We start from the raw sequence: 57,671 nt of genomic DNA, 5'->3' as shown, positions 1-57,671 counted from the left end.
CACCTCTCTAATATTAGCCCCTGAGTAATGGATAAATACACACGGTTCTACGTCACCATTCGGATTGATGTGGCAATAATTTCTTCCACCGGCAATACATCCTCCAACAAATTCTCCATCGTTCTGGAAATCCATAGCATATATTGGTTTTCCACCCTCCATCGAACGGATTTCCCGAACTCTGTGGTACATGTATTCTCGCTGTTCTTTTGTAGGAAGTAACTCAACTGCTGCTTCATTTCCTACCGGCATATAATGAAAATACCAGGTAAAACGGCAACCCTTTTCAATAATCAAATCTAAAAATTCGTCGGAAGTTACGGTTTCTATATTTTTGCTTGTATAGCAGATAGATGTTCCGAAGATCTGTCCATGCTTTTTCAACAAATCCATCGCATGCATAACTTTATCATATACTCCTGCGCCACGTCTCAAATCATTCACTTCTTCAAATCCTTCCAGACTGATGGATAAAGACAGGTTTCCAACTCTCTTCATCTCTTCGCAAAACGCATCATCTACCAGTGTCGCATTGGTAAATGCATGAAATGCGCAATCGTTATGTTTCTCACACAGCTTTATAATGTCATTTTTTCTGATCAAAGGTTCCCCACCTGTATACATATAGAAATAGATTCCTAATTCTTTCCCCTGTGTAATAACACTATCAAGCTCGTCGTATGTAAGATTCAACTTATTGCCATATTCTGCCGCCCAGCAGCCAGTACAGTGAAGATTGCAGGCGCTGGTTGGATCCATTAAGATCAACCATGGGATATTGCAATCATATTTCTTTCTCATCTCACGAATCGTTTTCGTCCCATGAAAAGCTGCTTCATACCCCAGATTCAGTGCAGTCTGCCGAATTACATGAGAATCAAGTTCATCCAAGGCCCGATCAACATACTTCATCCACTTATTCTCTGGATTGCGAATCAACCGGCGAGCTGCCTCATAACTCTCCGTCGAAAAATTATCTCCCATATACCGTTCTGTCAGATCTACAATCTGCAACAATCCTTTTTCTCTGTCTTTGTTAACATGCTTTAAAGCCAGATCAATAGCAGCTCCATAAGCACTTCTTGCAGCTTTGTGTGTTAATGTACCCATAATAAATTCCTCCTTTATTTTTCCATCAAAATGATATAAAACATCCGATTAAACATAATAGTGCAACATCACATCTGCACTAGAGATTAATAACAATGCACCTCCGATCCAGTAAGCATGACGATTATGCTTTAATCCCAACCGATAACCAACAATAATTCCGAATATTACTTCTAATACAGTTACCGGAAATAATGTAAGTGCCTGACAAATCATCTCTGTATCCAAAAATCCTAATCCAACTCCTGCAAAAAAAGCATCTATACTGGTAAGTGCTGACAAAATCGTTGTTGTCTTCCAGTCAATAGTATCCTGACGCCTTTCCAGTACATTCTCCCGTTTTATGCCCTTACAGATCATGTATATGCCGAGTCCTGCGAAGATCAGAACCGTAAGTCCCTCCCAACTGTCAGCCATATCTTGCGCATGCGCCCACGAGAACATCGGAAGCAATGTAATCAGATTGCCAATCAATAACGTTCCAAGCTGCATCCCTCCAAATAAAAAACATAACCCCACCATATTTTTTATTTGAATCTTGGAAAATCCCGCACCGATATAGGCAACTGCCACAAATGCATCAATAGACAGTCCCACTGAGACCAGCAAAATCTCTACAACGGACATTCGCATCACCTTCCTTTAGATGATATTTTATCGGGAAATGTCGAAAAATTGAATCTACAAAGAATTGAGAACGTTTTAAGAATGCTACAATTTTGAAGATTTGTAGCGAAAACATATCAAAAAGGTACACCCCTCTTTTCATTTGGGTACACCGTAAAATGAAAATGGGGACGTAGTATTTTGCAAAAATACTACGTCCCCATTTTTATTTTTTTAATGATGGAACAGACGAAGTCCGGTAAATGACATCACCATTCCATATTTATTACATGTATCAATAACATTATCGTCCCTCACAGAGCCGCCTGGCTGTGCAATATATTTCACACCACTTTTATGCGCACGCTCAATGTTATCCCCGAACGGGAAGAACGCATCAGATCCAAGAGAAACGTCTGTCATCTTATCTAACCATTCTCTCTTGGCTTCTCTTGTAAATACTTCTGGTTTCTCTTTGAAGATATTCGGCCATGCATCATCTGCAAGTACATCCATATAATCTTCTCCGATATACAGATCAATAGCGTTATCTCTGTCAGCACGTCTGATAGAATCAACAAATGGAAGATTCATAACCTGTGGAGACTGTCTTAGCCACCAGTTATCTGCTTTCTGGCCTGCCAGACGAGTACAATGAATTCTGGATTGCTGTCCTGCTCCGATACCGATCGCCTGTCCGTCTTTTACATAACATACAGAATTAGACTGTGTATATTTCAATGTAATCATAGAAATCGCCAGATCAATCTTAGCCTGCTCAGTCAGCTCTTTATTCTCTGTTACGATATTTGCGAGAAATGCATCATCAATCTTCAGTTCATTTCTTCCCTGCTCAAATGTAATTCCAAATACATCTTTGTGTTCCAACGGTTCCGGTTCATAATCTGGATCGATCTGAATCACATTGTAATTTCCATTCTTTTTCTGCTTCAGGATCTCCAATGCTTCCGGTTCATAACCAGGCGCGATCACACCATCAGACACTTCTCTTTTAATCAGTCTTGCAGTATCTACATCACAGACATCTGACAGAGAAATAAAATCGCCAAATGAAGACATACGGTCTGCACCTCTTGCCCTTGCATATGCAGATGCCAGAGGAGATAATTCTCCGAGATCATCTACCCAGTAAATTTTTGCCAATGTATCTGAAAGAGGAAGTCCAACCGCCGCCCCTGCTGGTGATACGTGCTTAAAAGACGTTGCTGCCGGAAGTCCAGTCGCTTTTTTCAATTCACTGACCAATTGCCAGCCGTTGAATGCATCTAAAAAATTAATATAACCCGGGCGCCCGTTCAACACCTGAATTGGAAGGTCACTTCCATCTGCCATATAAATCTTTGACGGCTTCTGATTCGGATTACAGCCATACTTTAACTCTAATTCTTTCATGTTATCCTCCTTACTGGTTCTTATTTACAATCTTTGTCTCGTAAGTTCCTGTTGCGATATCAATATAACGCACAAAAAGGGAAACTTTATTATCTTCATTTAAGCTGTTCCACAACATCTCTGTAAATGCATTCATATCATCTGGAATTGCAATCAGCTTCGGTTCTCCTTCAAAACTTGGCAATGGGTTGCCATCGCACTTGTATGTATGGATGAAATGACCTTCTCCTGCTGCTGGATTCTCATATGCAAATGTATAACGATTACAGCTGTCTGGATTACCATTATTACTCTTTAAAATGGACATCGCATAATTATAGTTACCCTTTTCAATATGCATGATACCTGAAATTCTTGGTGTGTAATTCGGTCCGTCCGGTTCAAACTCACGGCTTCTCAATGACTGCTCAAATGTCATCTGCTTATCCATACCTTCATAGATCGTATCCGTCTGATCTCCATTCGTTACGATCGTCTTATTGCCAAGCACACGAACAGGTGCATAGATAATCAGACTTGGATCGGTAAGTTTTGACGGATCAAACGCTTGTGTGCGGATTCCCTCTCCTTCTTCAACAAAAATACGGTTACGGCTATTCTCACTTCTTCCCATAATAAAATAAGCAGTCACAGCCTTAGTTCCGTCTGCACTTCTTCCAATGATAATTCCACGTCCAGGATAAGAATTTCCCTGTAATTCTTTCTCGATTGATAACATTTCCATGAATACATCTCCTTTTTCGTTGGTTTTGAACTGTTATTCTATTATATATAATATACGACCTTTTTTCCAGTCATATTTCAAACTTCTTAGCCCTTCTATTGAAGCGCTTAAATTATAATGATACAATGTCTATAATCAGACAATTCTAAAAGGAAGGAATATTTTTATGAGAAATTCAAAATTATCTATTCTTTTTTGCATTCTATTGGCAATACTGCTTTCAGGATGTAAAAGTAAAGATACAGCTGATCAATATGTTGGCGAACAGATCACTACTATGAAAAATTCTGCCCCCGAAAGTTTTGCTTCCCTTCTGGATGATGGGATTGCAAAAAGTAACGAAACCTATGTATTGCAGTTCCCTGAAGAGTTAAAAGAACCTTATCTCGAATTCCTGCAATCCTCTTTTCAGACAATCCAGTTTGAAGTGGCCAAAGCCAAAGAAAATGATGACGGAAGCTATTCTGTCCAGATTACTTATACCCCTGTCAATATTGGAGAAACATTAAGTTCCAAAAATACTGAGCTGACCTCTTCTCTGGAAAGTTCCAGTCTTACAGAGGCAGTTTCTTCTGTATTAAAAGAGGACTGTAAGATACTTGCTGATTCTCCAGTTTATAATGATGAGATTATATCCACCGTAAAGCTGACCCAAAATGCTGACGGATATTCCATTGATGAAGACAGTATGTTTACATTTTTGTCTCAGGCGCTCTATGTATATATGGAACCATACAACATTGTCTGTGAATTATTTGATGCGCAGGATTTTCTTACTGCTTACCTTGACGCATCTTTTAAAGGTGATGTTGTACAATTTGCCAAACATACTGGCCGTACTGAAGAAGAAGCTCTCGCATGGTATGAATCAGATGTTTTTGATTCTCCTTCAGACTTAAGTTTTGCATATGTGTCCAGATATCAGGAAGCTTTAAAAGGAATTATGAAGCAATGTCAATACACCGTAGGCATTCCTCAAAAAGAATCCGGAATCTATAGCTACACAGTAGATGTTACCGTAATTCCCAACAATAGTCTGCTCAACGCTTTTCAGGAATTCGAACAAGGAACCTATTATTCCATTGACGAAGCTTCTTTGGGTCTTGTACAGGCAATGGAAAAATATAGTGCATCGCCTGATTATGGTACAGAAACCGTCTTAAATGTTCCAATTAATATGAATTCCTTACTAAATGCAGGAAATGATGATTCTGAATTATCCAATCTGGCAGCTACAATACTTCCTTTACCAGAGTAAAATTCTGATCTGCTTAATAAAATGTAACAAATTTGTAAATATTTTTTGAATTTTTTTATATACTTTACTTCTTGTTCCCTGCTTTTGCCTGAGTTAAAATGTATGAAGTTAAAAACGACATTTTAAAAATTCATGGACAGGGGACTAAATATGAAAACAACAAAACAACGAGATTATCTGTTCGATAATTATAAAGTTTTTTTAATTGTATTAGTCGTTATCGGACATTTTATTGAACAAAGCTATGAATATAACTCATTTTTATATACATTAAAATGGCTGATTGTATCCTTTCACATGCCAGCTTTTATCTTTATATCAGGATACTTTTCCAAAAGAGAACTCTCTTTTAAAACGCTATTTCGCAAACTGGTAATTCCTTACATTGTATATGAACTAATTTATTATCTTTTGTATATTATAATTATCCATAAATCAACCAGACTTTATCTAATGTACCCAAAATTCTCTTTGTGGTATATTCTGGCTCTCTTTATCTGGCGCCTGCTCACTCCTTATGTTAAGAAACTTCCACACTACATGATGCTTTCTGTTACAGCCGGGCTTCTTATCGGATGTTCCAGCATTCCAGATAATTTTTTAAGCATTCCAAGAGTTCTGGTTTTCTTTCCTTTTTTCCTGGCTGGGACTTTATTCGACCGCGATATTCTAACAAGACTTCGTAACCGTAAGAACCAGTTTCTGGCATTGACTGGTATTATTGCTTTTACCTCTTTTCTAATATTAGAACCATTGCACAAGAATCTGTCACCAAAGATTTTTTACGGAAGATACAATTACAATTATCTTGGACAGGGTTCCCTGGAAGGAATTCTCTGTCGAATGATTTGTTACGCAATTGGATTTGGAATGACTTTTGCAATTGCACTTTTAATATCTGAAAAGAAAAATCAATATTCTTATATTGGCACACGCACCATGGCAGTTTATTTGTTCCACGGATTAATTTATTCTTATTTGAAAGGATGCACTAACATCCTGCAAAATGTAAACACACTTTTTGAATCTATTTTACTGATTCTTTTTTGTATTTTACTAACGATAGCTTTATCTTCCTCACAGTTGACTACTTTTACCAATACAATTTCCAACTTGCATCTGAGGGATTTTATGGCACATCTAACCGATTACAATATTATATTACCGGAACATGTGTATAGATACAGCAATCGCAGATTAGCCCACTAATCTGCGATTGTTTCTCCTGGCCTGACAATCTTTTTTACCCATTCTTTTCGAATCTCCCAGAGATTGCCACACACGTTAAAAATAGTCCAATTATCAATCTCAAAACATCTCTTCCAACTTTCTCTTATCCGCTGTTCTTCTTCCGGATACATTCCTTTATATCTGCCTTCAATGAACTCAAACCCATTCGCAACTCCAAGATCTTTCAGATGCTGCTTATAAGCAGCCGCATCTTCCTCATCCTTCGGAAGATAGATACGATTCAGCACATAATCCCATTTCACATCGTCAAAATACATTACCTGCTCTTTAGGGACCTCCAGAACATAAACCACCGTTCCAGGAATCGGTCTCAGACAGTTCTCTTCACTGATAGAGCACCAGATTGGTGCCTGTACATCATCCGGCTTGGGCACTCTTTTTGCCGCTTCTTTCGTAAACCAGTCATAACTCTCCATAAAAAGTGGTGCGATATCCCCAAAATGCATCTCTACATACACTCTTTGATTAATGATTCTTCCATCCCTTTCCAATTGATATAACGTCTTATCATTCTGCCGGGTATAAAGTCTAATCATCTCCTGCCCCATACATGAACCTCTCTTCCTGTGAATTATAAGTTTATTCTTACTATTTCTTCCTTTTTTGTCAAGCCAAACCTTGCGATCGCTACTGTAACTTCTTGTTCATCACCCTTCAAACTCTTCTCTTTGTCCACTGATAGTTCTTCATATCCACATGCCCATCAATGAATTCTACCCCTTCAGCCTCCAGGAGCTCTTTTTGGAGGCTTCCATCGGTTCCTCCAAATGCCCTGGAAGTTCTCCCTTCCTTTGTCACAACGCGGTGACAGGGTATATCGCTCTCGAAAGGGACCGCGTATAAAGCATATCCCACTACTCGGGACCAGCGGCGATTTCCTGCCAATTCCGCGATCTGTCCGTAAGAAGCCACTGTTCCCCTGGGAATCTGACGGACAATATCATAGATTTTTTCAAATGTGTTCTGATTCTCCATCTCTACATACCATCTCTCACAACTTGATTATCTTTGTTGCAGTCTTCTCCTGAAATACCTCATCATGTTCTACAAATATCATGGTCGGGCAATAAAAATCTATGATTTAGAAACAGAATTTATAATCTTGTTTACAATCAGGCAAAGGATGATCGTAATGATCATATCCGGCAGTGTATTTCCCACTATCATATCAACATTCATGAGAACTCGATATGCAAGAAAACCAATGACCCACACTGCCATATTCGGTACATTTACCATGCTCACGCTATGATCTTTCCTCAAAATAAAGAAATCTGCAATCTGAATGGCAATCATCGGTGCAAATACAGAACCAATCAGATACAAGAAATCAGTAATATTATCCATCGGATATACGATTGCTGCAGCCGTTCCGATAACCGTCACTGCAACTGCCACATGCTTTCCATTCCATTTTGATACAATGGACTCACTGGAAATTCCGGCAGAATACGCATCCAGAAATGTTGTAGTAACTGTGGAAAAGATAATGATCAGAAGTCCTGCTGCGCCAAGTCCTGCCTTCAGCATAATCTGTGCAATGTCATATTCTCCGGTATAGATTGCCGCACCCATTCCAATGACATACATCCAACAACTCACAATTCCATACACAATGGCACTGGCTGCTGTTGCTTTGACTGGTTCTTTCGCTTCTCTGGTATAATCACTGATCAACGGAAGCCAGGATAACGGCATTGCTACCGACAATTCTACAGCAGCTCCGAATGTCATACTTTCATCTGCCGCCATGCCTACAGCACCGCTGTCAAAGAAGATAACTTTGCATAAGATCAGTGTCAGGATAAATAATGCTGTCATGGCAATCACATTTACCTTGCCAAGATTGGTAATTCCAATCATGATCCAGAGCACAATCAATGCTCCGATAATCAGACACCAGATCCATCTGCCGGTACTCATAATCCCGTCTGCCGCCAGGGCTCCATCATATATCATAATTGCGGTCCATCCCACAAGCTGAAGCACATTTAACACAGAGAACAAAAGACTTCCTTTCTGTCCAAAGCTCATTTTCACTGTTTCCATAGCACTCTTTCTGGCTTTTCCGCCGATTACTCCGGCCAGGAATAACATGAGACATCCGATGATATGTCCGACGATAATCGCCGCCAGACCTCGTCCAAATCCAAGCGGCGCCAGATAAGTACCTGTCAGAATCTCTGCAATGGAAACACCTGCACCAAACCAGATCATCCCATTTTCAAAGATAGAAGTACGTTTTTCTTCCATACTATCGTACCTCCTCCGCAGTTTTTGCATATTCTCCGGTCAGATTAAATGCGTGGTTCATTGGACCGCTGCCTTTGCCAAGGTCAAGCATTGCGCCAAGTGCCCCGGAAATATATGCTTTGGCACGTTCCACCGAAGTATCCAGATCGAATCCTTTTGCAAGGTTCGAAGCAATTGCACTGGAAAGTGTACATCCGGTACCATGGGTATTCGGATTGTCAATTCGTTTGCCATAGAACCATTTATAAGCGCCGTCGCGATATAACAGGTCATTAGCATCATTCAGCTGATGACCGCCTTTACACAACACTGCACAATGATAAGTCTCACTGATCACTTTGGCTGCCTCAATCATATCTTCTTCTGATTTCACGGACATACCGGACAGAACCTCTGCTTCCGGGATATTCGGAGTCAGAACGCACGCCATCGGCAGCAAACATTCTTTTAATGTAGCAATTGCATCATCACTAATTAGTTTTGCGCCACTGGTCGCGACCATGACCGGATCCACCACTATATTCTCAGCCTTATATTCTTTTAATTTGTCAGCAATCGTCGTAATCAATGGACTCGCTGATACCATGCCGATCTTCACTGCATTGGGATAGATATCGGTAAATATATTATCTAACTGCTCTGCTAAAAATTCAGGAGTCACCTCCATAATTCCGGTCACGCCAGTTGTATTCTGCGCTGTTAAAGCTGTAATTGCGCTCATAGCGTATACGCCGTTACTGATCATTGTCTTAATATCCGCCTGAATACCGGCGCCTCCGCTGGAATCACTGCCAGCGATTGTTAATGCTGTTCTCATCTCTCATTCTTCCTTTCTTCTTTTGATAGCATTAATTTTTTATAGCGACATAAGGTGGTGCCCCCAATTTGCCGCTGAAGTAAGCATCTGAAATTCATTTCCATCTTTTTATTCATATCCCAGATGCATATTTCCAGAATCTGTCAACTTCCGTCATATCTTCCAGATAAAGCTCTGCCGTCTCTTGGATCTTTTCATTATCATCCGCACTAAATCTGTCATACACGCCTACCGTGTGAAAGCCTGCTCTTTTTGCCGTCTCAAGTGCGTGAAGCACATCCTCAAATACACAGATCTCCTCGGGTCCTGCCTCCAGATATTCACTGGCCTTCTGATAGATAACGGGACGATTCTTTCCTGCTCCGACTTCCGAACAGGTAAATATTTTCTCAATGTAATTCGTTATATTCAGTCGCCTGAATGCTGCCTCCACCAGTTCTCTTTCACTGGATGTTGCCACGACCATCGATATGCCCTTCTGGTACAGGCTCGCCAGATAGTCTGTCACACCGGGCTTTAACTGAACTTCATTATAATAAAAATCTCGCACTGTATCCAGCACTCCTGCAATCATCTGATCTACGCTTTGCTCTAAATGATAATGCTCTTTTAAATATACTGCGCCTTCTTCAATTCCAAGGGGAAACAATATCTCGCTCAGTCCTGGTTCTGGTTTCACTCCTTGCTTCTCAAGATAACGCACGCCTACATCCTGCCAGATCTCCATTGAATCCAGGAGTGTTCCATCCACATCAAAAATGATTCCTTTTAACATGATTCCACCATTTCTTTGGTTAACTTTTTTAATTCTATTGTTGCGTTTTTTATATCCTTCTGTGCAAATATGGCGCTAATGACTGCGATTCCACTTGCTCCATTTCCAGCAAGCTGTAATACATTGTCCTTACTGATTCCTCCAATTGCCACCACCGGTATCTTTACGGCGTCACAGATTGCTTTTAATGTTTTATGGCTGATTCCCTTGGCATCTGCCTTCGAATCCGTGTGAAACACCGCACCCACTCCCAGGTAATCGGCTCCTCTCTTCTCAGCAAGCAACGCCTGTTCCACCGTCTTGGCTGTCACTCCGATGATCTTATCAGGGCCAAGTTTTTCACGGACATTTCCAGCCTCCATATCACTCTGCCCCACATGGACCCCATCTGCATCCACAGCAGCTGCAATATCCACATTGTCATTGATGACGAATGGAACATGATATCTCCTGCATAATTCTTTTATTTCTCTGGCTTCTTCCAGAAAATGCTCTTCATCCAACTCCTTTTCCCTTAATTGCAGAAAAGTAACGCCGCCTTCCAGCGCCTGTTCGACCTGGCTGTATAATGTCTTCCCATCAAGCCAGCTACGATCTGTAATAGCATATAACAACATATCTTCTTTTTTACAGTTCATCTGGATGTCTCCTCTCTAATTTAATCATTAGTATTTTCTTAAAGTATCGCAAGAATCATCCGTCGTCTTATCGATCTTCTTGATAATCACATAGTATCCATCCTCACCGTTGGTCTTAACCTTGACCCGATCGCCGACCTTATGTCCCTTTATTGCTTTCCCAAGCGGGGATTCAATACTGATCAATCCCTGAAGTGAATTACCACGCACGCTGGTCACAAGCCGGTAAGTCTCCGTCTCGTCATCCTCTTCAAAATAGACATCCACCGTATTGTTAATCCCTATCTCATCATCCCTCGAAACATCCGATATAATCCTTGCATTCTTCAACATCTTCTCCAGATAACGGATACGGCTCTCATTCCGATTCTTATCCTGTTTCGCTGCCTTATATTCAAAATTCTCACTCAAATCCCCCTGAGCCCTTGCTTCCTTCACCGCTTCCAGCTCCCTCTTGCGAACCACCAGCTTCCGATATTCAATCTCTTCCTTAATCTTCTGTACGTCACTTTGCGTCAGTTGCTCTCCCATAGCATTCTCCACTTCCTTGTCAATTCATTTATCCTCTATTCTATCCTTTGACCAGGTTTTTGTCTAGGTGGGGACGGGGGAAAATGAAAAAACCCCCGTTCCCACCTGTTGACTAATCAACTTTCTGATGCTATATTCATTATGTTACTTGTTGATTTGTCAACTTCTATATTAAGGAGATGATTCTCAATGCTTGAAAGATTTGAAATGCTTACGCTTGGTACCTCGCAGATATACAAGGATATCCAGAAGATTAAGAAGGCTCGTATGAATTCTCTTGGATTGAAAGGAACACATGCCATGTGTATCTATTATCTGCATCAGAATCCGGAGGGTCTTACTGCTACAGAACTGTGCAGTCTCTGCCGGGAAGACAAGGCGGGGATTTCCCGGATATTAGCGGATCTTGAGCGTCATCATTTTATTGAGTATGACCAATCTGGCACGGGGAAAAAATATCGAACCAAAGCGGTGTTAACGGAAGAAGGAAATGAATATGCATCGAAAGTAACTGATTTAATTCTTCACGCAACACTGATGGGAGGCAAAGGTCTTAGCGATGAAGACCGGGAGGTTTTTTACCGTGTCTTATTCCAGATTGCGAATAATCTAGACAAGCTATGTGAAGAATTAGAACAACAGCAGAAAGGATACGATTATGAATAAACTTAAAAAACTATATTGTAGAACGTTTCAGACTGCCTTTAAGATTGCACTGCCATTTCTTCCATATCGCAAACCAAAGATTGTGGGAAGTGTGAAAGCGTTGCCGGATTTTATTAAGAAGAAAAAATGTGACCATGTGCTTATTATTACGGATGCCGGCATTATGAAGCTCGGCCTGACGAAGCGTCTGGAAAACGCACTGTTCGAAAATGACATTGCCTACACCATATATGACAAGACGGTTGCCAATCCAACGACTGACAATGTTGCAGAAGCTCTGGAATTGTATCAGACCAACGGCTGTAATGCGCTGATCGGATTCGGGGGCGGTTCCAGTATGGACTGTGCCAAAGCAGTCGGAGCCAGAATTGCAAAACCGAAGCAGTCTCTGGCAAAAATGAAGGGAATCCTGAAAGTACATAAGAAACTTCCTCTTCTAATTGCCATTCCTACAACTGCCGGAACTGGAAGCGAGACCACCCTGGCTGCTGTTATCACAGATGCAGAGACCCGGCACAAGTATGCAATCAATGATTTTCCACTAATCCCGCGTTATGCAGTATTAGACCCAAAAGTTACGTTAAGTCTTCCACCATTCATTACTGCGACAACCGGTATGGATGCTCTGACCCATGCTGTGGAAGCATATATCGGCAATTCTACTACGCCTGGCACTCGAAAAGATGCTCTTTTAGCTGTAAAATTAATTTTCGAAAATATCGATATCGTGTATAATGATGGTAAAAATGTGGATGCACGAAGGAATATGCTCCACGCTTCATTCTATGCCGGATGTGCATTTACCAAATCTTATGTTGGATATGTCCATGCAGTCGCACATTCTCTTGGCGGAGAATATAATGTTCCGCACGGACTTGCAAATGCAATCCTGCTGCCATTTGTATTAGAAGCTTATGGCACCAGCATTCATAAAAAATTATACCGTCTGGCTCTGGAAGCCGGAATCGTAGAAGAAGGAACTCCATACGATGAAGCAGCAAAAGCATTTATTGATGCCATCAAAGATATGAAGAAGCGCTTTCACATCGGAGATACAGTAAAAGAAATCCAGGAGGAGGACATTCCAAAACTGGCACATTACGCTGACAAAGAAGCAAATCCTCTTTATCCGGTTCCAGTATTAATGAATGCAGAAGAATTAGAGGATTTTTATTATCTCTTGATGGAAGAAGATATAGAGGAGGAAGCTGATCATGACAGAAACTGAGATTAAAAAAATCGTCCAGGAGCAACGCACCTATTATTATACCGGCGCAACTCTCAGTATTGACGCCCGCATCCTGGCATTGAAAAAATTAAAGGCCTGTATTCTAAAACACGAAGCAGACATCAACGAAGCAATCAAAAAAGATCTTGGAAAAAGTGCATTTGAAAGCTATATGTGCGAAACCGGACTTGTGTTAAGCGAAATCAGCTATATGCTGAAGCATATTCATTCATTTGCCAGAGAAAAGGCGGTGCATACTCCTCTCGCTCAGTTCCACTCCAGGAGCTATAAAAAGCCATCTCCCTATGGCGTAGTTCTGATCATGAGCCCATGGAACTATCCATTCCTTTTGACTATCGATCCACTGGTCGATGCTATCGCTGCCGGTAACACTGCAGTACTGAAACCAAGTGCTTATTCTCCTCACACCAGTGAAATCATCCAGGCAATGATCCAGGAATGTTTTGATTCAAAATATGTTGCTGTCGTAACGGGCGGGCGGGCTGAGAATACCTGCCTGTTAAGCGAACATTTCGACTATATCTTCTTTACCGGAAGCCAGGCAGTCGGTAAAGAAGTCATGCGGCAGGCTTCTGCTCATCTAACGCCGGTCACTCTGGAGTTAGGCGGCAAAAGTCCTTGTATCGTAGATAAAGATGCCAACCTGAAGCTTGCAGCAAAGAGAATTGTCTTCGGTAAATATCTGAATTGCGGCCAGACTTGTGTTGCTCCTGATTATATTTACTGCGAACGCTCGGTCAAAGACCGTCTGGTCAAAGAAATCAAGAAACAGATTCAAAAGCAGTTCGGTAAACAGCCATTAAACAGAGAAAATTATGGAAAGATTATCAACGAAAAGCATTTCGACCGGATTCTTGGACTTATGGATTCTGCCAAGATTGTACACGGCGGGAACTTTGACCGTGCCACTTTACGTATTGAGCCTACAGTAATGGACAATGTCACCTTTGGCGATGTCGTAATGCAGGAAGAGATCTTCGGTCCGATCATGCCGATTCTGACCTATGATTCTCTAGATGAAGCCATCCGTAACATCAATGCAATGCCACATCCATTGGCATTATACATTTTCACAAATAATTCGTACGTAGCGAAAAAAATCACTTCCCGCTGTGGATTCGGTGGAGGCTGTATCAATGATACCATCATCCACCTGGCTACCAGCGAAATGGGATTCGGCGGATTTGGAGAAAGCGGCATGGGCTCTTATCATGGCAAAGACGGTTTTGATACCTTCTCCCATTACAAGAGTATCATAGACAAAAAAACATGGCTGGATCTTCCGATGCGATATCAGCCATATAAAAAACTCAACAACAAATTAATCCATATTTTCTTAAAATAATCTATAAACATATTCTAAAACAGCCTCCCAGATAATCACCGGGAGGCTGTGCTATTATTTAAAATTAATATAGTCTGAATCAAATACAAGTTGTTCTTTCTGAAAACTTGCTTTTGTTGCTGCTTCAAACTCTTCTGGTGAATATTCTTCCATAGATACCGAGATATCGCTTTCTTTCCAGACTCCGGACTCCTCAGCCAGAGCTTTTCTTACTGCCTTTGCAAGCTTTTCCTTCATCTCTTCACTTTTTCCGGCATATAATTTTACGTTGATATGTGGCATATCATTTCCCTCCTTTAATTTCCTTCTCAATTATGAGAATCTTAGATTTGAGCCGTAATATCAATTACCTGATACTATATTTCCGCTTAAATAGATTTTAACACAATTTTTCTTTTTAATATATAGAAATCTCCAACTAATTTATTATCCATACACTACAGAAAATCTTTCATCCCTTTTTTGAATTCATCTAATGCCTTTAACCGCTTAACTCTGCGAAGTTTAATTCCACATACATCACAAATCTGTTCAAGACCGGCCTCTACCAATATGTTGGATACCCGAATTTCATCAGGCGCACCGCATTGTAAAATAAATCCAACGATTTCTTCTGCTATAGACGCAACCGCATCTTCTTTCGGTTCCTGTAGTTCACATCTTAGCATCATTCCCGACGAGGCATCTGCAATCATGTACATCGCTGGATTCGCCGGTCGGCCATATTCTACATCATTGATTCGAAATCCTGGTATAGAAACATCTATCTCTAATATCATCTTACACTTTGGTGCCCGGGATAAATCAGCAAGCAGCTCTTCATCTGTTATGATCAGATTCCGAAATTGGAATGACACAAACGGAAGAGGTTTTGCACTAAGCTCCCAAGTCTTTTTATCCGCTTCAAACTCCAAAGAAAGCATATTACCTTTTTCAAAATCTACAGACATCTTCTGTTTTTCATATTGTTCTAAAGCAACTTCCAGATCTTGCAGATATTCTGTCATTCGAAGCACTTCATCCTGATTGAAATTATATGGGAAATATCCAGGTTCAAAAGACAGAAAATACAGCCACTGATTTTTCCCTCTATATTTATACCCCAGTTCTTTTATAATCTTTCTCTGCTCATTCGACAGCTCATCTCTGTTCCCCCAATAGCACGTCAGATTTCTCTGCGAAAACATCACATAATCAACCGGAAGGTTCAACTGTTCCTGCATCGTAAGCATCATAAAATCATTGAGTCCTTCATACCCTTCATACACCACAATTCCATAACAATCACCACCACGGCCAAGGATGCTGAAAAATGTAGTATCTTCTTCAGCACCATTTCTGATTCCAATGATATCCATATCCCAGAATTTTTTCCAGGGTTCTAGTTTTTGAATTCTCGTTGCCGTTTCATATAATTCTTTCCATTGTATGATTGTTGCTTCTTTCCTGCCCTCTTCATATGGCACAAAATCTCCAGAATCTTCAAAGTTTTTCTCTTCTTCATCCATGCTACCATCTGGCACAAATTGATCTGGATAACGGTTACTTCCTTCATACCCACAGACACCCATTCGCGGTGAATTACATACTGGTAAGAAGAAGGTATCTTCTCCTATATCAGCTTCGTCCAGACATTCATTACACCAAAACGGATTACCTTCATACACTCCTTCAGGGTCCACCCACTGTGCCACATTACTTCCACATTGACTACAAAGAATCTGAAGTGGATTATTCCGCGATAACAAGGTGATCTTTTCTGATTTTCTAGCTACCACATAATAATCATGCACATGGATCACCAATTCTGTTGTAGAGCCAAAATCATATTCATAATTTATTGAATCACCAACAATAAGTACGTCTTTCATTTTATAATTCATACTCTTTGCAGGCGATCCCCAAAAGCTATCTGTATCTGGGCAAGACTCATATCTTATTCCCTGAATCTCAAACGCACTAAGATGTCCACAACATTCTACCCAGATATCACGAATAAATGCATCTAAGTCTTTTAATGTTGCTGTTTCCCTTATCTCTACAATTAACCAGTATGCAGAATCATATTTATCTGAGATTACTAATTCAAACCATCCACATCTTGGTTTGCCATTCTCCTGTTCCATTCTTTTCTCTCGGGCCTTACACGTCGGCAAATGCCTGAGCATTCCACCTCTCGTATACTCTTTGCCACAAAATTTACAGACTCCTCTTGTTTGCTTCGCCATATGATTACCTCTCTCTATTTCAATTGTTTTTGTGCGATCTTTTCGAAAGCTTTCTCCTTCGTTCTGTTTAAACATATGTGTGCTGCATACTTGCTACTAACCCACAGCAGCTTATCACAACTTAGCACTTCTCTTCATGGCCAGATATCAGCGATGGTATCTGGCTTTTTGAAAAAGTATTCGGACAAATATTTAAGCAATTTTTTCCTTTACATTTTCTAATTCATATAGCATATCCGGATCCAAATCTAAGCATTTGCTTTCATCTCTGGTTCCAGTGACATCCCAAGCCAATGAATCATTTAATATTGTGCATGCATTCATAAAAAAATCAATATCCTTTAATCGTTCAAAAACCTTTTTTTCTAAGAGATGACTTGCATCATAACAAACTATTTTTCCATCCTCGAAATATACATCTACTTTATAGTCCCTATATGGGATTACCTGCACTACTTTTGGAAACATATTCATCCCCTCTCATATTAAACCAAAGAATTGATTCGATTTAATGGAAGTCCATCTTTGATTTCCATTATATTCTGCGTGAAAGTGTGGTGGATTATGATCTTCATAATACATTGTAACACGAATCTCATAAAACAAAGAAATTTCTGGCATATCTAACACCTCCGTAGCCAATCTTATATATATTACCACACCAGGGGATTTTGCAAAACAATTCTTTTATTTTTAAGCAATTTAAAAACCTGCCTTTCGAAGTTCATCCATCATTGCAGTTCTACGTTTGTATTCTCGTCTCCATGTAGCCGCAATATCTTCTGCTACAGTTTTTCCTCCATCACATTTAGATATCTTCTTAAGATATGGCATGAGATATTTATATTTTTTCCTTTCATTCGCCATTTCAGCCGCCTGTTTTAAATAAGCAGAATATATTTTTATTACTCGTTCCGGCATTATTTTGCGCAAAATTTTATCATATGAATCCAGAAGACTAACTTTATTGGAACTCTCTTCAATCTTACTCATCAACTCATCATATCGTTTTTCTTCATAGAGTAACTGACATACAAAATCTTCATAACGGCTTTTCATCACGATATCATCAACCATCTGACTCCATTGATCCGGGTTCACAATACATGCTTTCAACATCTTAACATAGGTTAAATCATATTGCCAAAAAGATGTAACATACCGTATAAGTTCCTCAATATATTCCTCTGTTTTCCCTAATTTATCGTATATTTCTATTAATTGCTCGCAATATTTTTCCAACTGCTCGGTATTACCAGCATCAAGTTCTTTGCTTTCTAACAACACCTTTATAGCTGTATCATAATCATTATTCTTGATTGCCTCTGAGATTTCCAATTCTCGAATCACAAAAAACCTGCGGTTTGCTTGTTTATACTCCTCGATTTGCTCAGCAGTATAGTTCAATTTTTTCATATATTCTATCCTTTTTAATATCGGATTTTCGTATCCGTAGTGAACCGAATATATTTTTCCGCAATCGGATCCCGAACGTTTATTTATGAAATTATCCAGGTTTTTAATCTCTTCTGTTATCTTTTCTTCTGTTGCAAAAAATTCAAACAAGATTTCTTCCATATATTCTTCATAAATATCAATTACGTACCCATCCTGATGCGTTTCGAACCATGATTTCATCTCATTTCTATAAATCTCATCACTTTTTTCAATAATTTGCTTCCAACATTCATAGCAGGAATTTGCAACAAAAGATGAACCTCCATCCGAATCATCCATATCAATATTTCCAATACAATGGAACACCAGATTTGTCAACTCAAATGCTTGTTTTAAACAATTCTTTTCAATTAACAGCATTACCTTCGTATTCAAAAAATAACTTAACTCGGATGTGAATTCAGAGGCATGATACCAATCCACATACCCGCCCCTGCTATGTCGATATATAATGTGATCTATTTCTGTCCGAAGTTCCAGCATTAACTTACTATTCATTTTAAATTCATATTGCATTTGCAATTTATGCTTTAATCCTTCATCTGCCAAAACAAAGCCGACCAACAATTCTCTTACTTTGTCTTCCGGTATTTTTGAAATAAGCTCTATTACTTCTTCTTTTTCCCTTTGATACCTTTGGAAAAAGTCCTCTCTTTGTAATGAAACCTCTTCTTCTGTATCGTTATCTTCTATTTCAGCATCCTTTCCAGCCAGCATTTCCTCAAACTGAAACAAAACCGCCGCCATGTGTTTGCAATTCCTTCCATCCGCTGCATATGGACAGGAACAGTACATATCTATTACGTCTTCCTCATCCAACGTAATTTGAACATCATATACATCCGCTCCATCTACCTGTGCTATAATTTCGTCATCAGAATAGCTAAAATCTACGCCATGACCATCTTCATAATATTCAATCCCTCTGTCTAAAATGTGTTGTCTAAATAATGTATACCATTTCATTTTTTGAACCCATATTCTTTCTTCAGTCTTTCATAGATTTCAAAAGCCACCGGACAAACAGACACAGTATCCAACACACTATATAAGCTCCACAGACGTTCTGGTTGATTCGTATACGGATATTTTTTGCAGCTTTCAGGCTTGCAATCTCCCAATTTACAACTCCCGTCTTCCATCAAAAAATCACATGGTTTATGCTTTGTCTTGTAATTCCCCTCAGAATCTTTTCCGCCTAAATATTGTTCAGCAAAATCTGTAGCGGTTACTCCTAAATACATCGCATCTTTCTCAACATCCTCCTCCGGAATACTTCCATGATACATCTTGCAGCAATTTCTACATCTATTACAATCATATTGTGCAAACAACTCGTCATGCAATTTAAAAAACTGCTCATCCAGTTCTTTTTCATCCGCATTACACTTCAAAAATGTACGAAATTCCAGATTTTCCCTTTCTCTTTTCTGAGCTTCAAATTTCACTTTCCTTGGCGCCAACATTGTTTTTATCCTCTTTCTTATGAAAATAATATTACATATGAACCTGATTACATTCTACCACAGTTCTCACTTCTGATAAACTAAAAACCTCCCAGAACAAATGTCCTGAGAGGTCGTGAAACGTCTTGTGACGTTCTGCGTCGTATATAATTTGTAGTCTCGAACGAATGATTAACGTTTGCTGAACTGCGGTGCTCTACGTGCAGCTTTGAGACCGTATTTCTTACGTTCTTTCATACGTGGATCACGTGTTAAGTATCCAGCTTTCTTCAGAACCGGTCTGTAATCTGGATCTGCCTGAAGAAGTGCTCTTGCGATACCATGGCGGATTGCTCCTGCCTGTCCTGTGTATCCGCCGCCTTTTACGTTAACGATTACATCGAATTTGTCAGATGTCTCTGTAGCAACCAATGGCTGACGTACAACAACTTTTAATGTTTCCAGTCCAAGATACTCATCGATATCTCTTTTATTTATAGTAATATTACCTGTTCCTGGTACTAAATATACTCTTGCGATTGATTTTTTTCTTCTTCCTGTTCCGTAGAATTTTGCTTTAGCCACTGTAATATCCTCCTTTCAACCTTTCCTTAAAATTTCAGTTCTACTGGTTTCTGAGCCTGCTGTTCATGCTCTGGTCCAGCGTATACATGAAGTTTCTTAATCATAGATCTTCCTAAAGGTCCTTTTGGAAGCATTCCCTTTACAGCAAGTTCGATCACTTTTTCAGGTTTCTTGTTCATCATCTCAGCTAATGTAGTCTCTTTCATTCCTCCTACATAATCAGAGTGATTGTAATAAATCTTCTGATTCAGCTTCTTACCTGTTACTTTTACTTTCTCAGCATTTACAACGATTACATAATCACCTGTATCAACATGTGGTGTAAATTCCGGTTTATTCTTTCCTCTTAAAACCTTAGCTACTTCTGATGCTAAACGTCCTAATGTATAATCCGCAGCGTCAACTACATACCATTTTCTTTCAATCTTATCTGGATTAGCCATATAAGTTTTCATTGGTTTACCTCCTATGAATCATTAACATTGTAATAATTATATCAGAATCAGCAAGACTCCGGGGCTTTGGTTTCGTGCTGTTTCTCGTTTTTTCACACTGAATTATTATATTATACGGTGCCACGTGTGTCAACCATTTTCTTTGATTTTTCTTCCGATTTTTGCTATAATAACTGCTGTAAGTGTCTCTGCCTTGAGGCATCTCTTACGATACTACAACTGAATGATTATTTCAAGGAAGAGAGGGTATAAAATGTGGACCTACAATAGTGTTTTTTATCAAATCTATCCCATAGGTTTCTGTGGCGCTCCTGTTCACAATGACGGAGAATGTGTTCCTAGAATCCGCAAATTAATGGAATGGACGGATTATCTGGACGACCTGGGAATTGATTCTATTCTTCTGAATCCAATCTTTGAATCCGACAACCATGGTTATGACACCCGTGATTTCAAAACGATCGACTGCCGGCTTGGAACGAATGAAGATTTTTCCGAAGTCTGTAACTGTCTTCACGAACATGGAATCAAGATTGTCCTGGATGGCGTATTCAACCACGTAGGACGTGGTTTCTGGGCATTTCAGGACGTACAGGAAAAGAAATGGGATTCTCCATACAAAGACTGGTTTCATATCAACTTTGACGGAAACAGCTGTTACGATGACGGATTCTGGTATGAAGGCTGGGAAGGCCATTATGAGCTGGTCAAACTGAATCTTCAGAATCCGTCTGTTGTAGAATATCTGCTGGAGTGTGTCAGATTCTGGGTAGATGAATTCGATATTGATGGTCTGAGACTGGATGTTGCTTACAGCTTGGATCATAATTTTATGCGCAGGCTCCGTTCTTATGTTCAGGAATTAAAACCTGATTTTGCTCTGATCGGAGAAGTATTATTCGGAGACTATAATCTGATTGTGAATGATGATATGCTTCACAGCTGTACAAACTATGAATGTTACAAGGGGATTTTCTCAAGCTTTAACTCCATGAACCTTTTTGAGATTGCACATTCTCTGCATCGTCAATTTGGAGCTGATCCCTGGTGTATCTATCGTGGCAAGCATCTGATGACTTTTGTGGATAATCATGATGTCACGAGACTTGCAAGTATATTAACGAACAAGGAACACATTCCTCTGGCCTATGGTCTTTTACTGGGGATGCCGGGGATTCCATGCCTGTATTATGGGAGTGAATGGGGAGAACCCGGAGAAAAAGCGCCGGATAACGACTATTCACTGCGCCCTTGTTTCGATGCGCCAAAGCCCAATGAACTGACAGACTTTATGAAACTATTAATTCGTACCCGCCAGAACAGCGACGCTCTGTGCAATGGCACTTATCGAAATGTCTTGATCCAGAATCATCAGCTAATCTTTGAGCGCTCTTCAGATACTGAACGAGTGATGGTTGCGATCAATGCAGCAGATACCCCTTATACTGCAAGGCATCAGGATCTTCAGGGAGATGCGGTCGAATTACTGACTCATGGAAAACTCTCCATGAATGGAGAGCTGGAATTACCTCCTTACAGCATTCAATATCTGAAACAATAATCCTTATATGGCTTTCTACAGAAAATACTTTCTAATGCCATGACAACTCGATCATCCAAACAGCCGGACACATAGTTTCCATGAGATTCTATGCAATCCGGCTGTTTATCTTTTTCCAACTATATTCATCTATTCTTTTATCAGTGAGATTGTCCGCTCTGCCAATTCTTGCAATGGTATCTCATGATATCCATGCACACTGGTACGGGCAATCCCATCGAATGCTTCATACCATTTCGGATCTATGCCTTTCAATCCATGAATCGCTCCCATAATGGAACCTACGGTTGCCCCGTTACAGTCCGTATCAAATCCAGACAGCACTGCAGCGGTCACTGCATCGTCAAAGTTATCATAACAGAGCAGGCATGCAACGACCAGCATAGCATTCGGAATGGTCAGGCACCAGTCAAACATCTCTTCTTCGTGATATCTTTGATGCACTGTTTCGGCCATTGTATCAAATGTCCATCCCTGTTCATACCACCGACACACTTCATCCAGACTTTCTTTTAACCGACTCTTGGGCGGAATCTGCTGCAATGCTGTATAGATTCTCTCTATCATCGTCATATCCGGAACAAAGCACAGACTGATCAAGGCTGCAATGAACATCTCTCCATAGACACCATTCTTCGTATGGGACACCGATGCATCACGGTATGCCATCTCTGCTGCTTCGAATGGATGACCGGGATTCACATAGCCGAAGAAATCTCCCCGTATCTGAGCTCCGATCCATTCCCGGTAAGGATTGCATTCCACAGCTGACTTCGGCGGTAATACCCCATTCATTAGATTACGGATAGCTGCACGCTCTGCGGTACAGGCATGGAATGCAGGGATTCCAAGAAGCCATGCCTCCGCAACATCTTCCATGGTAAAGTCTCTTCCATATCGTTCAAGGATCTTGAGCGCAATTACGGTATAGTTAATATCATCATCATTCGGAAACTGCCCATTCAGATTATCGTACCATTCTACTTTCTGACGGTCATAAGACGTCATTGCATCTTCTTCCCGGAGATCAAATCTTTCCCTGACAGCATCATCCTTCGTTGAGGAAATATAATATGCTAAAGGCATCTGACCTGTTGCCTCCAGATATTCCCTTATCTTCTTGCGTGGCCATCCCTCCACAGGAATTCCAAGTACACAGGCCGTAATTCTTCCATAGACTGCACCTAATACATGGTCTTTGAGATGATCTGTATCGTACGGATAATTCTGCTTTGCTTCTTCACTCAGACATCGCTGAATCTCCTCATAAGACACTGGCTCCAGATATTCAAAATCTTCTTTTATCGGAGCCTGTTCCATCTGAAGCAACAGTCTTTTTGCCTGTGCGTTTCGACTATCTTCCTCCTCTATTGCAAGGATTTTTTCAATCTCGGGAGCATATTCTTCTACCAGGCGACCTTCATCCACACATTGACGATACTCATCCCGTAACATATCACTTGGGAATATCCACAGCATCTTATCTCTTAACATATCAGCTATCCCTTCTTCAGAACCTTTACAATCTCTGCCATGTACATTTCATGATAATCTTTCTCTGGATACCATTTGTCATCATTTTCAGTGACGTCGAAACATTCTGGTTTCATAGTCTGATGATATTGTTTTTTGCAGACGAATACGAGATCCGCTTCTTCTACAGCTGTTGTACCGTCTACATAATATGGATGAAGCCCTGCTTCTTTCCATTTATCTTCCACATTCTTTCCAGACACACTTCCACATACATTCAATGCTTTTCTGTATTCCTCTGCAAGAAAGGAAATAGTAAATGTATCGTTCTGGTCAACGAATTCTTTGGTATAACGCTGTGGGCGGATATACACGGTTGCAATGTTTTTGCCCCACATGATTCCCAGACCTCCCCAGCTTGCTGTCATCGTATTGCTTTTGATTTCATCACCTGCAGTGATCAGCATCCATTCTTTTGAAATCTTCTGGAATGGATTGAATTCCAAACTGTCAATTGCTATTTCTTGAAATGCCATAATAATATTCCTCCTTATTTTTTACCTCATTATCATGAGGCAATCAGAAACAATAATCTTCAATTCCGTCTGCAATGCCCAGCACAATCTTATTCTGATAATCTTCCGTTGCCATCAGTTGATCTTCCTGTGGGTTCGTCATATATCCCACTTCCACAATGGTAGCCGGAACCTGGCTCCAGTTATTTCCACTCATGGAATCTGTTTCCCATACTCCCTCACTTCTGCATCCGGTTGCCGCGCAAAGATGGTTGATAATGCAATCAGATAATGCCCGGGACTGACTGTAAAGCCCCGGAACATAAGGACTGGAAGGAGTTGTACAGATCGTCATGGCACCTTGTGCTCCACTGTTCTCCGAACCATTTGCATGTATTCTGACAAATGCATCCGCACCATTCTGATTGGCTACATTTGCTCTCTGTGTACAGCTCATTGGGACATCATTCGTCTCCCTTGTCATTATGACTGTATATCCTCTGTTTTCTAATTCTGCTTTTAGTTTTACAGATAATGTCAGTGTCAGTTCGTACTCGGGAATCCCGGTACTGACACCACAGGTTCCGCCGGAATCTGCCGCTTTATACTCAGATGCTCCAGGTCCTACTGGTTCCGTTCCCTGAGCGACCACCCCGGAATGCCCCGGATCAATTACGATCAGCTTTCCATTTGTCTGAGGTTCCTCCGGCTCCTGTGCCTGTTCTTCAGATTCCTCTTCCTCCGGTACTTCTTCTTCCTCTTCAGATTCTATCTTCAATGGTTCTTCCGTTGTCTCCTCTGTCTGCTTCTCTTTTGCTTTACAACCTGACAGGATAAACATCAGACAGAGTAACAAAAGAAATATTTTATATTTTTTCATTTTTCTCATTCCTTATCACTTGACAACATGCAGCATGCTAGACTAAAACAACTTTTCTGAAATTCTTCTTACCTTTCTTCAGGACAATGCCTTCGCCATTCAGATCTTCTCCGGCAAATGATGCGTAGATATCCGTGATCTTTTCACCATCCACAGCTACTCCGCCCTGCTGTACTGCACGACGCGCTTCTGATTTGGACGAAACTAATCCTGTTTTTACGAGCATAGTAAGAATATCAATATTTCCTTCCGTCAGATCTGCTTCTGTCAATTCTGTAGTAGGCATATCTGCTGCTGCACCTTTGCTGAACAATGCTTTTGCCGCTTCCTGTGCTTTCTGTGCTTCTTCTTCTCCATGAACCAGTTTGGTCAATTCATATGCAAGAATCTCTTTTGCAGTATTCAACTGTACACCTTCCCATGAATCCATCTTGTCGATCTCTTCTAATGGAAGGAACGTGAGCATACGGATGCACTTTAATACATCTGCATCTGCAACATTTCTCCAGTACTGATAGAATTCAAATGGAGAAGTCTTATTCGGGTCAAGCCATACTGCACCGCTTTGAGTCTTACCCATCTTCTTGCCTTCAGAATTGAGAAGTAATGTAATCGTCATTGCACATGCATTCTTTCCTAATTTACGACGAATCAACTCTGTTCCGCCAAGCATATTACTCCACTGATCATCACCACCAAACTGCAGATTACATCCATATTTTTGGTATAATGCGTAGAAATCATAGCTCTGCATGATCATATAATTGAACTCCAGGAAACTAAGTCCTCTTTCCATTCTCTGCTTATAGCACTCTGCTGTCAGCATACGGTTTACACTGAAGTGTGCTCCTACTTCACGGAGTACATCAATATAATTCAGATCCAGAAGCCAGTCTGCATTATTGACCATCAGTGCTTTTCCATCTGAAAAATCAATAAAACGACTCATCTGCTTTTTAAAGCATTCACAGTTATGCTGGATAGTCTCTTTCGTCATCATCTGACGCATATCGGTTCTACCGGACGGATCTCCGATCATCGCGGTTCCACCGCCAATCAGCGCAATCGGCTTATTTCCTGCATCCTGCAGACGCTTCATCAGGCAGAGTGCCATAAAGTGTCCCACATGGAGACTGTCTGCAGTTGGATCAAATCCTATATAAAAAGTCGCCTTTCCATTGTTAACCAGCTCTCTGATATCATCTTCATCTGTTACCTGAGCAATCAGTCCCCTCGCCTGCAATTCTTCATAAATTCCCATTGTTTTCTCTCCTTTTCTTTTTTTATTCTATGATTCTTATATAAATGTTACAGACCCACACTTTGCGGAAATGTTCTATTAGGACAAAATCCCTGTATTATAAAAAACCGCCCTTATCATAGATAAGGACGGGATATATACCGTGGTACCACCTTGATTCACTGCCATTCGCATAAACAGTCTCTGTAAGTTGCGTATTCACAACTCTTGCACAGTAACGTGTGCCTTACGTCACAGCCTACTGATACTTTATTGCGCATACACAAAAAGTATCTGATATTTTCGGTGTGCAGCTCCAAGATGTATTCATAACCGCTTCCTTCATGCGCCTCTCATCAACCGGCAACTTTCTGTATGGGTGTAAAGATTACTACTTCTTCTTTTCTAAGCCTTTGAATCATATAAAAAACAGGTTTGTCTAAAATCCTACCTGATTTCCTTGATTTTGTCAAGATAAATACCAGCAACAGTCTCATTTTACTTCTATTATCCATCTGTCAGCCACAATCCCGGCACCTTTTCTTGTCAGGTGAATCCCATCTGTCGTCAACGCATCATAGCCGTACCTTTCAGCCGCTTCCTGCATCTCCTCATGCAAAGGAATAAACAACTGATGATGTCTTCCGGCTACTTCACGGATAATCTGTTCCGCCTGCAGAATTCCCGGAATCCAATTCTGATATTCCAAAGGATATGGGAACAGAAAAGGACCCATGCAGACGATTCTGGCTCCGGTCTCCTCTTGTATCTCAGTCAGCAATCGTTCATAATTCTCAGCAAATCCTTGATCTGTCAGATCTTTTCCTGTATTCATCATCACTCCGACATCATTGCATCCGACAAGAATACTCACCACGTCTGGTTTCTGCAGAATACAGTCCCTTCCCAGGAAGCGTAATACTCCCTGAAGAGTAAAACCATCATGACCTCGATTCAACACCTGGATGCCCGGTTCCGTATTCCTCAGCTTCTGAGCAATCAGCTGAACATAGCCATCTCCCAGGCTCAGAGGATCCACGCCCAGATTATGGTGCGCATCGGTAATACTGTCTCCCAAAAAGATAATTTTATTCATAAAAATGTTCCTCTGATCATATGGCAGTTTCAAAAGGCCTGTCACACTGAAAATATCAGTATGGCAGGCCTTCTATTCTTCTGTTCTTTAAGCTTCAGCGAACTGATCCTTTCCTACAGAGCAAAGCGGACACTCAAAATCTTCCGGTACATCTTCCCATTTTGTTCCCGGTGCAATGCCACCTTCTGGATATCCAGCTTCTTCGTCATACTCCCAGCCGCAAACTTCACATACATATTTCATATCACAGATTCTCCTTTTCATCAAAATTGTACATTCATGTGTACATAAGCTATTATATCGCAATCTACTCAGGAAAACAAGTTTCTATGATTCAAATCTATTCTTCCTCTTTCTTCTCATCCTTCTTCACATTCTGCGGATTATCTACAACCTGGATAATTCCCTTTTTCCACATAATTCTGGAAGTAATGATTGCGATCGGGAGCATTGCAATAATCAGGAATCCAATTGCTCCAAACAGAGATCCACCGGAAGTAATACGTACAAGTAAGGAAAGTACAGATACAATGATCAATACAGGGATCACACCTTTTGTTCCACCCTTAACTACTTTATCTCCAGAACTGCTGCTAGAGAACAAACCTAATGTCAGGGAACCAAAAAGAGCCGGGATAATGTAGTTTGAAGCTGTCTTAACCTGTGGTATCTCAAATACGAATCCAATTCTTGAACTCAACAGTGCAGCAAATGCCAGAATGATAACCGTCATGATAGAGGAAACTGCTACTGCTACAGATGCAATCGCATCACCTTCTGGTGTATTCTGCTCAGTATCTGACAATTTAATTGCGTTGATCGCACATGGAACCTTCAGGTTCATAATATTTCCGGTAATAAAAGTAAGATATGCCGAACTTCCAAGGATCGGAGTATAACTGATTGCTTCAGAGATACCGACCGGAATATAAATCATCAGAATACTGATCGTTGCCAGATTAAACACTTCTCCAAGAGAAGGAATTGCATGATAATATCCTAATACGATAAACGGAACTGACACCATATAAATCAAAGCGATCACCGTGCCAATGCGGCCTTTACTGTGTGACCATTGCTGAAAAGGATCCATTACAACATTATTTTTCTTCTTATCTTTACTCATGTCCTCTACCTCCTCTTACTGTAAAATACTTGTCCATAACAAGGATGAAACCATACCACCGATCATGGAGAATGCCATGATAAAGTCATTCAGCCATCTAAGCTTCGGTTTTGAAGCAAGGATTCCAAGAACAACTGCTATCACAAGACCGGTAAGCATAACTGCAGCCTGAATGGTATCACCAATCAGAAGAACTGGTACATAAACAGCGAACAGACATAACATAAATGTACCGCTCAATACATATTTCCATGTACTTGCGTTTTCTGTTTTAGAAACGCTCATACAAAGTTTCTTTCCAAGAGGAATCAAGATAAAGAATCCGCTCAGCATACCGATACTCATAAGAATCATAACGACACCAAATTGATTTGCGGTTCCCAGTTCCAGCATCTGTGCACTGGTCTCAAATCCAAGTGCGCTTGCAACACTGCTGGAAATCAGTGTTTCATATGACAGAGAACCGATAACTGATAATCTCCACCAGGACCAGATGGTTCCCAGTACTGGAATCAGTGCAAATAATCCTACAACAATTGATAAACTTGGTACAATTGAGAATACAAGGCTTGATTTGATAACTTTATTCAAAGTCTCCTTCGTAATTCCAAGTTCCAGACATCTCGCGTATGCCTTCTTCAGATAAGCCAGTGAGAACAGTACGATATATATAAGACCGCCTGCTACCAATGCTAACAACAATGGGCTGTTAATAATTTCTTTCATAGATTTTCCTTCCCTTCTCTCTTCTGTTCCTTCTTGTTACTTCTTGTTACTTATGTTCTTCCAGCCATCTCATGGCAGTGTACGCATACACTGCGCTGCCTGGTGAAAGTACAGACTCATCGAATTTTACTTTTGGATGATGCTGCGGATATGCGTAACCTTTTGCAGGTTCTCCGGCTGCAAGCGCAAGCATGATAGACGGCACTTCCTGGCTTACATAAGCAAAATCTTCTGAGCCAGCCGCTTTCTGTGCCTTTCCCTCGCCTGCCATTGCCAGAAGCTGTCCCTGTGTAAAGGCTTTTCCCTGTCCCAGTAATTCAGTCACATACTGAGCTGCACATTTTGACAGTTCACCGTCATTCTTAAGTACCGGACATCCTTTTCCAAAGATTACTTCTGCCTCTGCACGGAATGAAGAAGCAATTCCCTGTGAAATCTCTGTCATCCTCTGTTTGATGAAGGCTCTTACCTCTTCATCATAAGTTCGGATAGTACCTTCCATATCCAATGTATCTGGAATGACGTTTGCTGCCTGTCCTGCCTGAATCTTTCCAATCGTCAGAACCGCTTCGTCAATGAGTCCCAATTCTCTTGCATGTATTTCCTGAAGCGCTGTAATAATATGCGCTGCAACTGTAATCGAATCCACCCCGGCATTTGGCATAGATCCATGACAACCTTTTCCTTGAATATGTATTCTGAAATAGTCCGCACCCGGTGCGCTGATTCCTCCATCACTAACGATAACCGTTCCTGCCGTGAATGGCTGTCCTGCCATTACATGGATCATCAACGCTGCATCTACATCTGGATTCTTCAGTACTCCTGCTTCAATCATATCGTGAGCACCTTCAAAGATCTCTTCCGCCGGCTGGAACATCAACTTCACAGTTCCCTCGATCTCATCCTCATGCTCTTTTAACAGCTTTGCTGCTCCCAGCATCATCGTTGTATGCATATCATGACCACAGGCATGCATTTTTCCCGTTTCAGAAGGGAAATCCACTTCTGCCTGTTCCGCCATCGGCAAAGCATCCATGTCACCGCGGATCAGGAATACCTTCCCTGGTCTTTTTCCACCTGCATTTACAATCAATCCTGCTTTTCCACATTCCTGTGGTTCATATCCCATAGACTGCAATTCCGCTTTCACGAATGCCACGGTATCATGCAGGTCAAATTCTGTCTCCGCGTGTTGATGAAGATAACGTCTCTTCTCTATCAACTGCTGTTCATACATCTTTGCCTCTTCTAATAATCGTTCCGCACCCATTCTTTTCTCCTCCAATTCATTTTAGGAATATTTAAAGAACTGTTCTTTTATTTGGATTATAATTCAGGTTTCTGAATTTATCAATTATTATCAAATATTGTTTGTAAATTTTGTTAAATATAGATAAAATTACATTCTTTTTTCCGATTTTTGGAAGATACCTATTGATTTATGGAACACTTTAATAGAAAATATAAATAAGTAAATCAGGAGGTGCAGGTATGACCTACCATATTCTTATTATTACTTCAAGATATTTAGTTAGATATATGAAAGACACTTTAAAGAAACCACCAGAAAATGTCAGTTTTCGCTTCGTGGAGTATGAAAAATTTGCGGATTTAAAAGCAATTTATCTGGAAAATGAATCCTGGGCAGATGGTATTCTTACCACTGGAATCGTCGTTCAGACTGTATTAGAGCGTGCTATTGACAAACCTCTCAAGCCAATCCTTTCTCTTGATACAGATAATGAAAGCTTTTACAGAATTCCTCTGACATTGTTGATTGAGAACCGTTCATTGGATCCTGAACGGATTATTTTTGATGTATTCGTAAATGTAGAACCGCGGGCATCTGTCCTAAGTCTTCTGGATAATAAAAGCATCATGGATACATTCCCAGACTTTTCTCACTGGCTTTCTGTTGCTACACTGGAAGAACTATACACTGTAGAAGATTCTACTCTAAAACATATCCAAAAGTTATGGGAACAAGATCAGATTGATCTGGTAATCTGTCGTTACAGCAGTCTGGTTCCACGCTTAAAAGATTTACATATTCCTTGTGTCTTCGCGTCAGGAACCGATGAATATGTCCGCGATGTTCTGCAACATCTGCTGGCCAAGATAAAAATCGAGAAAATAACTGCCCATGCTCCTGCTGTCATTTCCATTTCTCCAAAGGAAACCAAAGACTGCATCTGGTCAGAGCGCTTAGAGATTTCTTTGCAAAAAGCATTGATGGATTTTGCTCATAAGAATGACCTGGATTTTATCCTGCAAAAGCGGCGTGAAAAAACTCTGGTCCTTACAGAAAAAGCGGTCCTGTCTTACATCACTGCGGACTTCAAACAGAACCTTCTTGCGATTTATCTGAATGATTCTATTGATTTTAACCTGAACATCTCCTATGGCATTGGTAATACCGTAGAAGAAGCCATAACCAATTCGCAGACTGCCCTGATCTCATCCGGAATCTCAGGCGATTCCTTTCTGGTGGACGAAGACCAGAAACTGATTGGGCCTCTGGATGCCGACAACCGTACTATCACCAGCACAATCATCACCCCACGGATGCAAGAAATTGCCAAGCAATCCTCCCTGTCAACCATGACAATCCATCGCCTTACACGGCTCTTAATATTGCTTGGAAGACGCGAAATCACCAGCACAGATCTGGCTGAAAACTTCCACATCTCTCTGCGGGGCGCCAATCGGATTCTTCAAAAGTTAGAAGACTGCGGAGTGGCAACAACCTCCTTCCAAAAATCCAGTCACATGCGCGGCCGCCCCACCAAGATTTATACCATCAACCTATAATTGGGGACGGAGGAAAATCAAAAAACCTCCGTCCCCTCCTTTACAACCATTTTCAGATTCAACTCTGAATCCAGCAATACAACGTTTCCTTTTTTCCCTGGCGTAATTGAACCATAATTTTCGTATTCTCCCAAGGCTTTTGCCGGATTCATTGTTGCACAGGCAACTGCTGTCTCTAATGGAATTCCCATCTTTTTCACTACTGTTCTCATGCAGTCCAGGAGATTGGTTGCGGAACCTGCCAGTGCACCGTCCGATACGAGCGTTGCCCGATTACCGACCACATCAACTTCTAACCCACCCAAAGTATAACGTCCATCCGGCATGCCGGTCGCACGCATACTGTCGCTGATCAGAATCATTCTGTCTGCGCCGAGCATCTGGAATGTCGCACGAACAACAGATGGATGGATATGCACACCATCGCAGATCAATTCTGCATTGACATGCTTGTTGTCTGCCACTGCTCCGATAACACCTGGAGCACGATGAGTAAATGATGGCATGGCGTTGTACAGATGTACAGCGTGATTTGCTCCTGCCTGAAATGCATCCATAGCAGTATCGTAATCAGCATTCGTATGTGCCAAAGAGATATGGACTTTGTCCTTCATCTGCTGAATAAAATGTACCGATTCTTCACTGCATTCTGGCGCGATTCCGACGAATTTCACCAGTCCTTCGGACGCGTCCAGAAATCTCTGACAGATATCCGAATCACATGGGATGATATTCCGCTCGTCCTGTGCCCCTTTTTTGGCCGGACTGATAAATGGCCCTTCCATATTGATTCCAATCAGATCTGCGCCCTGTGTTCCACTTACTTCTGCTTCCTTTTTGTAGGATGCTGCAACTGCAAGAATTCTCTCCAGCTCTTCCACCGAAAGCGTCATCGTTGCCGGTGCAATAGCTGTTACTCCAATGGAAGCCTCATACTTTGCAATTTCTGCAATTGCTTCTTTGGTGCCATCACAGAAATCGTACCCTTTACATCCGTGAAAATGTAGATCGATCAACCCCGGGATAGCATAGCCCCCCTGTCCATCAATCACTTCATCCAAATCACCCTCCAGATTTCTCAGTGAATCCACATTCACCGGAGATGTTTCAGAGATAATAATCTTATCAAATACCCCATCTTTGATATAGATTATCCCATCAGAAAAAGTCTTTTCCTCCGTATACACCTTTACATTTTTGATAATCATGCTGTTCCTCCCACTAAATTATAATGATTGAATATTTTGATGCATTTTGCTTCCTTCTTCTAATGCACGCAAAGTGTTATCATGAAGAATTTCTTTCTCAAATTTATCTTGTTCCACATAATAGGAATAGATAATATCAAGCATAACCAGAATCGGGAACTGCGGTGATATTACATTTCCATGATTCAGATGCCGCAAAGATGGAAGAAGCACTACCTCATCACAAAATTCATCAAAGATCCCTTTATTCTTGGCCGTCAAAAGTACCGTCTTAGCCCCTCTTCTGTGTGCCTCATACAAAAGATACAAGACATCTTCCTTTTCACCACTGATACTGATTCCAAATACCAAACTCCGTTTGTCCTGAAATACCGCCTGCATCCTCATCAAATCAGAATCCCGAATCGAATCAATGTCTACACCGATTCTCATAAAACGCAGTTCCATCTCACCGCCAGCAAGACCAGAACTTCCCTTGCCACATACGAAGACTCGTTCCGCCTGATTCAAATATCTGCTGATTCTGGCAATCTGAGCCTCATTCACCAGATTGTAAGTCTTATTCAGAAGCTCTTGATATGCATTCAATACCATTCTCGTATTTCCCGTCATGGATTCCTGCTTTTCAACAAATGTCTCTTCATACTGATACACAAACTCTCGATAGCCCCGATAGCCACATTTCTTAGCAAAGCGGGAGAGTGATGCCTCTGAGACATATAACCGTTCTGCAATTGCTTTCGCAGAAAAATCTACCTTCTTACGATTATAAATGAAAAAGTCTGCAATCGTCTTTTCCACAGTTGTAAAGTTATCATAATTTGATTCTATGATTGGAACTACAGATTTTACATAGTACTCCATTGTATCTTCACCCTTTATCTCCTATGACAATTTTGAAAATGATAAAATGCCCCCAACATACCTGCGTCATTTCTATGTTTTGCAAATGCAATCTTTGTGTGAGCAGCAATACTTGGAATTAAATACCAACTCACGGCATCTTCAATCTTCTTTCTCAGGAACTCTTCCTGTGCCATAATTCCACCGCCCAGTACGACGATCTCCGGGTTAATCACATAACAAACATTCGTGATGCCTTGTCCCAATACATCCACCATTTCATTGATTGCTTTGTTACACAATTCATCCCCTTTTTTTGCTTCTTCAAAAATATGATAACCGTTCCAATTTTCTTCCGATTCATTCTTCCACTCTGCCACTTTTCTCGTCAATATGCTGGCAGCACCCATTGTTTGAAAATCACTGCCTGCCATATGCATATAACCAATCTCGCAGGCACTGTTACTGAATCCATGGTAAATCTCGCCATTTAATACAATACAGCCCCCAATCCCTGTTCCGACAGTCAACATCAGTGCACTATGGCATCCTTTTGATGCACCAGACATATATTCTGCAAGTCCGGCACAATTCACATCATTTTCCACTTCACAGGGAATTCCGAATTTCCGTTCCATAGTTTCTTTAAATTTGGTTCCCGCGTATCTGGGAATCAGAGGTGCTGAATAAAATATCTCACCCTTAATCGTATCGACCATACCTGCAGTGGAGATACAGATGCCGCTAATCTCTTCTCTCTTCAAAAATCCTTCCACAATCCTGACAGCTTTTTCAAGAATAGACGCTCCACCTTTATAAGCCTCTGTCTTTTGTTCACTCCGGGCAAGAATAACTCCTTCTTCACTGATAAGCCCATATTTCATCGCAGTACCGCCGATATCTATACTTACATATTTTTTTATCATTTTGCTGGCTTTTGTCCTTTCATTATAATATATTCTTTTTCATTGCGCAATCTACAGCTGAGCAGTTACTACAAAAAGGCAAATCCTGGATTCTTCTCCGATTTGCCTTTTGTAAATATTATATTAATACTTTAAAAATAGCTTTTTTAATCGTCTCTGGTCCATCCACGGCAACCGCAGTACGATGTCCGTCACTTGGATAACAGATCAGGAAATCGCCATCCTGTAAGATAACCGATGCTTTCTTTTCCCCTTCTAATGGAAGGAAATCATCCTTTTCCACGAATTCCTTCTGTTCCATATTCTGAATAAAGTTCAGATCAATCTGCTCCGTTCCATGGATCATCACATGTACATCCAGATATTTTTTATGTGCTTCCCAAAAACGCTCCTCTGGTGTAGTTGTGGTATATTCTACTACGTTTACAAAGAAACTTTCTCCGTCAATTTCATGGCTCCCTTTCTCATATACCGCCATGTCATGCTCCATTACATATACAAAGCATTCTTTGATCTTCTCTTCCAGACAAGAAAACTCTTCCATATTATGAATATTTCCGTATATCATCTCAACTTCTCCTTTTATTTTGAAGTGTAAATGGTTGTGTACTTCGCAGGCTCAGAAGTATCTCCTTTCACCTTTCTCCAGATCATACTTGCAGGAATTCCTACTATCAGAGATACTGCAATTGAGATAATGGAGTATGACCAGATAGTAACATCTTCTGCCGGTACAAAATATTTTATTCCTACCATGACTGCAGATGCTGCAATAAATGCCAGTGTTGCCCCAAATGTATTTGCCACTTTTGTAAATGCTCCAAGGATAAATGTTCCTATCAGAATTCCAAGTACCAGTCCCATAAATCCGTTGAACCATTCATATGCAGACTTCACGCCGCCATTTGCAAGTACCATAGATACTACGATCGCAAAAATACCAACAATCAGGGATACATATTGACCAATCTTGGTCTGTTTCTCAAAACTCAATTCCTTCTTAGACAAACGTGCCTGAATATCCAGCGTCCAGCTTGCTGCCACAGAGTTCAGTCCTGTAGACAATGTGGACTGTGCTGCTGCGTAGATGGCAGCCAGAAGAAGTCCTGTGAATCCCACCGGAAGTTCAAATGCAATGTAAGATGCAAAGATCTGATCCTGTGCTGCTGCCGGCGGTAATGCATTCTGCTGATAGAATACGTATAATCCAGTACCAATCAGATAGAATACAGTTGCAATGAAGATAGATAATCCACCATTTGTCAGCATCATCTTATTTAACTTCTTCGTATCCGTGGTTGTTGTAAAACGCTGTACAATATCCTGACTTGATACATAAGATCCCATGGTATTAAATCCGGCTCCGACAATCATAATAAACACACTGTCTTTTAGGATATTCGGATTGAAGATTGGCTGATCTACTGCCAGGAACTTATGCTCTGTTGCAAAAGCATGGAAGATTGTTCCAATTCCTCCATCAATATGTGCTAACAGGTAGAACAGCGAAAAAGTTACACCGATCAATAACACAGAACCCTGGATAAAGTCTGTCCAAAGTACAGATTTCAATCCACCTGTATAGGAATAAATGATTGCGATAATTCCCATGATTACGATCAGCAGATTCACATTAATGCCCGTCAGACTGGAAAGTACCATACATGGCAGGTACATGATAATAGACATACGCCCTACCTGATAAATGATGAACATCACAGCCCCTAACACACGCAGTCCTTTACTTCCAAATCTTAATTCCAGATAATGGTATGCGGTATCAATGTCCAGTTTACTGTAAATTGGCAAGAAGAACTTAATGGTAAGTGGAATTGCCAGAAGCATTCCAAGCTGAGCAAACCACATGATCCATGTCCCTGCATATGAATTTCCTGCCAGTGACAGGAAGGATATCGGACTTAACAACGTTGCGAAGATAGAAACAGAAGTTACCCACCACGGTACCGTTCCATCTCCCTTAAAATATTCTTTTCCCTTCATCTCCCTTTTGGCGAAATGAAGTCCTGCTAACAATACTGCTGCCAGATACACAATCAAGATCGCCAAATCTATTACTGTAAAACCTTGCATTCTATTCTCTCCTCCTATATTCTCATTCGTGTCTGATTTTGATATTTTTTATGCGAGATACGCTTCTTTTGCATCGCGAATCATCTTTGCAGCCTCTTCAACGATTGCCATATCAGACTCAATCAGTGCCGACAATGGTTCTCTGACTCCTCCAAGTTCCAGTCCTTCATTAATCTTAAGAATTGCCTTGATCACGCCATACATATTGCCATGGCCTGAGCACATCTTATATATAATTACATCTACAGCATATTGAATCTCTCTTGCTTTCTCCATATCTCCTGCTTTTACATACTCATCCATCTTCAGGAATAACTCTGGCATAACACCATATGTTCCGCCGATAGCGCCCTCTGCTCCGATAACACGTCCACTGATAAACTGCTCATCTGGACCATTAAAGACGATATAATCTTCTCCTGCTGCCTGTTTGAACATCTGAATATCCTGCACTGGCATAGATGAATTCTTTACACCAATGACTCTTGGATTCTTTCTCATCTCTGCAAACAATCCCATCGTAAGTGCTACTCCTGCAAGCTGCGGAATATTATAGATGACAAAGTCTGTATTTGGTGCTGCCAAACTGATATCATTCCAGTACTGTGCAATCGCATATTCAGGAAGATGGAAATAAATCGGAGGAATTGCCGCAATTGCATCTACCCCAAGGCTCTCTGCATGTCTTGCAAGCTCCATACTGTCTTTGGTATTGTTGCACGCTACATGGGCAATGACTGTCAATTTCCCTTCTGCTGCTTTCATCACATTTTCCAGGACAATCTTACGATCTTCCACGCTCTGGTAAATACATTCTCCGGAAGATCCGTTAACATATACACCCTTTACCCCTTTTTCTACGAAATATCTTGTCAGAGCCTGCACTCCTTCTGGACTGATATTTCCTTCCTTGTCATAACATGCATAAAATGCCGGAATGACTCCTTTGTACTTGTCAAGATTTTTCATAATTCTTTCTCCTTTTCTTTTTATTATTCTTGTTTTATGTGAAAAATATTAAGCCCGCTTTTCTATTCCAGTGCCTCAGCAAATGATTTTGTAATCAATTGTGGTCTTGTAATGATAGAACCAACCACAACACTGAATGCTCCCAACTCAATAACTCTTTTTGCTTTCTCCGGAGTATTGATATTACCTTCTGCAATCACACGATGTTTTACCTGTGCCACAATTTTTCTTAAGATTTCAAAATCATTTGCTTCGATTCTATCTCCCTTGCTCTGTTCTGTATATCCGACCATCGTAGTTCCGATAAAATCAAATCCAAGCTCATCTGCATGAATTGCTTCCTCCACAGTTGAACAATCTGCCATTAGAAGCTGATCCGGATATTTCTCCCTAATCTGATAATAAAATTCATCCAATGTAACATTTCCCGGTCGAAGTGCCTCTGTCGCATCAATCGCAATAATCTCTGGCTTCACTTCCATTAACTCCTCAATCTCTTTCATTGTCGGAGTGATGTACACCTTACTGTCGTCATAATCTCTTTTTACAATTCCAATAATCGGAAGATCGACCTGAGTCTGTATTTCTTGGATGTCTTCTTTTGTATTCGCGCGAATTCCCACAGCACCGCCTTCTTTCGCTGCAACCGCCATTCTTCCCATAATAAAAGAAGAATGTAACGGTTCATGCGGTAATGCCTGACATGATACAATCAATTTGCCTTTTATCTGTTCTATACACTCTTTCATCTTCGTTCTCCTTCCTTTGTTTGCCTTGCTGAAACCAAGTATACCAACTCCGTTTTTATTTTCAATAACATATCTATGTTCTGAAAGTTCTTTCATCCTTTTCAAAACAGGGTTGATTTTTAGCCAATTTTAGTAGTACTCAATTAGTGAAATTGCACAATTTCAGGTTGTTTCTTTCCATTTGTGAAAGTAACTTCAATTCCACGCATTTCCCTTGAAAAGTACAGGATGATTGTTATACTGAACACAAAAGATATGAACTATTCAAAGAAAGGGATAAAAACTATGATTATTTACAGAGCAAAAGATTATCAAGACATGAGCCGTAAAGCTGCAAATATTATTTCTGCACAGATTATTATGAAACCCAACTGTGTACTGGGACTTGCCACCGGTTCTTCACCTGTAGGAACTTATCGCCAATTAATTGAGTGGTATAACAAAGGAGACCTTGACTTCTCTCATGTAACCAGCATCAATCTGGACGAATATAAAGGTCTCTCCCCCGAAAATGACCAGAGCTATCGCTATTTTATGGACACGAATCTATTCAATCATGTAAACATTGACAAAGCTCACACTTTCGTTCCCAATGGACTTGAGGTCAATTCAGAGAAGGCTTGTACTGATTACAATCATATAATTGCCACATCCGGTGGTATTGATCTACAGCTTCTGGGACTTGGGCACAATGGTCATATCGGCTTCAATGAACCAGGCGCTGCTTTCGAACGCGAAACACACTGCGTAGACTTGACAGAAAGTACCATAGAAGCCAACAAGCGTTTCTTTGCTTCTGAGGAAGAAGTACCACGCCAGGCATACACCATGGGAATCAAAAATATTATGCAGGCAAAAAAGATCCTGGTCATCGTAAGCGGCGCTGACAAGGCCCAGATACTCGAAAAAGTACTCTACGGCCCAATCACTCCGGAAGTGCCAGCCTCCATCCTCCAGCTCCACAACGATGTAACCATCGTAGCTGACGAAGCCGCTCTCTCCTGCCTCACTGAATTAGCGTAAAAAAATAGCAGAAGCATCGTAATCAATTACAATGCTTCTGCTGTTTTTTATTATTCTTTCGTTACTTTCCATCGATGATATATTATCAATATTGTTGACACAACCACGATCACTCCGGCCAGGATCTGTGATACTGGTAATCCCACTACCGGAAGCAGTAACTGGTCTGTTCTCAGACCCTCAATCCAGACTCTTCCCAGTCCATATCCCAGAAGATACACCAGGAATACTTCCCCGTCAAATTTTTTATGCTTTCGGTACAGCAACATTATGATCAGAACCATCATACACCAAAGTGACTCATACAAATAAGTCGGATGAACCTGGATATAAGATACACCATCCACAGTCTCCATGTGCTCTCTCATCAATTCCGTAATATCAGAACTTCTGACTGCATCCACTGGAAGCTGCATCGCTAACAGGCTATCCGTATATTCTCCAAAAGCCTCCCTGTTAAAGAAGTTTCCCCATCGTCCGATCATCTGTCCTGCCACAAGTCCAAGACCTGCAGTATCCATAAGCAGCGGTGCCGATAACTTCTTGATCCTTGCAAAAATCAAGACCGTTATAACTGCTGCAATCACACCTCCATAGATTGCAAGACCACCCTGACGAATATTCAATATACTTAACAGGTCGTCTTTATACATATCCCAGGAAAAAATAACATAATATGCTCTGGCACCTATGATTGCAAAAATCACTGCATAGATTGCCAGATCATAGTAATCTTCTTCCTTTTGACCTGTCCGCTTTGCCTCTGCAACTGCGATAAGCAGACCGACCAGAATGCCAATTCCAATAATAATGCCATAGTATGCAATATCGAATCCAAATACTGTAATATGATCCCCAACGGATTCCAAGTGGATCCCAATATTCGGAAAATCTATTGTTTTATGCATTTTTCATTCTTCCTTCCTTATACGTTAAAACGGAATAACATAATGTCTCCGTCTTTTACAACGTAATCTTTTCCTTCCAGTCTGATCAGTCCTTTTTCTTTTGCTGCATTATGACTGCCGCAAGCAATCAGATCATCATAGGATACTACTTCAGCACGAATAAATCCTCGTTCAAAATCGGAATGAATCTTTCCTGCTGCCTGAGGTGCTTTGGTTCCATTTTTAATCGTCCATGCACGCACTTCTGGTTCACCTGCAGTCAGGTAACTAATCAGCCCCAGTAATTTATAGCTGGCTTTAATTAATTTTTCAAGGCCAGATTCCGTTAATCCCAGATCTTCCAGGAACATCTTCTTCTCATCATCTTCTAATTCAGCAATTTCCTGCTCAATCTGTGCACACACAACGAACACTTCGCTCTGTTCTTCCTTCGCATATTCACGGACAGCTTCTACTCCGGCATTAGAAGCACCGTCATCTGCCAGATCATCTTCTGCAACATTTGCAGCATAGATGACTGGTTTATATGTCAACAGATTATATCCTGCAAGCCATTCTTCTTCCTCTTCATCACTTACATCGTCAAATGTCTTCGCAAGTTTTCCTTCTTCCAGGTGTACCTTAATCTTCTCCAACAATGCCAATTCCTTTGCTGCAGCTTTATCATTTCTTGCAACCTTTGTTGTCTTGGCAATTCTACGTTCCAGTATCTCCAGATCAGAGAAAATTAATTCCAGATTGATAGTCTCAATATCACGTAATGGATTGATACTTCCATCTACATGAACAATATTGCTGTCTTCAAAACATCTCACTACATGGACAATCGCATCAACTTCACGAATATTGGCAAGGAACTGGTTCCCAAGTCCCTCTCCTTTGGAAGCACCTTTTACTAATCCTGCAATATCAACGAACTCAATTGCAGCCGGTATGATTTTCTTGGTATGATACATCTCTCCCAGTACATTTAATCTTTCATCAGGCACAGTTACAACGCCGACATTTGGATCAATGGTACAGAATGGATAGTTTGCAGATTCTGCTCCGGCTTTTGTCAATGAATTGAACAACGTACTTTTCCCTACGTTTGGTAATCCTACGATTCCTAATTTCATCTATCTCGTCCTCTCTTCTTGTTCTCTATTCTCACGAATACACAATAGTGTATCACTTTTACTCGCGCTTGTCACGGGTCTGCATCAAGATTACATTTCCCGCCGGGAAACTGATTACAACCTCATCAACATCTTCTGCGATCTGATTGCTGACACAGAGACTATTACAAGGCGAAAGCGTATGATTACGCAATGGATATTTGGCTCCTTCGATATTAAATCCAAAAACCTCTTCTCCTAATGGAAATACAGAAAAATATGGACCGAATGCCTCTTCCTTCTTCAAATGCGTCTCTCCATCTCCAATCAGGCGGATTAGATTCTGACTGTCTATAATCTTCGCATCGATCCCTGCCTTAAACGGAATCATAAGGCTCTGTACATTCGCCCACAGATGATCGATTCTGCCTCCTGTAGCTCCAAGGATTATCAGCTCGCTGCATCCAAGAGTCATCGCCAGTCTGATAGCAATCTCAGTATCGGACGCATCCTTAACTGGATTATATTCGCGAATCGGTACATTCGTTTCATTCCGGTAATAGTCACCGATTTCTTTCTTCACACTGTCAAAATCTCCCACAATATAGCTTGGCATAATCTGATGTAGATAAAGAAATTCCATTCCCTTGTCTACAGCAATGATACATTCCCCTTCCTGCTCTCTCAGAATAGAAAGAGCAAAATTCTCATTCAGTTCTCCCCCACTCACAATTACAATTCTCTTACTCATAACTATTCAGTATCTCCATAAAATCTTTGGTATTCTTCTCTGGATCTCCCTTAAACACAGCTGACCCTGCAACAATGATATTCGCTCCCGCATCTAATACATCCCGTACATTTGCCAGGCAGATCCCCCCATCCACCTGAATATCCACGGATAATCCACGTTCTGCCATCATAGCACGGATCTTACGTATTTTCTCTAATGATTCCGGAATAAATTTCTGTCCTCCGAATCCCGGATGAACGCTCATCACCAATATCATATCTATTTCTGATAAATACGGCAGAACCATCTCTGCATCTGTCTCCGGGCAAATAGACAAGCCAACTTTCATCCCACATTCATGAATGGTTGTAATCGTTGCCTCTACATCTTCACATGCCTCCAGATGAATCGTCACAAGATCCGCACCCGCTTTTTGAAAAGCCTCAATATAACGAATCGGTTCCTGTACCATCAAATGCACATCCATCAACTGATTCGTTGCATTATGAATCGATGCAAGCACTGGCATCCCAAAAGATATACTGGGTACAAACATTCCATCCATTACATCAAAGTGCAGATATCTGGCACCGTTTTCTGCTGTCTTCTGCATTTCCTGGCCCAACACCTTGAAATCTGCCGACAAAATTGATGGAGCTAATATATAGTCCATATCAATACCTCCTCTTACTCTTCAGTTCCTCATACATCTCTATATAATTCTGATATCGTATTCTGTGTATTTCTCCCGCATCTACAGCCTCTTTTACTGCACATCCCGGCTCATGAACATGATCACATCCATGAAAACGGCACATTCCCTCATACTTTGCAAACTCCGGAAAATAATATTTCAGTTCTTCTTTTTCAAAATCGTTGACATACAGCGAGCTAAAACCAGGAGTATCCATAATGTAAGAATTCTCATCAATCGGGAACAATTCCGAATGCCTTGTCGTATGCCTTCCGCGCTCAATCTTATTACTGATAGTTCCGGTCTCCATATTGGCTTCTGGCTGTAAAATATTAATAATTGAAGATTTGCCAACACCAGAAGGGCCTGCAATAGCTGTTGTCTTTCCCTTCAAAACCTTTCGAACGCTGTCAATGTTCTTTTCTTTCAAAGCACTGGTAAATATTAACGGATATCCACATCTCGCATAAATCTGCTTTAATTCTTTGACCTGCGGATCCTCGGCAATGTCCTCTTTGTTAAAGCACAGCACCACTGGAATCTCTTTACTTTCCATCATCACCAAAAATCGATCCAAAAGATTAAAATGTGGATTCGGCTTTGTAATTGCGAACACCACCAGAGCCTGATCAATATTGGCAACTGCCGGACGAATCAGCTCATTCATGCGAGGAAGTATGGCAATAATATTTCCAGTCTTCTCGCTCTCATCCAGAACTTCTATCTCAACATTATCTCCTACCAGCGGTTTAATCTTATCCTTTCGAAAAGTTCCTTTGGCTTTACATTCATAAACACCGGATTCTACTACGTGTACGTAGTAGAATCCGGCAATTCCTTTTACTATCTTTCCTTGCATCTCTATCCTATCTGCTTTTAGTCTCTGTGCTTATTCTATACCTTCCGAGCCGCCCTGATCCTGTGATGGTCCGTCACTGATCACATAAGTAATGGTTCCACCTTTATCAACTTTTCCAGAAGACGGACTCTGAGAGATAATCGCACCTTTTGGAATCGTATCACTGGTCTGAGAGCCAGTTCGGCTTGTATAAAGTCCGTTGCCGGAAGCCCAACTCGTCAGATCACTTTCTGATCTTCCCACAAAATTCTGAACATCTACTCTTTCGTCTGGTTTCGGTCCATTGCTGACTACAAGTCCCACACTGGTTCCTGCTGCCACTTTCTTACCGCCATCCACACTCTGGGATACAACCTGACCTTTCGGAACACTGTCATTATAATCATACGTTACTGTACCAACATTCAAACCTGCACTCTTAATTGCATTCTGTGCATCTTCGTCTTGCTGTCCCACTACATTCGGAACGGTCTTCTTCTCAGCACCTTTACTTACTTTCATGACAATCTCAGTATCCTTGGTCGCTTTTGAATTCGCTGCAGGTGTCGTTCCAATCACATCACCCTCTGCCACACTGTCACTGTACTCAAACTCGGAGGATATCTTCTTGAATCCTTCTTTTTCCAATGCACTCTGTGCTTCATCTTCACTCATACCACTTACGTCCGGTACTGTTATTTCATCTCCAATAAGACCTGAACTTACAACTACCTGAATCGTTGTATTCTTGGCAACTTTCTTTCCTGCCTCCGTCTTCTGTTCACATACGGTTCCTTCTTCATACTTCTTGGATTCTTTTCGCTCAACAACTTTGAAGCCAAGTCCTTTTTCATTCAGCGCCTTCTTTGCCTGCTCCTCTGTCATACCGACTACATTCGGAACTTTTACTTGTTCTTCTGAATCTTCCGAGATAAGACTTGGTCCAAATTTAAAAACGCCTGCGGCCTTTCCAATGGAAAATACCAGAATAAATATAATAATGATTGCAACAACAATCGTCAGAATCTTTGTAATCTTCCGCATACGAGGATTGACATCATCAGAGTCTTTTCCTTTTTTGCCATGCTTGGAATCGTACTCATCATCATATTCGTCATCCTCATATTCGTCATAATCGTCGTCATCCTCATCATAATCATCTTCGTCGTAATCATCTTCATCATAATCGTCATCTTCGTCATAAGAGCTTCTGATATCATCCAGATCTTCATCTGTAATAATAACTGTATCAGCATTACGAAGAGGAGGAATCACAACGAAATCTCCATCCGGATCTACCAAAGACCGCTTCAGATCCCGAATCAGCTCATTGGTATTCTTATATCTTCTCTCACTATTCTTTTGTGTACACTTTAATATGATCTGTTCCAGACTATACGGAATATCCGGCACAATTTCTGAAGGCGGAGTAATCTCTTCCTGAAGATGCTTAATAGCTACTGACACGGTAGAATCTCCGTCAAACGGCACCTGCCCAGTCACCATCTCGTAAAGAGTGATACCGATAGAATAGATATCACTTCTCTGGTCACTGAATCCTCCACGAGCCTGTTCTGGAGATGTATAATGAACAGATCCCATAGCATTAGAACTAACTGTATTAGATGTAGTAGCCTTCGCAATGCCAAAATCTGTTACTTTTACTTTCCCATCTTTTGATATAATAATATTCTGCGGCTTAATATCACGATGAATAATATTTGCCGCATGAGCCACTCCGATACCTGTACATACCTGAATAGCAATACTGATAACCTCTTTATGAGATAATCTTCCTTTTTTCTCAATATATTCCTTTAACGTAATTCCTTCGACCAGTTCCATGACCATATAATACAGCCCCCGGTCTTCTCCAACATCGTATACATTTACGATGTTCGGATGCATAAGCCCAGCTGCTGCCTGAGCCTCTGAGCGGAATTTACGCACAAAATTCTCATCTTCCTTATATTCTTTCTTTAAAACCTTGATTGCCACATAACGATTCAACATCTGGTCTTTGCCTTTATAGACATCGGCCATCCCACCTGCCCCGATCTTACTCAGCACCTCATATCGCTTTCCAAGAAAAATACCATCTTTTACCATATATTCACCTCATCCGCAAGTGGCTCTGCCATAACAACCCCTATGTTATCTCTCCCACCATTACTATTTGCCTTTTCGATTAACATCTGCACCGCTTCTACAATATCTCTGGCACCTTTCACAATATCAAACATGTCTTCATCTTCTACCATATTACTCAACCCATCGGTGCACATCAGTATGAAATCACCCTTTTTCAGGCGATATTCATAGATATCTGCCTCTACATCTTCCTTTACTCCTATGGCTCTTGTGATGATATTTTTATCTGGGTGATTTCTGGCTTCTTCTGCCTTAATTCCTCCCAGCCTTACCATCTCCTCCACAAGAGAATGATCCTTAGATATCTGCCGGATCTTATCATTGATCAAATAGAGTCTGCTGTCTCCCACATTGGCAAAATATAATGTATTGCCAACAACTGTTGCTACTACCAGTGTTGTTCCCATTCCTTCCAGCTTAATATCCGTGGACGCGGCCTCGATCAGCTTATGATTTGCAATACCGACTACATTACGCAGAATCTCTTCAGGCTTATCTAATGGTGTATTTTTCAATTCATCGATCAACACATTCACCGTATATTTGGACGCAAAATCTCCTGCCTTGTGGCCTCCCATTCCATCGGCTACCGCAAGAAGATTCGGAAACGGTCCTATCGGGCTGTCCGTTACATATACGTAGTCCTGGTTGACTTCACGTTTTCTGCCTACATCAGTCATTGCATATAGTTTCATTCGCTTCTCCTTCATCCGCTGCCGCATGCCTTCTGCGCAATTGGCCGCAGGCTCCATCAATATCTGAGCCTCTTTCCCTTCTTATAGTAACATTAATTCCGTTTTTTTCAAGTTTATTTTTAAATTCCAGAGCATTTTTCCTGTCTGGCTTCTTATAATCCCGCTCCTTGATCGGATTCACCGGAATCAGATTCAAGTGACAGTTTCTCTTTTTTAATATAGAAGTCAGTTCCCGGATATCCTCCGGCTGATCATTCACACCTTCCACCAGACTATACTCAAAAGTAATTCTTCGCCCTGTTTTCTGGAAATAATAGTCACATGCTTCCAATACATCTTGTAATTCATATTTATTTGCTACTGGCATCAATCTCTTTCTTTTTTCCTGACTGGAACCATGTAACGATAATGCCAGAGTAATCTGAAGCCCTTCTTCTGCCAGGCGCCTCATATTCGGTACAATGCCGCAAGTAGAAGCTGTAATATTGCGCTGGCTGATATTCAGGCCGTGTTCATCGCTCAGCATATGAATAAATTTCACAAAATTATCATAGTTATCTAATGGCTCACCGGTTCCCATCACCACCACGTTGGATACCCGTTCTCCTGTCATCTTCTGAATCTGATAAATCTGTCTTAGCATCTCTGACGGTGCCAGACTCCGCTCCAGTCCTCCAATCGTAGAAGCACAGAATCTACACCCCATACGGCACCCGGCCTGTGAAGAAATACACACGGAATTGCCATAATTATATTTCATCAGAACACTTTCTATCATATTACCATCTGACAATTCAAAAAGGAACTTTTCTGTAGGATCCACTTTGGATATCTGATGATCAATCATATTCACTGTAGGAATCACGTAGTTCTCTTCTAATTTTTCTCTTAACTTTTTTGACAGATTGGTCATCTCGTCAAAGCAATCAACAAGCTTTACATGCAGCCATTCATAGATCTGTTTGCTGCGAAAAGCTTTTTCCCCTATGCTCTCTATTTCTATCTTTAATTCTTCATAATTATAAGAACATATATCCTTCTTATTCATGACTCTCCTTTTGAAACATTGCAATATAGAATCCGTCGCCTTCGTCTTTTCCCGGCAGCATCTGCTTCTGCTTTACAAGGCAAAATTCCGGATATTCTCTGGCGAACCATTCTGCATTTCTCTCATTTTCTTCCCTGTGAATCGTACAAGTACTATATAGCAGTTTACCACCCGGTTTCACATATTGATGTACTACGGATAAGATCTGTCTCTGAAATGCTGCCAGTTCTTTTGTCATCTCCTCTGTCATCTTATACTTCAAATCTGGTTTCTTGCCCAGAACCCCCAACCCCGAACACGGAAGATCTGCTATAACAATATCTGCTTTTCCGACAGTTTCACTCACCAATTCAAGAGCATCCTGACGCACAGCTTCTATATTAGGCAAGCCACTTTGTACAATATTTTCACGAATCATAGATACTTTATAATCGGTCAGATCCCGTGCTTCTACGTGACCAGTTCCTTTCAGACACTCTGCAATATGCATCGATTTTCCACCAGGTGCGGCACACACATCAATGACATAGTCTCCTGGTTGTGGTGACGCCCATTCTGCCACTTGCATGGAACTGATATCCTGCACCTGATAATAACCCATCTGAAAACTATGTAGTCCGGCAAGATGATCAAATCCCGAAAGATACAGTGCATAAGGAAGAGACGGACTCTCTTGGACATTAACGCCTTCTTTCTGTAGCAGACATATTAATTCTTCCTTTGAGATCTTATCCAGATTACAGCGAACCGTCAGAGGTTTTTCTTTCAAGAATTCTTCAGCCATCTCACAAACTGTCTTTTCATCATAAACTGACAGCCATTGTTTCAAGATCCATTCCGGAAGCGAATAACGGATTGAAAGGTACTGAAACAGATTCTCTTCCGAAGGATATACAATATCTGACAGATTTCTGCTGATATTGCGCAGCACACCATTGACAAATCCTTTTAATGTCTTAAACCCGCGTTTTTCTGCCAGTTTTACCGCTTCATTACAAACTGCTGAATCAGGCACGCTGTCCATGTACTTTAACTGGTAAACACCACTTCTCATAATGGTCCGAATCACCGGTTTCATTTTATTCACTTTTACTTTGGAAAATTGATTGATGATATAGTCGATTTCTATCATGTGTTCAAGCGTGCCATCTACCACTCTCGTGATAAACGCACGCTCTTTTTTATCCAGATATTGATATTGATCAAGAACATTCTTCAAGGCAATATGGCTGTATTCCCCATCCCTCGTAATCTGAAGCAGTATTTCAAGCACAAGTTCGCGCCCGCCAATCGATGCTGCCATAACTTTTCCTCCACATTCCTTCCCGCATTCTGTACGGGATCCAATTATTCTCTCTTAATCTCTTCGGTTTCCCGTCAGCAATATGATACGGAGCAGCTGAAGAATTGCAGACGCCGCACCTGCAACATAAGTAAGCGCTGCTGCTGTCAATACTTTTCTCGTTGCCTTTACTTCATCTTCATATAACATTCCACTACTTCCGAGTACCCGAATTGCACGGTTGGATGCATTGAATTCCACCGGCAATGTCACGATCTGGAACAAAACGGCCAATGAAAATGCCAGAATTCCAAGATTCAGAAACAATGCAGAAGAACGGCTGTTAAAAAACAGTCCGATAATAATCAGTGGCCATGCAATGGTACTTCCAAAATTAGCAATTGGAACAAGTGCACCTCTGATTTTTAATGGAACATATCCCGTCTCATGCTGAACCGCATGTCCACACTCATGTGCTGCAACTCCCATTGCTGCAACAGATGTTGAATTATAAGTCGCATCTGACAGACGCAGCACTTTTGACCTTGGATCATAATGATCCGTCAGATTTCCAGAGATATGTTCCACTCTGACATCATAGATTCCGGCACGTCTTAAGATCTCTTCTGCCGCTTCTCTTCCTGTCATGCCAGAATGATTCCGCACACGGGAATATTTATTAAATGTAGAATTCATCTTTGCAGAAGCCATCATACAGATGATTACGCCAAGAATCACTAACATATAAGTTGGATCAAAATACATTGGATAATACATAAATAAAGCCTCCAGTTTTACGCTATTTCAATTATTTCTTTAGATTATATCACGAATTGCGCAAAATACCCATTTTTCATATATTTTTAACAATTGTTAAGGATTTTCTTAGATATCTTCATTACATACCAGAGGACAATACCGTTCCTTCTTCCATTGGATAACCTCTGAGAAATGCGCCTGCATCCATTCGCTTCTTCCCTGGAATCTGCAGCGACAATACTTTGATGAGGCCCGTTCCTGTCTGCACACAGAAACCATCTTTTTCTACTTTCACAATAGTTCCCGGCATCTGATCCGTCTGTCCTTCCAGAACATCTGCCTCCCAGATCTTCATGATCTTACTATTCCACTTAGTATATGCGCTTGGCCATGGATTCAGTCCACGGATCAGACGTTCAATAGATGCCGCATCCTTCGTCCAGTCAATATCGCCCAGTTTCTTATCCAGCATTCTGGCATATTCGGTCGGGCTGTCTTCCTGCTTCTCCCATACAGCTGTCTTCTCCTCCAATGCCTTCAGCGTGTGGACACACAGCTTTGCACCTTCCAGGGCAAGCTTATCATGAAGGCTCCCGCCAGTCTCTTTTTCATCCAACACAACTTCTGTCTTCATGATCATATCGCCGGTATCCAGACCTTCGTCCATCTGCATAGTGGTAACTCCTGATACTCTTTCCCCATTGATCACCGCCCATTGGATCGGAGCTGCCCCACGGTATTTTGGAAGCAGCGATGCATGTACATTGATACATCCATATGGCGTCATTTTCAAAATTTCCTTTGGCAGGATCTGACCAAAAGCAATAACTACCATGACATCTGCCTCATATTTTCTTAATTCCTCAATGCTCTGAGGATCTCTGATCTTCTTTGGCTGAAACACTGGAATATCGTGTTCCAGCGCCACTTCTTTCACAGGCGGATACTGCATCTTCCCACCGCGTCCCTTCGGTTTATCCGGCTGCGTAACTGCCAGAACCACTTCATGTCCTGCTTCAATCAGTGCCTCCAATGTTCCCACAGAAAAATCTGGTGTTCCCATGAATATGACTTTCATCTGCTATTCCTCCTCATAAGTGGTATCATGAAGTTCTCCTTCTACCATATCCACATAGAGCTTTCCGCTCAGATGATCAATTTCATGGCAGAATGCTCTTGCCAGAAGGCCTTCGCCCTCCAATTCAATCTCTTCCATATCTTCATTCAACGCCTTTACCTTCACATGATCTGGTCTGGTCACAACACCTGATTTCCCAGGTACGCTCAAGCATCCTTCTTCTCCGGTCTGTTCTCCAGAAGTCTCCAGAATCTCTGGATTAATCAATACAATCGGACCTTCACCCACATCAATTACAACGATTCTTTTTAAGATACCTACCTGTGGCGCTGCCAGTCCTACTCCCATCGCCTCATACATGGTATCCAGCATATCGTTGATCAATATCTTTGTTCTAAGCGTCATCTTCGTTACTTCTTTACATTGTTTTGTCAAAACTTCATCGCCAATCTCTCTGATTTTTCTTGTTGCCATATTGTTCTCTCCTTTAAAAAACATTCATAGGATTAAAGTCAAACTGAATTCGAAGTGACTGAAATCCCTTATTTATCTCAATATACTGTTCCATCAGATTTTTTACTTCTATCAGGAAACGATAATCTTCTCCTTTCAGATACAGGACCCTTCGATAGATATCACTGACCTTCGCCACGTAAGGCCGTGCTGGACCAATGATCTGCAATGTTCGATTCTTATCTACTCTCAGAGCAAATTCTTTCAGATACTTCGCTGCCAGTTCTAGCATCTCTTCCTGAGGTCCGGTCATCAGAACTGCCAACAACTGTTCTACCGGGGGATAACCCATTAATTCACGATAATTCATTTCCGCATCGTAGAAGCCTTCATAGTCCTGCCTTGCTGCCATCTGAATACTGTAATGTTCCGGACTATAGGTCTGTATTACGACTTCCCCTTTACTCTTTCCACGCCCTGCACGACCTGCCGCCTGTGTCAGCAACTGAAACGTCCGCTCACCTGCCCGATAATCATTCGAATATAAAGACATGTCTGCCGCCAGAATGCCCACCAATGTGACATTCGGAAAATCATGTCCTTTAACGATCATCTGCGTACCAATCAGAATATCTGCTTCTTCATTTGCAAATGTTTCCAGAATCTTTTCGTGTCCGTCCTTGCTTCTTGTCGTATCCATATCCATCCGCAAGACTCTGGCTTTAGGAAACTGCTTCTTCACCATCTCTTCCACCTGCTGAGTCCCCGCTTTAAAACCTCCAATATAAGAAGAACCACAAGAAGGACATATGTTAATCTGAGGTTCTTCATGCCCACAATAATGGCACACCAGTTTTCCATTCCGATGGGCGGATAAAGACACATCGCAATGAGGACATTTTACTACATATCCGCAGGCTCTGCAAGAAATAAAGCCCGCATATCCCCTTCGGTTCAAAAAAAGCATAATCTGTTCTTTCTGCTCCAATCTGGATTCTATCAGCTCTTTCAGATGTTCACTTAAGATAGAATGATTCCCTGATTTTAACTCTTTTCGCATATCTTCCACATACACCTCTGGAAGCTCTTGGGCACCTGCACGTTTTTTCAGCTCCAGAAGTCGGAAGCGACCACTTTTACATGCATAAAATGATTCCAACGATGGTGTTGCTGATCCAAGTATTACACTGGCTCCTTCCATCTCGGCACGCTTTAGAGCTGTCTCTCTTGCATGATAACGTGGCACCTGCTCACTCTTATAGGTCGTCTCATGTTCTTCATCTATGACAATCAGCCCAAGATTGGGAAACGGAGTAAATAATGCGGAGCGCGGACCGATCATGACATCCACTTCTCCTGCTTTCACACGTTCCATCTGATCATAACGTTCTCCCTGTGACATCCTGGAGTTCAGAATAGACACCCGCTCTCCGAATCTACTGTAGAACCTCATAACCGTCTGATAAGTCAGCGCAATCTCCGGAATCAATACAATTGCCTGTTTTCCCTGCTCCATAACCCGGGCAATCATCTCCATATATACTTCCGTCTTACCGCTTCCGGTCACACCATACACCAGATACGTATTACGAACTCCCTGGCTGTATTCTTCCCAGAAGGTGTCAATCGCATGCTGCTGTTCTTCATTAACTATTACGGATTCTTTTTCCTGTATTTTATAACGAACGGGATTACGAAAGACTTTCTCAGACTCCAGCGCCGCCACGCTTTGTTCTTCTAACGCCCTGACCACCGCTCTGGTTACATTCAGCTTTTTTGTCAGCAGATCATAGTCCTGCTCCGGCTGATCCAGAAGTGCTGCAAGAAGCCTTGCCCTGGCTTTTTGATTCTTATGAAGATAAATCTCCAGCTGCTTCTTCCCGTCTTCTTGATTCAGCAAAAGACAGATTCGCCGTCTTTCTCGGACGTGTTCCTGTTTCTTGATGGGGATGACCGTCTTCAGCGCCTGAATCATAGTCCCTCCATAATAATCCTTCATCCATGCTGCCAGTGCAACCAGCTTTGCTTCAATCGCAACACTTCCCTCTGCCACCTTCAGGATCTGCTTGATCTTTGACGTATCATATTCTGCTTTTTCAGAGAACCCAATCACATATCCTTTGGTCTCTTTATTGCCTCTTCCAAATGGGACTACAACTTCTGTTCCAATCTCAAGCATCCCCTCCAGCGAAGAGGGGATGCGGTATTGGAATACTTTATCTAATTTTTCATGCGTAATATCTATAATAATATCAGCGTACATTTTCCTCCTTAAGCTCTTCCAGTACTTCCTGGATCAACACACGTTCGTCCATGTCATACTTCACACCTTTGATCTCTTGGTAAGTCTCATGTCCCTTACCTGCCAATACGATGACATCTCCCGGGCGTCCATTTGCAATTGCGTACTTAATCGCTTCTTTTCTGTCACAGATTGAGATATATTCTCCATCAGTCTTCTTCATACCGATAATAATATCATCTATGATTGCCTGTGGTTCCTCATACCGCGGATTATCGGATGTGATGATTGTAAAATCTGCCATCTTCCCGGCAACTTCTCCCATCTCATACCGGCGCGTCTTAGAACGGTTTCCTCCACAGCCGAATACCGCAACAATACGGCCCGGGTTATAATCTCTCAATGTATGCAAAAGACTTTCCAGTGCCATTGCATTGTGCGCATAATCAATCATCAAAGTAAAGTCATCGGATACTTTGATCATCTCAATTCTTCCCTTTACCCTTGCCACTTTAAGTGCGGCTTTGATATTTTCTACAGGGACATCAAAATGTCTGCACACTGCAATTGCTGTTAATGAATTATATACGCTAAACTCTCCTGGAATGTCAATCTCCACATCAAAATCCATCAGACCGCTGACATGATAGTTCACTCCCAGATATCCTGGTCTTGATATGTGTTCTACATCCGTTGCCCGAAGATCTGCTTTCTCAGAGAAACCAAAGGTCTCAATCTCACAGGTTGCCCCCTGAAATACATCTTCGAACCACTGGTCATCTACATTGGCAATTCCAATTTTACATTGCTTGAACAACAATCCTTTGCACCGCTTATAATCTTCAAAATCTTTGTGTTCGTTCGGTCCGATATGATCTTCTCCAAGATTTGTAAATATTCCGATCTCAAATGGAATACCTGCCGTTCTGTGCAGCATCAGCCCCTGAGAGGATACTTCCATGACCACGCTGTCACATCCTTCTTCCACCATTTCCGCAAAATACTTCTGAATCGTATAGGATTCCGGTGTCGTATTATTCGCCGGGATACATTTTTCTCCAATGATTGCTTCAATCGTTCCAATCAGGCCTACTTTATGTCCAACACCTTCCAGAATAGACTTCACCATATAAGTGGTAGTCGTCTTTCCCTTTGTTCCGGTAATTCCGATAACTTTCAGCTTCTCAGCCGGATAGCCGAAATATGCTGCCGACATCAGTGCAAGTGCATATCTGGTATCCTCCACCCGGATCACGGTAAGTCCTTCTGGCGCTTCTACTTCCTTTTCCACTATAACTGCTGCCGCGCCTTTTGCAGCGACCTCTTCTATATATTGATGTCCATCTGATACTGCACCTGTAATGCAGACGAATACACTTCCTTCTGATACCTTACGGGAATCATTGATCAATTCCGTAACTTCTATCTTATCATTTCCCTGAATCACTTCATATTCTAAACGTTCCAACAGCTGGGTTAACTTCATAATCTTTTGCCTCCTACTCTGTGACTTTCGTATTATTTATATAGTATAACATCATTTATGGATGTCGCAAAGATGAAATTGTGCTATAATTATCTGGTGAAATAATCTCACACTATATAGAATATGATAAGAAAAGGGGAATGTAATTTTGAAAGCGTATGAAAGATTACTAAAATACGTGGTGGTAAGAACACCAAGCGATGAGAACAGCGAGACAGTTCCGTCTTCCACATGCCAATTCAATCTTGCTCGTATCCTGGAAGCAGAGATGAAAGAATTAGGATTAACGGATGTCTATTTGGATGACCAGTGTTATCTCTATGGCAAATTACCTGCTACTGCAGGATATGAGGACAAACCAGCCCTCGGCTTTATCGCACATATGGATACGGTCTCTGATTTCTGCGATCACGACATCACTCCGGTCATTACCGAAAACTATGACGGAGAAGAACTGGCTCTCGGTGACAGCGGACTCGTCTTAAGCCCAGCTACTTTCAGCCACTTAAAAGACCTGAAAGGGCGCACACTGATCACCTCCGATGGAACCACTGTTCTCGGAGCTGATGACAAGGCTGGAATCGCAGAGATTCTTACTCTGGTCGAGCGTCTGCAGACAGAGAAGATTCCACACGGACCACTCTGTGTTGCATTTACACCAGATGAAGAGATTGGTACCGGTGCATCACATTTTGACATAGAAAGATTCGGCGCTGATTATGCTTACACCATGGACGGTTCTACAGAAGGTGAGATTCAGTACGAGAACTTCAATGCATGCAAAGCACAGTTCGACGTCAAAGGATTCAACGTACATCCAGGTACTTCTAAGGACACCATGATCAACGCAAGCCTGGTTGCCATGGAGATCAACAGCTTATTACCTGGCATGGAGACACCACGCGGAACAGAAGATTACGAAGGATTCTATCATCTGACCAGTATGTCCGGCGAATGCGCAGAAGCACAGTTAAACTACATCGTAAGAGATCACAACAAAGACTTCTTCGAAGCCCGCAAGAATACCTTAAGACTCATCGAAAAGAATCTGAACGAGAAATGGGGCGAAGGAACCGTTACGCTTACCATCACCGATCAGTATAAGAACATGGCAGAAATCATCGCCAACTGCATGCACTTGGTGGACAATGCAAAGACCGCATGCGAAAACACCGGAATCACTCCACTTATAATTCCAATCCGCGGAGGCACAGACGGATGCCAGTTAAGCTTCCGAGGACTGCCTTGCCCGAACCTTGGGACCGGCGGTCATGCTTACCACGGGCCATACGAACACATCACCGTAGAAGGCATGGATAAAACAGTCGATATGATCACCGAATTAGTGACGTTGTACACAAAATAGTTTCCAGGGGACGGGGGTTTTTTCATTTTCCCCCGTCCCAGATTCATTTTGCCGTGTCCCTTTTTACACTTGGGCAACGGCTTTTTTCATTTCTTTTACATATTCTGCAACTTTTGGCACGCATTCTCCGCCGTATTGTGCCACGATTTTTACGATGGCGGAGCCTACGATGGCCCCATCGGATACGCTTGCCATCTTGGCGGCCTGTGCTGGTGTGGAAATTCCGAATCCAACTGCGCAAGGAATATCGCTCACCTGTCTTACCATGGATACCATCTCTCCGACATCTGTCTTGATCTCGCTTCTTACGCCTGTGACTCCCAATGAGGATACGCAGTAGAGGAACCCTTTGGCTTCTCTGGCGATGGCGGCGATTCGGTCTTCGGAGGTCGGTGCAATCATGGAGATAAGGTCAATGCCGTATTCTTCGCAGATGTCTGCAAGTTCTGCCTTTTCTTCGAACGGCATATCCGGCACAATGATTCCATCCATCTGGCATTCTACGCAGCGTTTCATGAATTTCTCTTTGCCATAGGTATAGATTGGGTTGATATAGGTCATAAATACCATTGGCACGGTCACTTCTTTTCTGGCTTCTTTTACCATGTCAAATAACTTATCTGTTGTACATCCTGCTTTCAATGCCCGTTCATCAGCGTCCTGAATGACGACACCTTCAGCAATGGGATCGGAAAATGGAACTCCGATCTCGATCAAATCGGCACCTGCCTCCTGCATGGCAATCAGCAATTGTCTGGTAATTTCAAGGGACGGATCCCCTCCTGTAATAAATG

The 57,671-nt window shown here is 41.4% G+C and carries 59 protein-coding genes, 1 pseudogene and 1 other annotated feature (1 of these 61 running past the window's edge); of the genes and pseudogenes, 9 read left to right on the top strand and 51 right to left on the bottom strand.

From position 1 onward, the window contains the following. From ACQRD1_RS11185 to ACQRD1_RS11170, 4 genes are all read right to left on the bottom strand, one after another. A protein-coding gene (locus tag ACQRD1_RS11185) for a radical SAM protein (RefSeq protein ID WP_235233360.1) crosses the window boundary here: on the bottom strand, positions 1-1,110 show its 5' portion. Its footprint begins 294 nt before the window's first position; the window shows 1,110 of its 1,404 coding nt (coding positions 1-1,110); it begins with the start codon at positions 1,108-1,110; its stop codon lies beyond the left edge, outside the window. Between the two features lie 48 nt (positions 1,111-1,158). Further along, positions 1,159-1,737: a manganese efflux pump MntP family protein gene (locus ACQRD1_RS11180; RefSeq protein WP_235233358.1), complete on the bottom strand. Its 579-nt coding sequence runs from the start codon at positions 1,735-1,737 to the stop codon at positions 1,159-1,161. Between the two features lie 213 nt (positions 1,738-1,950). Beyond that, a complete protein-coding gene (locus tag ACQRD1_RS11175; protein ID WP_235233357.1) occupies positions 1,951-3,129 on the bottom strand; it encodes a phosphoribosylaminoimidazolecarboxamide formyltransferase in 1,179 nt (392 codons plus the stop codon). A gap of 10 nt (positions 3,130-3,139) precedes the next feature. After that, complete coding sequence (locus tag ACQRD1_RS11170) at positions 3,140-3,853, bottom strand: IMP cyclohydrolase (protein WP_235233355.1); 714 nt, start codon at positions 3,851-3,853, stop codon at positions 3,140-3,142. 166 nt (positions 3,854-4,019) lie between these two features. Here ACQRD1_RS11170 and ACQRD1_RS11165 point away from each other — a divergent pair, with 166 nt between their 5' ends. Next, positions 4,020-5,111, top strand: coding sequence for a hypothetical protein (locus tag ACQRD1_RS11165; RefSeq protein WP_235233354.1), 1,092 nt, complete (start codon positions 4,020-4,022; stop codon positions 5,109-5,111). Between the two features lie 150 nt (positions 5,112-5,261). Beyond that, positions 5,262-6,320, top strand: a complete 1,059-nt coding sequence (locus ACQRD1_RS11160) for an acyltransferase family protein (RefSeq protein ID WP_235233352.1) — start codon at positions 5,262-5,264, stop codon at positions 6,318-6,320. Here ACQRD1_RS11160 and ACQRD1_RS11155 read toward each other — a convergent pair. The 7 genes from ACQRD1_RS11155 to greA form a co-directional block, all read right to left on the bottom strand. Continuing rightward, positions 6,317-6,910 carry a DUF3841 domain-containing protein gene (locus ACQRD1_RS11155; RefSeq protein WP_347376073.1) on the bottom strand — a complete coding sequence of 198 codons (594 nt, stop codon included), beginning with the start codon at positions 6,908-6,910 and terminating at the stop codon, positions 6,317-6,319. The two genes, ACQRD1_RS11160 and ACQRD1_RS11155, sit on opposite strands and share 4 nt — an antisense overlap. 106 nt (positions 6,911-7,016) lie before the next feature. Continuing rightward, complete coding sequence (locus tag ACQRD1_RS11150) at positions 7,017-7,337, bottom strand: MGMT family protein (protein ID WP_427787569.1); 321 nt, start codon at positions 7,335-7,337, stop codon at positions 7,017-7,019. 99 nt (positions 7,338-7,436) lie between these two features. Beyond that, a complete protein-coding gene (gene cytX, locus ACQRD1_RS11145) occupies positions 7,437-8,615 on the bottom strand; it encodes a putative hydroxymethylpyrimidine transporter CytX (RefSeq protein ID WP_235233348.1) in 1,179 nt (392 codons plus the stop codon). A gap of 1 nt (position 8,616) precedes the next feature. Continuing rightward, on the bottom strand, positions 8,617-9,432 hold the full coding sequence (thiD, locus tag ACQRD1_RS11140) for a bifunctional hydroxymethylpyrimidine kinase/phosphomethylpyrimidine kinase (protein WP_235233347.1): 816 nt from the start codon (positions 9,430-9,432) through the stop codon (positions 8,617-8,619). Positions 9,433-9,544: 112 nt separating this feature from the next. After that, on the bottom strand, positions 9,545-10,207 hold the full coding sequence (locus ACQRD1_RS11135) for an HAD family hydrolase (protein WP_235233345.1): 663 nt from the start codon (positions 10,205-10,207) through the stop codon (positions 9,545-9,547). Then, complete coding sequence (gene thiE / locus ACQRD1_RS11130; protein ID WP_235233343.1) at positions 10,201-10,845, bottom strand: thiamine phosphate synthase; 645 nt, start codon at positions 10,843-10,845, stop codon at positions 10,201-10,203. The genes ACQRD1_RS11135 and thiE overlap by 7 nt, the downstream gene beginning before the upstream one ends. Positions 10,846-10,872: 27 nt before the next feature. Next, entirely contained in the window at positions 10,873-11,376 is a 504-nt protein-coding gene (greA, locus tag ACQRD1_RS11125) for a transcription elongation factor GreA (RefSeq protein ID WP_235233342.1), read from the bottom strand. Positions 11,377-11,565: 189 nt separating this feature from the next. Here greA and ACQRD1_RS11120 point away from each other — a divergent pair, with 189 nt between their 5' ends. From ACQRD1_RS11120 to ACQRD1_RS11110, 3 genes are read left to right on the top strand one after another with little or no spacing between them, the layout of a single operon-like run. Next, complete coding sequence (locus ACQRD1_RS11120; RefSeq protein ID WP_235233341.1) at positions 11,566-12,042, top strand: MarR family winged helix-turn-helix transcriptional regulator; 477 nt, start codon at positions 11,566-11,568, stop codon at positions 12,040-12,042. Further along, a complete protein-coding gene (locus tag ACQRD1_RS11115) occupies positions 12,035-13,270 on the top strand; it encodes an iron-containing alcohol dehydrogenase (protein WP_235233339.1) in 1,236 nt (411 codons plus the stop codon). Before ACQRD1_RS11120 ends, ACQRD1_RS11115 begins: the two co-directional genes overlap by 8 nt. Continuing rightward, on the top strand, positions 13,257-14,636 hold the full coding sequence (locus tag ACQRD1_RS11110; protein ID WP_427787567.1) for an aldehyde dehydrogenase: 1,380 nt from the start codon (positions 13,257-13,259) through the stop codon (positions 14,634-14,636). Before ACQRD1_RS11115 ends, ACQRD1_RS11110 begins: the two co-directional genes overlap by 14 nt. Before the next feature lie 54 nt (positions 14,637-14,690). On the opposite strand, the gene ACQRD1_RS11105 is transcribed toward ACQRD1_RS11110, so the two are convergent. The 9 genes and pseudogenes from ACQRD1_RS11105 to rplM form a co-directional block, all read right to left on the bottom strand. Beyond that, complete coding sequence (locus ACQRD1_RS11105) at positions 14,691-14,918, bottom strand: tautomerase family protein (protein WP_235233336.1); 228 nt, start codon at positions 14,916-14,918, stop codon at positions 14,691-14,693. A gap of 155 nt (positions 14,919-15,073) precedes the next feature. Continuing rightward, positions 15,074-16,144: a DUF7309 domain-containing protein gene (locus ACQRD1_RS11100; protein WP_420370576.1), complete on the bottom strand. Its 1,071-nt coding sequence runs from the start codon at positions 16,142-16,144 to the stop codon at positions 15,074-15,076. A gap of 273 nt (positions 16,145-16,417) precedes the next feature. After that, positions 16,418-16,762: pseudogene (locus ACQRD1_RS11095) on the bottom strand (IS1096 element passenger TnpR family protein); the annotation flags it as partial. Positions 16,763-17,056: 294 nt separating this feature from the next. Further along, entirely contained in the window at positions 17,057-17,332 is a 276-nt protein-coding gene (locus tag ACQRD1_RS11090) for a DUF2442 domain-containing protein (protein ID WP_347376075.1), read from the bottom strand. Positions 17,333-17,344: 12 nt separating this feature from the next. Then, positions 17,345-17,485 (bottom strand): DUF4160 domain-containing protein, encoded by a 141-nt coding sequence (locus ACQRD1_RS11085; RefSeq protein WP_347376076.1) that lies wholly within the window; start codon positions 17,483-17,485, stop codon positions 17,345-17,347. Positions 17,486-17,566: 81 nt separating this feature from the next. Beyond that, positions 17,567-19,288, bottom strand: coding sequence for an SWIM zinc finger family protein (locus ACQRD1_RS11080; protein ID WP_427787565.1), 1,722 nt, complete (start codon positions 19,286-19,288; stop codon positions 17,567-17,569). Then, the gene (locus tag ACQRD1_RS11075; protein WP_235233329.1) at positions 19,285-19,788 is read right to left on the bottom strand and encodes a YkgJ family cysteine cluster protein; all 504 of its coding nucleotides are present in this window, start codon (positions 19,786-19,788) and stop codon (positions 19,285-19,287) included. The genes ACQRD1_RS11080 and ACQRD1_RS11075 overlap by 4 nt, the downstream gene beginning before the upstream one ends. Before the next feature lie 171 nt (positions 19,789-19,959). Beyond that, on the bottom strand, positions 19,960-20,352 hold the full coding sequence (rpsI, locus tag ACQRD1_RS11070; protein ID WP_235233327.1) for a 30S ribosomal protein S9: 393 nt from the start codon (positions 20,350-20,352) through the stop codon (positions 19,960-19,962). Positions 20,353-20,378: 26 nt separating this feature from the next. Next, positions 20,379-20,807, bottom strand: a complete 429-nt coding sequence (rplM, locus tag ACQRD1_RS11065) for a 50S ribosomal protein L13 (protein ID WP_235233325.1) — start codon at positions 20,805-20,807, stop codon at positions 20,379-20,381. 253 nt (positions 20,808-21,060) lie between these two features. On the opposite strand from rplM, the gene ACQRD1_RS11060 reads away from it, so the two are divergent. Then, complete coding sequence (locus ACQRD1_RS11060) at positions 21,061-22,368, top strand: alpha-amylase family glycosyl hydrolase (protein ID WP_235233323.1); 1,308 nt, start codon at positions 21,061-21,063, stop codon at positions 22,366-22,368. 129 nt (positions 22,369-22,497) lie between these two features. Here ACQRD1_RS11060 and ACQRD1_RS11055 read toward each other — a convergent pair whose 3' ends face one another. From ACQRD1_RS11055 to ACQRD1_RS11015, 9 genes are all read right to left on the bottom strand, one after another. Then, complete coding sequence (locus ACQRD1_RS11055) at positions 22,498-23,862, bottom strand: ADP-ribosylglycohydrolase family protein (protein WP_235233321.1); 1,365 nt, start codon at positions 23,860-23,862, stop codon at positions 22,498-22,500. A 5-nt stretch (positions 23,863-23,867) separates the two neighbouring features. After that, positions 23,868-24,377 (bottom strand): flavin reductase family protein, encoded by a 510-nt coding sequence (locus ACQRD1_RS11050; RefSeq protein ID WP_235233319.1) that lies wholly within the window; start codon positions 24,375-24,377, stop codon positions 23,868-23,870. 43 nt (positions 24,378-24,420) lie between these two features. Beyond that, positions 24,421-25,236: an N-acetylmuramoyl-L-alanine amidase gene (locus ACQRD1_RS11045; protein ID WP_235233317.1), complete on the bottom strand. Its 816-nt coding sequence runs from the start codon at positions 25,234-25,236 to the stop codon at positions 24,421-24,423. A 37-nt stretch (positions 25,237-25,273) separates the two neighbouring features. Then, complete coding sequence (gene tyrS / locus ACQRD1_RS11040) at positions 25,274-26,497, bottom strand: tyrosine--tRNA ligase (protein ID WP_235233314.1); 1,224 nt, start codon at positions 26,495-26,497, stop codon at positions 25,274-25,276. Positions 26,498-26,618: 121 nt separating this feature from the next. Further along, positions 26,619-26,893: a binding site (T-box leader), on the bottom strand. A 76-nt stretch (positions 26,894-26,969) separates the two neighbouring features. After that, positions 26,970-27,572: an SGNH/GDSL hydrolase family protein gene (locus tag ACQRD1_RS11035; RefSeq protein WP_235233312.1), complete on the bottom strand. Its 603-nt coding sequence runs from the start codon at positions 27,570-27,572 to the stop codon at positions 26,970-26,972. Between the two features lie 87 nt (positions 27,573-27,659). Beyond that, positions 27,660-27,815, bottom strand: coding sequence for a rubredoxin (locus tag ACQRD1_RS11030; RefSeq protein ID WP_235233310.1), 156 nt, complete (start codon positions 27,813-27,815; stop codon positions 27,660-27,662). Positions 27,816-27,912: 97 nt separating this feature from the next. After that, positions 27,913-28,698: a hypothetical protein gene (locus ACQRD1_RS11025; RefSeq protein WP_235233308.1), complete on the bottom strand. Its 786-nt coding sequence runs from the start codon at positions 28,696-28,698 to the stop codon at positions 27,913-27,915. A 15-nt stretch (positions 28,699-28,713) separates the two neighbouring features. Beyond that, positions 28,714-29,424, bottom strand: coding sequence for a DUF5058 family protein (locus ACQRD1_RS11020; protein WP_235233306.1), 711 nt, complete (start codon positions 29,422-29,424; stop codon positions 28,714-28,716). Between the two features lie 46 nt (positions 29,425-29,470). Then, complete coding sequence (locus ACQRD1_RS11015) at positions 29,471-30,697, bottom strand: M20 metallopeptidase family protein (protein ID WP_235233304.1); 1,227 nt, start codon at positions 30,695-30,697, stop codon at positions 29,471-29,473. A 221-nt stretch (positions 30,698-30,918) separates the two neighbouring features. On the opposite strand from ACQRD1_RS11015, the gene ACQRD1_RS11010 reads away from it, so the two are divergent. Then, complete coding sequence (locus ACQRD1_RS11010) at positions 30,919-32,238, top strand: hypothetical protein (RefSeq protein ID WP_235233953.1); 1,320 nt, start codon at positions 30,919-30,921, stop codon at positions 32,236-32,238. 17 nt (positions 32,239-32,255) lie between these two features. On the opposite strand, the gene nagA is transcribed toward ACQRD1_RS11010, so the two are convergent. From nagA to ACQRD1_RS10975, 7 genes are all read right to left on the bottom strand, one after another. After that, the gene (nagA, locus tag ACQRD1_RS11005) at positions 32,256-33,446 is read right to left on the bottom strand and encodes an N-acetylglucosamine-6-phosphate deacetylase (RefSeq protein WP_235233952.1); all 1,191 of its coding nucleotides are present in this window, start codon (positions 33,444-33,446) and stop codon (positions 32,256-32,258) included. Between the two features lie 18 nt (positions 33,447-33,464). Further along, on the bottom strand, positions 33,465-34,310 hold the full coding sequence (locus ACQRD1_RS11000) for a MurR/RpiR family transcriptional regulator (RefSeq protein ID WP_235233950.1): 846 nt from the start codon (positions 34,308-34,310) through the stop codon (positions 33,465-33,467). A gap of 14 nt (positions 34,311-34,324) precedes the next feature. After that, complete coding sequence (locus ACQRD1_RS10995; protein WP_235233956.1) at positions 34,325-35,212, bottom strand: ROK family protein; 888 nt, start codon at positions 35,210-35,212, stop codon at positions 34,325-34,327. A gap of 121 nt (positions 35,213-35,333) precedes the next feature. After that, positions 35,334-35,783, bottom strand: a complete 450-nt coding sequence (locus ACQRD1_RS10990) for a YhcH/YjgK/YiaL family protein (RefSeq protein WP_235233949.1) — start codon at positions 35,781-35,783, stop codon at positions 35,334-35,336. Positions 35,784-35,797: 14 nt separating this feature from the next. After that, positions 35,798-37,306 carry a sodium:solute symporter gene (locus ACQRD1_RS10985; protein WP_235233947.1) on the bottom strand — a complete coding sequence of 503 codons (1,509 nt, stop codon included), beginning with the start codon at positions 37,304-37,306 and terminating at the stop codon, positions 35,798-35,800. 48 nt (positions 37,307-37,354) lie between these two features. After that, the gene (locus tag ACQRD1_RS10980) at positions 37,355-38,275 is read right to left on the bottom strand and encodes a dihydrodipicolinate synthase family protein (RefSeq protein ID WP_235233946.1); all 921 of its coding nucleotides are present in this window, start codon (positions 38,273-38,275) and stop codon (positions 37,355-37,357) included. A gap of 62 nt (positions 38,276-38,337) precedes the next feature. After that, positions 38,338-39,024 (bottom strand): N-acetylmannosamine-6-phosphate 2-epimerase, encoded by a 687-nt coding sequence (locus tag ACQRD1_RS10975; RefSeq protein WP_235233945.1) that lies wholly within the window; start codon positions 39,022-39,024, stop codon positions 38,338-38,340. A 285-nt stretch (positions 39,025-39,309) separates the two neighbouring features. On the opposite strand from ACQRD1_RS10975, the gene nagB reads away from it, so the two are divergent. Next, the gene (nagB, locus tag ACQRD1_RS10970; protein WP_235233944.1) at positions 39,310-40,047 is read left to right on the top strand and encodes a glucosamine-6-phosphate deaminase; all 738 of its coding nucleotides are present in this window, start codon (positions 39,310-39,312) and stop codon (positions 40,045-40,047) included. Positions 40,048-40,097: 50 nt separating this feature from the next. Here the strand turns inward: nagB and lgt are convergent, their stop codons facing one another. The 14 genes from lgt to ACQRD1_RS10900 all read right to left on the bottom strand — a co-directional run bounded on the left by lgt (position 40,098) and on the right by ACQRD1_RS10900 (position 55,511). Beyond that, positions 40,098-40,955 (bottom strand): prolipoprotein diacylglyceryl transferase, encoded by an 858-nt coding sequence (lgt, locus tag ACQRD1_RS10965; protein ID WP_235233943.1) that lies wholly within the window; start codon positions 40,953-40,955, stop codon positions 40,098-40,100. 17 nt (positions 40,956-40,972) lie between these two features. After that, positions 40,973-42,073 (bottom strand): redox-regulated ATPase YchF, encoded by a 1,101-nt coding sequence (gene ychF, locus ACQRD1_RS10960; protein WP_235233942.1) that lies wholly within the window; start codon positions 42,071-42,073, stop codon positions 40,973-40,975. Between the two features lie 58 nt (positions 42,074-42,131). After that, positions 42,132-42,803 (bottom strand): thiamine diphosphokinase, encoded by a 672-nt coding sequence (locus ACQRD1_RS10955; RefSeq protein ID WP_235233940.1) that lies wholly within the window; start codon positions 42,801-42,803, stop codon positions 42,132-42,134. Then, a complete protein-coding gene (gene rpe / locus ACQRD1_RS10950; RefSeq protein ID WP_235233939.1) occupies positions 42,796-43,458 on the bottom strand; it encodes a ribulose-phosphate 3-epimerase in 663 nt (220 codons plus the stop codon). Before rpe ends, ACQRD1_RS10955 begins: the two co-directional genes overlap by 8 nt. Position 43,459: 1 nt before the next feature. Continuing rightward, positions 43,460-44,338, bottom strand: a complete 879-nt coding sequence (gene rsgA / locus ACQRD1_RS10945; RefSeq protein WP_235233937.1) for a ribosome small subunit-dependent GTPase A — start codon at positions 44,336-44,338, stop codon at positions 43,460-43,462. A gap of 30 nt (positions 44,339-44,368) precedes the next feature. After that, on the bottom strand, positions 44,369-46,426 hold the full coding sequence (gene pknB / locus ACQRD1_RS10940; protein WP_235233935.1) for a Stk1 family PASTA domain-containing Ser/Thr kinase: 2,058 nt from the start codon (positions 46,424-46,426) through the stop codon (positions 44,369-44,371). Beyond that, entirely contained in the window at positions 46,420-47,163 is a 744-nt protein-coding gene (locus tag ACQRD1_RS10935) for a Stp1/IreP family PP2C-type Ser/Thr phosphatase (RefSeq protein ID WP_235233934.1), read from the bottom strand. Before ACQRD1_RS10935 ends, pknB begins: the two co-directional genes overlap by 7 nt. Then, positions 47,141-48,211 carry a 23S rRNA (adenine(2503)-C(2))-methyltransferase RlmN gene (rlmN, locus tag ACQRD1_RS10930; protein ID WP_235233933.1) on the bottom strand — a complete coding sequence of 357 codons (1,071 nt, stop codon included), beginning with the start codon at positions 48,209-48,211 and terminating at the stop codon, positions 47,141-47,143. Before rlmN ends, ACQRD1_RS10935 begins: the two co-directional genes overlap by 23 nt. Further along, complete coding sequence (rsmB, locus tag ACQRD1_RS10925) at positions 48,204-49,514, bottom strand: 16S rRNA (cytosine(967)-C(5))-methyltransferase RsmB (RefSeq protein ID WP_235233932.1); 1,311 nt, start codon at positions 49,512-49,514, stop codon at positions 48,204-48,206. The genes rlmN and rsmB overlap by 8 nt, the downstream gene beginning before the upstream one ends. Positions 49,515-49,568: 54 nt before the next feature. Continuing rightward, positions 49,569-50,270, bottom strand: coding sequence for a zinc metallopeptidase (locus ACQRD1_RS10920; protein ID WP_235233930.1), 702 nt, complete (start codon positions 50,268-50,270; stop codon positions 49,569-49,571). A 121-nt stretch (positions 50,271-50,391) separates the two neighbouring features. Next, positions 50,392-51,330, bottom strand: coding sequence for a methionyl-tRNA formyltransferase (fmt, locus tag ACQRD1_RS10915; protein WP_235233929.1), 939 nt, complete (start codon positions 51,328-51,330; stop codon positions 50,392-50,394). A 3-nt stretch (positions 51,331-51,333) separates the two neighbouring features. After that, positions 51,334-51,804: a peptide deformylase gene (gene def / locus ACQRD1_RS10910; protein WP_235233928.1), complete on the bottom strand. Its 471-nt coding sequence runs from the start codon at positions 51,802-51,804 to the stop codon at positions 51,334-51,336. Between the two features lie 13 nt (positions 51,805-51,817). Further along, on the bottom strand, positions 51,818-54,046 hold the full coding sequence (gene priA / locus ACQRD1_RS10905; RefSeq protein ID WP_427787560.1) for a replication restart helicase PriA: 2,229 nt from the start codon (positions 54,044-54,046) through the stop codon (positions 51,818-51,820). Then, positions 54,036-55,511 carry a UDP-N-acetylmuramoyl-L-alanyl-D-glutamate--2,6-diaminopimelate ligase gene (locus ACQRD1_RS10900; protein ID WP_347376105.1) on the bottom strand — a complete coding sequence of 492 codons (1,476 nt, stop codon included), beginning with the start codon at positions 55,509-55,511 and terminating at the stop codon, positions 54,036-54,038. The genes priA and ACQRD1_RS10900 overlap by 11 nt, the downstream gene beginning before the upstream one ends. Positions 55,512-55,659: 148 nt before the next feature. On the opposite strand from ACQRD1_RS10900, the gene pepT reads away from it, so the two are divergent. Continuing rightward, on the top strand, positions 55,660-56,877 hold the full coding sequence (gene pepT, locus ACQRD1_RS10895; protein WP_235233923.1) for a peptidase T: 1,218 nt from the start codon (positions 55,660-55,662) through the stop codon (positions 56,875-56,877). Between the two features lie 63 nt (positions 56,878-56,940). On the opposite strand, the gene trpA is transcribed toward pepT, so the two are convergent. Continuing rightward, positions 56,941-57,671, bottom strand: a 731-nt coding sequence (gene trpA / locus ACQRD1_RS10890; protein WP_427787558.1) for a tryptophan synthase subunit alpha, incomplete at its 5' end; no start/stop codon positions are given.

This window comes from Bariatricus sp. SGI.019 (genome assembly GCF_050315235.1).
Classification (GTDB): domain Bacteria; phylum Bacillota; class Clostridia; order Lachnospirales; family Lachnospiraceae; genus JAFBIX01.
Note: the sequence above shows the minus strand (reverse complement) of the source record. Positions and strands in the feature narration are given on the sequence as shown.

What these genes read in the sequence shown, in the direction of transcription:
- ACQRD1_RS11180 (WP_235233358.1), bottom strand. Translation starts at nt 1,737, where the DNA reads ATGTCCGTTGTAGAGATTTTGCTGGTCTCAGTGGGACTGTCTATTGAT.
- ACQRD1_RS11175 (WP_235233357.1), bottom strand. Translation starts at nt 3,129, where the DNA reads ATGAAAGAATTAGAGTTAAAGTATGGCTGTAATCCGAATCAGAAGCCG.
- ACQRD1_RS11170 (WP_235233355.1), bottom strand. Translation starts at nt 3,853, where the DNA reads ATGGAAATGTTATCAATCGAGAAAGAATTACAGGGAAATTCTTATCCT.
- ACQRD1_RS11165 (WP_235233354.1), top strand. Translation starts at nt 4,020, where the DNA reads ATGAGAAATTCAAAATTATCTATTCTTTTTTGCATTCTATTGGCAATA.
- ACQRD1_RS11160 (WP_235233352.1), top strand. Translation starts at nt 5,262, where the DNA reads ATGAAAACAACAAAACAACGAGATTATCTGTTCGATAATTATAAAGTT.
- ACQRD1_RS11155 (WP_347376073.1), bottom strand. Translation starts at nt 6,910, where the DNA reads ATGGGGCAGGAGATGATTAGACTTTATACCCGGCAGAATGATAAGACG.
- ACQRD1_RS11150 (WP_427787569.1), bottom strand. Translation starts at nt 7,337, where the DNA reads ATGGAGAATCAGAACACATTTGAAAAAATCTATGATATTGTCCGTCAG.
- cytX (WP_235233348.1), bottom strand. Translation starts at nt 8,615, where the DNA reads ATGGAAGAAAAACGTACTTCTATCTTTGAAAATGGGATGATCTGGTTT.
- thiD (WP_235233347.1), bottom strand. Translation starts at nt 9,432, where the DNA reads ATGAGAACAGCATTAACAATCGCTGGCAGTGATTCCAGCGGAGGCGCC.
- ACQRD1_RS11135 (WP_235233345.1), bottom strand. Translation starts at nt 10,207, where the DNA reads ATGTTAAAAGGAATCATTTTTGATGTGGATGGAACACTCCTGGATTCA.
- thiE (WP_235233343.1), bottom strand. Translation starts at nt 10,845, where the DNA reads ATGAACTGTAAAAAAGAAGATATGTTGTTATATGCTATTACAGATCGT.
- greA (WP_235233342.1), bottom strand. Translation starts at nt 11,376, where the DNA reads ATGGGAGAGCAACTGACGCAAAGTGACGTACAGAAGATTAAGGAAGAG.
- ACQRD1_RS11120 (WP_235233341.1), top strand. Translation starts at nt 11,566, where the DNA reads ATGCTTGAAAGATTTGAAATGCTTACGCTTGGTACCTCGCAGATATAC.
- ACQRD1_RS11115 (WP_235233339.1), top strand. Translation starts at nt 12,035, where the DNA reads ATGAATAAACTTAAAAAACTATATTGTAGAACGTTTCAGACTGCCTTT.
- ACQRD1_RS11110 (WP_427787567.1), top strand. Translation starts at nt 13,257, where the DNA reads ATGACAGAAACTGAGATTAAAAAAATCGTCCAGGAGCAACGCACCTAT.
- ACQRD1_RS11105 (WP_235233336.1), bottom strand. Translation starts at nt 14,918, where the DNA reads ATGCCACATATCAACGTAAAATTATATGCCGGAAAAAGTGAAGAGATG.
- ACQRD1_RS11100 (WP_420370576.1), bottom strand. Translation starts at nt 16,144, where the DNA reads ATGGATGAAGAAGAGAAAAACTTTGAAGATTCTGGAGATTTTGTGCCA.
- ACQRD1_RS11090 (WP_347376075.1), bottom strand. Translation starts at nt 17,332, where the DNA reads ATGTTTCCAAAAGTAGTGCAGGTAATCCCATATAGGGACTATAAAGTA.
- ACQRD1_RS11085 (WP_347376076.1), bottom strand. Translation starts at nt 17,485, where the DNA reads ATGCCAGAAATTTCTTTGTTTTATGAGATTCGTGTTACAATGTATTAT.
- ACQRD1_RS11080 (WP_427787565.1), bottom strand. Translation starts at nt 19,288, where the DNA reads ATGAAATGGTATACATTATTTAGACAACACATTTTAGACAGAGGGATT.
- ACQRD1_RS11075 (WP_235233329.1), bottom strand. Translation starts at nt 19,788, where the DNA reads ATGTTGGCGCCAAGGAAAGTGAAATTTGAAGCTCAGAAAAGAGAAAGG.
- rplM (WP_235233325.1), bottom strand. Translation starts at nt 20,807, where the DNA reads ATGAAAACTTATATGGCTAATCCAGATAAGATTGAAAGAAAATGGTAT.
- ACQRD1_RS11060 (WP_235233323.1), top strand. Translation starts at nt 21,061, where the DNA reads ATGTGGACCTACAATAGTGTTTTTTATCAAATCTATCCCATAGGTTTC.
- ACQRD1_RS11055 (WP_235233321.1), bottom strand. Translation starts at nt 23,862, where the DNA reads ATGTTAAGAGATAAGATGCTGTGGATATTCCCAAGTGATATGTTACGG.
- ACQRD1_RS11050 (WP_235233319.1), bottom strand. Translation starts at nt 24,377, where the DNA reads ATGGCATTTCAAGAAATAGCAATTGACAGTTTGGAATTCAATCCATTC.
- ACQRD1_RS11045 (WP_235233317.1), bottom strand. Translation starts at nt 25,236, where the DNA reads ATGAAAAAATATAAAATATTTCTTTTGTTACTCTGTCTGATGTTTATC.
- tyrS (WP_235233314.1), bottom strand. Translation starts at nt 26,497, where the DNA reads ATGGGAATTTATGAAGAATTGCAGGCGAGGGGACTGATTGCTCAGGTA.
- ACQRD1_RS11035 (WP_235233312.1), bottom strand. Translation starts at nt 27,572, where the DNA reads ATGAATAAAATTATCTTTTTGGGAGACAGTATTACCGATGCGCACCAT.
- ACQRD1_RS11030 (WP_235233310.1), bottom strand. Translation starts at nt 27,815, where the DNA reads ATGAAATATGTATGTGAAGTTTGCGGCTGGGAGTATGACGAAGAAGCT.
- ACQRD1_RS11025 (WP_235233308.1), bottom strand. Translation starts at nt 28,698, where the DNA reads ATGAGTAAAGATAAGAAGAAAAATAATGTTGTAATGGATCCTTTTCAG.
- ACQRD1_RS11020 (WP_235233306.1), bottom strand. Translation starts at nt 29,424, where the DNA reads ATGAAAGAAATTATTAACAGCCCATTGTTGTTAGCATTGGTAGCAGGC.
- ACQRD1_RS11015 (WP_235233304.1), bottom strand. Translation starts at nt 30,697, where the DNA reads ATGGGTGCGGAACGATTATTAGAAGAGGCAAAGATGTATGAACAGCAG.
- ACQRD1_RS11010 (WP_235233953.1), top strand. Translation starts at nt 30,919, where the DNA reads ATGACCTACCATATTCTTATTATTACTTCAAGATATTTAGTTAGATAT.
- nagA (WP_235233952.1), bottom strand. Translation starts at nt 33,446, where the DNA reads ATGATTATCAAAAATGTAAAGGTGTATACGGAGGAAAAGACTTTTTCT.
- ACQRD1_RS11000 (WP_235233950.1), bottom strand. Translation starts at nt 34,310, where the DNA reads ATGGAGTACTATGTAAAATCTGTAGTTCCAATCATAGAATCAAATTAT.
- ACQRD1_RS10990 (WP_235233949.1), bottom strand. Translation starts at nt 35,783, where the DNA reads ATGATATACGGAAATATTCATAATATGGAAGAGTTTTCTTGTCTGGAA.
- ACQRD1_RS10985 (WP_235233947.1), bottom strand. Translation starts at nt 37,306, where the DNA reads ATGCAAGGTTTTACAGTAATAGATTTGGCGATCTTGATTGTGTATCTG.
- ACQRD1_RS10980 (WP_235233946.1), bottom strand. Translation starts at nt 38,275, where the DNA reads ATGAAAAATCTTGACAAGTACAAAGGAGTCATTCCGGCATTTTATGCA.
- ACQRD1_RS10975 (WP_235233945.1), bottom strand. Translation starts at nt 39,024, where the DNA reads ATGAAAGAGTGTATAGAACAGATAAAAGGCAAATTGATTGTATCATGT.
- nagB (WP_235233944.1), top strand. Translation starts at nt 39,310, where the DNA reads ATGATTATTTACAGAGCAAAAGATTATCAAGACATGAGCCGTAAAGCT.
- lgt (WP_235233943.1), bottom strand. Translation starts at nt 40,955, where the DNA reads ATGCATAAAACAATAGATTTTCCGAATATTGGGATCCACTTGGAATCC.
- ychF (WP_235233942.1), bottom strand. Translation starts at nt 42,073, where the DNA reads ATGAAATTAGGAATCGTAGGATTACCAAACGTAGGGAAAAGTACGTTG.
- ACQRD1_RS10955 (WP_235233940.1), bottom strand. Translation starts at nt 42,803, where the DNA reads ATGAGTAAGAGAATTGTAATTGTGAGTGGGGGAGAACTGAATGAGAAT.
- rpe (WP_235233939.1), bottom strand. Translation starts at nt 43,458, where the DNA reads ATGGACTATATATTAGCTCCATCAATTTTGTCGGCAGATTTCAAGGTG.
- rsgA (WP_235233937.1), bottom strand. Translation starts at nt 44,338, where the DNA reads ATGCAAGGAAAGATAGTAAAAGGAATTGCCGGATTCTACTACGTACAC.
- pknB (WP_235233935.1), bottom strand. Translation starts at nt 46,426, where the DNA reads ATGGTAAAAGATGGTATTTTTCTTGGAAAGCGATATGAGGTGCTGAGT.
- ACQRD1_RS10935 (WP_235233934.1), bottom strand. Translation starts at nt 47,163, where the DNA reads ATGAAACTATATGCAATGACTGATGTAGGCAGAAAACGTGAAGTCAAC.
- rlmN (WP_235233933.1), bottom strand. Translation starts at nt 48,211, where the DNA reads ATGAATAAGAAGGATATATGTTCTTATAATTATGAAGAATTAAAGATA.
- rsmB (WP_235233932.1), bottom strand. Translation starts at nt 49,514, where the DNA reads ATGGCAGCATCGATTGGCGGGCGCGAACTTGTGCTTGAAATACTGCTT.
- ACQRD1_RS10920 (WP_235233930.1), bottom strand. Translation starts at nt 50,270, where the DNA reads ATGTATTATCCAATGTATTTTGATCCAACTTATATGTTAGTGATTCTT.
- fmt (WP_235233929.1), bottom strand. Translation starts at nt 51,330, where the DNA reads ATGAAAGTCATATTCATGGGAACACCAGATTTTTCTGTGGGAACATTG.
- def (WP_235233928.1), bottom strand. Translation starts at nt 51,804, where the DNA reads ATGGCAACAAGAAAAATCAGAGAGATTGGCGATGAAGTTTTGACAAAA.
- priA (WP_427787560.1), bottom strand. Translation starts at nt 54,046, where the DNA reads ATGTACGCTGATATTATTATAGATATTACGCATGAAAAATTAGATAAA.
- ACQRD1_RS10900 (WP_347376105.1), bottom strand. Translation starts at nt 55,511, where the DNA reads ATGAAGTTAACCCAGCTGTTGGAACGTTTAGAATATGAAGTGATTCAG.